The sequence below is a fragment of the Candidatus Njordibacter sp. Uisw_056 genome (genome assembly GCF_047730085.1).
Lineage (GTDB): Bacteria > Pseudomonadota > Gammaproteobacteria > Pseudomonadales > Balneatricaceae > Njordibacter.
In genome coordinates this window covers 1448739-1506409 of record NZ_CP159830.1, presented here as the reverse complement: position 1 = coordinate 1506409, position 57671 = coordinate 1448739, and the positions used below count along the sequence as shown (strand labels likewise).

Below are 57671 nucleotides of genomic sequence, written 5' to 3'. Positions count from 1 at the left end.
AACCTTTGTCGTGTTCTTTGTTGGCATCCTAATTGGTAGTGTTGGGGTTGGTGGTGTTTTATTAGTTCCTGCGCTTAAGTTTATGGGTGGCATTTCCCTACACTCAGCCATTCCCGCATGTATGCTTAGTTACATGATTACCGGATCAGTAGGTGCTTTGATATATGCCCGTCAAGGGACTATTAATTGGTTAATGGCAAAGAAAGTTTGCCTAGGTGCTCTCCCTGGTGCCTATATTGGGGCTTTTTTACTACCGTTCTTTCCGGCGGATATCCTTGAATTATTGATAGCTACTTTAATACTGGCTTCTGGAGTTAATGCATTAATTCGTAAATCTGTAGGCCCACAATCCACTCAGGAAACCGAAAAAAACACACCTTTGTTGGTTATTGGGTTAGTTGCAGGAATTGGTTCATCCTTGACTGGCACTGGAGGCCCACTATTATTAATTCCGATACTTATTTGGTTTAAAGTGCCGGTACTAGTAGCCATCGGTTTGTCTCAGGTCATTCAGATTCCTATCTCTGCATCAGCGACTTTAGGCAACCTTTTATATGGTGAAGTTGATATAAAGCTTGCTGTTGTACTTGCCCTAACCATGGTGGGAGGTACCTTAATGGGGGCAAAGTTAGTGCACTATATTCCTGTGGATAGTCTAAAAAAATTAGTCTCTTACCTGTTAATTGGTGTTGGAATAATGATGCTAGTCCGTTTTTAGGTTAGCAGCTTCAAAAACATTAGCCTATCATTTTGTGTTCTGAACTCCAGTAAGTCTCCCTTTTACAACGCCTACCTGTAGGCACAAGCTATCACTTGATAAAAACTATCTGTTTGACTCTTTTTACGTCCACTGCCTATGATTGTTGTTAGTTAAAAGCATATTAATAAAGTGCTTTATATAAAAATCAATTAATGAGCAGGAGAACGCTATGACAGACTTATCAGTACCGAGAAAGAAAATCACTATCAGAGGCCTGCAAAAGAAAATGCAGGAGGGCGAAGGTATTGTGCAAATGGCTATCTATGACTACCGTAGCGCCGTTATTGCTGACCGTCTTGGCATTGATATTTTATGTGTCTCTGATACCGGAGGTATGGTTTTATTTGGTCATGAGTCAACTGTAACTGTTAGTTTTGAAGAAGTAATGATGATGTCACAAGCGGTTGACCGTGGTAGTAAATATGGTTTGCGCATGGTTGATATGCCATATTGGAGCTTTCACGTGTCTCCAGAGCAAGCAGTAGAGAATGCCGGTAAATTTGTATCACGTGCCAACGCCGAAGTGATGAAGTGTGAAGGTAATCAACACCATGCTAAAAACATTGAAGCGATCGTTAAAGCAGGTATCCCAGTTCAGGGCCACATTGGCGTTACACCAATGCGTATGCCTCAGTTGGGTGGTTTTTTTGCACAAGGCAAAACTTCCGACCGTGCCAAAGAGTTAATAGATGATGCTCTGGCAATGGTAGACGCCGGTTGCTTTTCAATTATGTGCGAAGTAACCAGCCAAGAAGTTTGCGAATACTTAACTGAAATTTTAGATGTCCCTGTAATTAGCTTAGGTGCTGGTAATAGGGCGCATGGTGTTCATATTATAACATCGGACTTGTTCCATTTATATGAAGAGCACACGCCACGTCATTCGAAAATCTACACAGACCTCATTCCTATTATGGAAAATGTATTTACTCAGTACCGTGATGAAGTTAAATCACGGGTATATCCTGGTCCGGAGCACACTGTGTATATGAACGACGAGCAGGTAGCTAAATTTGCCAAAGAAATGAACTGGGAAACGAAGTTAGCTGAGCTAGATGCGGCTAAGTCGTAAATGTATTTAACTAAAGTACTTTAACTTATTGACGGGGTAATATTATGTCATCAAGAAACCATGACCAATGGAATGCTACTCCCGACTTGCAACAAGGCGAGTGGGTTGATAGTAAAATTTATTCAGACGAAGAAATTTTCGAAGACGAACTTAAGAAGATCTGGAGCAAGACTTGGATCCCAGTTTGTCACGAATCTGAGCTTAAAGAAGCGTATTCGTTTCGTACTATGACTGTCGCCCGTGAGCCAGTGATCGTGGTTCGTGGCAAAGATATGGTTGTACGTGCGTTTTTAAACGTATGCCCACATCGTGGCAATATGATCGAGCGCCGGCCTTCTGGCAATTATAAGCGTGGAACACCTTCTGGCACTCCTAAGACAATGACATGCATGTTTCATGCATGGAGTTTCGATATGAAAGGTAAGTGTGTAAATATCTCTCGTAAAGCCGAGGGTTACCAAGATCGTTTAAATGAATCTCAGGTTGGCTTACGTGAACTAAAATGCGAAGTATATTTTGGGGGTTTCGTTTGGGTTAGTTTGAACGATGATATTGGCATCACGGTTGAAGAGTTTGCTGCGGGTTCGCTGGACGTTTTGGCGCCTTCTTTAAACCAAGAGCCATTAGAAGTATTTCACTATCATAAAGCTATAATCCCTTGTAATTATAAGTTGTGGCATGACACCAATTGTGAGTTTTATCACGACTATCTGCATTACCACAATCGTATCACCGGGTTCAATGAAGCCTACTTTGCGCGCAAAAATAGTGGTTTTGACGGTGGTCATATCAACGTGGGTAGCTTTGAGGTGCAGTATGATAACTATGAAGGTTCCCACTCTCGTGAGGAATTATCCTTTCCACATCTGCCACCTAATCATTGGTACATGATTGATATGTTCCCTGGCGTTAACTTTAACTTACGAGGCTCAGCTTTGCGGTGTGACCTAATGACGCCACTAGGTCCTAACTCAGTCATGATTGAGTTTCGTGGGCTTGGTTTAGCGAGTGACTCTAAAAAAGATCGGCAAACCCGTATTGACCACCATAACTCCATTTGGGGTCCTTTTGGACGCAACTTGCACGAGGATTTATTAGCAGTGACGGGGCAAGGCTCATCAATGCACCCCATGGCAGAAAGTCGCAAAATTCTTCATGGCAGGCATGAAAACGAAACCATTCACGATGAAAATGGCATGCGTCATTATTATGAGGAATGGGGTAAATTATTAAACCGGTCACCCAGCAACCCAGACGAAAAGTTTAAGCCATACCCTGCATTTAAGGAGCAAGAGGCTCAGCGGGCTGCTGCAGCTGGGAAATAAACATCTCCCTATAACATGCTGGTAGGTTAGCGATTAGTCAGTCTGCCAGCTTTTAAACTAAAAATATGTTTTTGGAGGCTGCCATGGCTGAGAATAAGCACGATTTGAAAGAACAGGTAAGAGAGCTAATTTACAACACCTGTATCCATTTAGACGACCATCAATGGGAACATTGGCACGACAACTGTGCAGACAACTTTAATTACGCCATTAGAGCATTTAGCCCAGAGGTTCAGGCTGACATCAAATACCATGGTGGGGACAAAGAATACATGCAATCAATTACTAGCATGTTAAGTAAGCATAATAGCGACCAGTCTCCACTAAGGCGTCACTGCACGGTTTACCGGGTAGAAATAGCTGCAGATGGTAAATCAGCAGCTGCTATTAGCTCACTTGCTGTCTACCAAACCCAATTGGATGGTATCAACTCGCATGTTGATGCTGGGACTACGAGTGTATTTTTAGTGGGCAGATACAATGACAAATTCATTATTGATGGTGACAGTATTAAGTTCGAAGACCGTGAAGTTCGCTTAGATACGCGCCGTCTAGATAAAGGTACACACTGGCCAATTTAATTTTCACATTTAGCAGGAAGTATAATTATGAGCTGGAAAGCAGCTTGTCCCGTGAGTGACGTAAAGCAAGACACATTAAAAGAGTGCACCATAGATGGAATTGAAATTCTTTTAGCAAATGTTGGTGATGGCTTTAGAGCATACCCACCCGTATGCCCGCATATGGAACAATATTTAGAAGGCTCTGGCATATGCGCAAATAACGTAATGACCTGCGACCGGCATTTATGGCAGTGGGACATGAAGACTGGTGAGCCCTTGGGGCCTGCTGAAAAGCCTTTGCTTATTTACCAAACAAAAGAGGTAAATGGCCAGATTATGGTCTTCCTTGATGAAGAGCTCGAGTACGATTTTGACGATGATGATGACTAATGCTCATAAACCCCACCGTCTTTTTAAAGGTTAATTTGACGTAATTTTTGAGTCCCGTTTATATTGTGATGTGTTGACTGGAGTTAAGTTATGTTGATCGAGATTAAAAAGAAGTCTCAAACCTACCAATTTGAAGCCAATGCAGGGGAGAAATTGCTTTACGCTGGTCTTAGAGCTGGAATCCCTTTACCTTTTGAGTGTGCAACGGGAACCTGTGGTTCTTGCAAAGCGCGAGTAATTCAAGGTGAGGTTGATGAGGGTTGGTCAGAAGCACCAGGAAAAGAGCGTTTCAAAGTGGTTAAACGAGAAATACTGATGTGTCAGTGTAGTGCACAATCGGATTGCAACTTAACTGTGCCCACAAAAATAGTGGCATTCCGTGATGATGATATCAACCCTGATCATCACATCGGCGTGATAACGCAGTACGAAAAGTTGACTGAGGATGTCCTGCGTTTTAACGTTGAGATACCAGCCAGCATTTCATTTCATGCTGGTCAATTTTTCGTTTTACAAGCGCCAGAGGTAGATGGATTTCGAGCCTACTCAATGGTGAATTATTCCCCTGGTACAAACGAACTTGAATTCATTATTAAGCAAAACCCCCATGGTGGGTTGTCAAAATGGATATTCGATTCGGACCGTACCCAAGAAAAGTTAGAATTATTTGGCCCATTGGGTCACGCAACATTTCACCCAGACGAATCACATGATTTGTTTATGATAGCAGGCGGGTCTGGTATCGCTGGTTTGATGTCAATTCTAGAATATGGCCGACAAGTGAATTATTTTAAAAACCGCAAAGTGTCCCTATTTTTTGGTATTCGCACGCCTGCTGATTTCTTTTTTGCTGAAAGGCTAAGAGCAGTAAAGGCAAAATTTCCGGACACCGTTTCAATTAACATTGCATTCTCTAATGCGCCACCCACGGCTGAGCAACTTAGCGGTAATGATGGCCTTATTTATCTTCAGGGCATGGTCCATGAGCATGCGTTGCCAGCCGTTTTGGAAGGTGGTGGGAATGTAATGCACTATTTGGCTGGCCCAGCTCCAATGGTTGATGCGTTAATTAGGCCTCTCATCCTTAACTCTAAAATTCCTGTTCACAGGGTACGCTATGATAAATTTAGCTAATACTGGCTTAAAACTCTTTAGTATTTTTATTCTAATAAACTAGCTTTGTCATTCGTCAGTTAGTTAAAACTAGCATGTTGATTAAACTGACTCGCTTGCCACCACTATAATTATTTATTACTCGGCTAAAGCGTTGACCAAACATTACTCATTTATTGTGTAATCGTTCTTTAGTTTTTGCCACATCATGCCGCAGCATTCCCTCTTAAACACTATAACCATTCCTATATCTTAATCTTATATTTATTATTTATAGTAAATTAGTGTACTCTATTTATCCATTAGCGTAGTTATTATATTCAATACCGACGTATATGATAGGCTTTACCAATCGCTTAATTGAATTGAATGATTTTACAAATAACAATCAATGGTATAAACATTAAGGACAGTCTGGTGCAATGACGTTCTGTATCGGATTGATATTACTTTGCAAATAGAAAAAAAATAAATTAATTTGGAGTATGATCATGAAGCAACAGATTCGTAATATTCAACATAAACTGACGACAGCTGCGTTGGTAATGGGTTTAGCGGCAGCTAGCTCAGTATCTACTGTAAATGCTGCAGAAATAGACTTTGGTAATGTGGGTGACCCCATCGACCTAGTTGTAGGTTACCAGCCCTATTATACCGAGGCATGGTCTGGTGTTGTAATGAAGGGCATGAAATTCTATGAGAAGTATTTGCCAGAAGGGTCAACAGTAGAATTCCAAATAGGTTTGGCAGGTGGCGTTATCGTAAATGCAATGCTAGCAGGCAAACAACATATTGGCTACATGGGTGACATGCCTGCAATCGTTGCAACTACCAAAGAACGTGTTGCAGATGTTCGCATCGTGGCAACAGCCGGCTTAGCGCAAGACCAGTGCAATAATATGTTGGTTAGAACGACTGCTCCCCAATTTGCTAATTCAGACGAAGCGATCCAATGGATGGACGGTAAAACTGTAGCTGTTCCAAAAGGCGCCTGTACTGATCGATTTGCTTTAGCGGTATTTGAAAAGAAAAACATTAAGCCTAAGGAGTATTTAAATCAAAATATCGAAGTCATTACTAGTGGATTTCGTGCTGGAAAACTCGATGCAGCAGCCATATGGGAGCCTACAGCAGCTCGGCTAATTGAAGAAGGTTTAGCACGCAAGGTTGCAACCGGTGCATCAGTAGACGAGAACGACGGTGGGTTCATTGACATGCGAGGGGACCTTATTGACCAACGCCCTGATGTTGTTAAAGCATGGTTGAACGCTGAATTGGATGCTCAACTGTTCATGGCTGATCCAGCTAATACCATGGCTGTGGTTAAAATGGCTGGTGCACAAACTACGGGCTTTGATGATTATGTACTATGGAAGGCAATGGTTGGAAGTACTCCAAAAGCCCAAGGTGGTACAGATGTTCGTAACGAAATGGCATTCGCCATTACGCCAAAGGCCCTAACATTGATCACTACTGCAACGACGTTCTTGCACTCAATCAAGACAATAAAAGTTGATACGTTACGTGACAATGCGATAGAGACTAGCTTTACAGAAGAAATTCTCAAAGAGCGTGGCCTAACTGCACCTGTTGGTAGGATTATGGCGCAACCTGATTCAGCGTTCCCTGGCTAAAATCTGCGCGTAAGCCTTGTAGCTCGGTCCTTTAAAATAATAGGCCAAAGCTACAGCATATTAGCCCTCCCTATCGGTGGGGCTAATATGTGCACACAGGTCTTCGAAGTGACAGCTAAATTCCCTAACAAAAGTTAACGTAGTTCAATGGGAAGCAGCTAGCACCTCGAGTTGCAACCATCCTTGATAAAAAGTCTGTTGGGCTATTCAGGGATTAACCTATTCATTTAGAGATGGACACTATGAGTCAATCTAACACGACAATGAACTTGACAATGTATCGCATGTCATCATGGTTAAAGAGTCCAAAGCCGTATTTAATGTTTATTGGTTTTGGCTTTGTTCTTTCATTTTGGTATTTTTCAGTAGAAGTATGGAAACTTCCACGGTTTCAAGATATGCCAGCACTCACTGAGGTTTTTGAAGAGTGGTTTAGTAAGGATCCTTACTACGGTTTGTCTATTTATACCCCCGAATACTATAAGCATATTGGCATTAGCCTTCGGCGTATTGGTTATGCGTTTTTCTTAGCGACCGCCTTAGGCGTTCCTTTAGGGCTATTTTTAGGCTGGTCTCAAAAGTTAAGAGAATATATTTTTCCACTCTTTGAGCTGTTGCGTCCAATTCCAGTATTAGCCTGGGTTCCGTTAGCAATCATTATTTTTAGTGGCTCAGAAACTCCTGTTATTTTCCTAACATTTTTGGCCTCATTTTTCGCTACCACGCTCAATACAATGCTGGGCGTCGAGTCAATAGATGAGGAATACAGCAGGGCGGCCTATTGCCTTGGTGCAAGCCGGTGGCAAACTTTTATTCACGTTGTAGTGCCCGGTGCAATGCCCTTTATCTTTACTGGATTACAAATTTCTATTGGTGTGGCTTGGTTCTCGTTGGTGGCAGGAGAAATGGTGTCTGGCCAATATGGCTTGGGCTACATAATAAATACTGCTTATATAATGGTTCAATACTCACAAATTGTCATCGGCATGATTACATTGGGCATTATTGGCTACGTAACGAGTGCTTTAGTAAGAGTAGCTGGCGATTATATGATGCAATGGCGAGTGCGTGAACTTGCACTCGGTGGAGATTAATTAATGAGCACTGTAGATAAAACTAATTTAATGCCGACCAAGGGCGCTATTCGAATTGAAGATGTAGTTAAGATTTATGATCCTGAAGGGACTGCTGTGATGGCGGTAGACCACTGCTCTATAGATATCCCTGCCGGTGAAATTTGTATGATTGTTGGCCCATCAGGCTGTGGAAAGACCACTTTATTGAACACCATTGCTGGTTTTCATGGGTTAACTTCTGGGCATATTTATTTAGATGATGAGATTTTATGTGGCCCTGGTAAAGAAAAAGCGGAGCCAGGTTCAGATCGGATTGTGGTTTTTCAAAATGGTGCACTATTTCCGTGGAAAACTAATCTAGAAAATATCGCCTTTGGCCCAATGATGGAAGGCAAACTTAGCAAAGGAGAGATCTACCAAAAAGCCCGGAAAATGATGGTGGATGCCGGTTTGGAAGGAACCGAGGATGCTTATCCAGGGGAAGTGTCATCTGGCCTTAGGCGTAGGGTAGAAATTGTGCGTGCGTTAATGAATGAGCCAAAAGTCTTGCTGTTTGACGAGCCCTATCGAGCCCTTGATTCTTTGACCAAATCAGTTATGCATGAAGCATTGTTAGAAATTTATTATAAGAATAAGGTTACGATTTTTTTTATTACTCATGACTTGGAGGAAGCAATTTTTCTTGGGCACAGGTTGATCATTATGTCCTCACGCCCGTGCAAGCCAAAAAAGATTGTTGAAGTAGATATTCCCCATCCTAGAGATTACAGCGTACTCACAAGTCCCCGTTTTCGTGAAATCATGAATGAAGCTAAAAGCGTGGTTAACGAAGAGGCTCGAAAGGCCTTTGAAGCTGGTGAGAAGGAAGGTTGAAACAATGAATATTAATAAACTTAAAAGCAATTTTTCAATGCGTGCTGCCTTTCGAGGCTTAATTGCAATTATCATCTTTATTGCTATATGGGAATTTGGAGCGAGGTCTCTGGATTTAATTGGCTACCGCGTACCCTTTATAGGATTGATACCACCGCCTACCGCCGTATTAGACAGTTGGGCAGGCTTAGTTGTCGATCCAAGCTACTGGCAAAGCTGGTATATGAGCTTTATGCGTGTTTTTACTGGATTTCTTGTAGCCATGGTTGTGGGTATACCGCTGGGGTTGTACATGGCAGTTAATAGAACCTTTTATGGCATAGCTTTCCCATCATTTGAGATTTTACGGCCAATCCCACCACTTGCGTGGGTTCCTGCGTCAATCATCTTTTGGCCTACGCAGGAAATGTCTATTGCTTTTGTAACGTTTCTTGGTGCGTTCTATACTATTGTAATTAATGTTTTAGGCGGTGCTAAGTCGATTAACCGACAATACCTGCAGGCAGCACAGTCTATGGGTGCTAGCCAAGCTGATATTTTTAGACGCATTATACTGCCAGCAACCTTGCCCTCCATAGTTGTGGGTTCTGCTGTGGGAATGGGTATTACGTGGGAAGTGGTTGTGGCAGCAGAAATGATCTCCGGTGGCGGTAGTGGTGGTGCTGGTGGTGGCCTAGGTTTCTTTATTTGGAGTTCCTATGTTGGTGGATCTTATGAGCAAATTATTGTGGGCATGATCAGTATTGGTATCGCAGGTTATATTAGCAGTGAGCTTTTAAGGAAATTAGGGGGGCGGTTTACCCCTTGGTTAAAAACACGTTAATCAGTTTACAACTGTTAGCCTTAAACCTCATATCAAATTTTATTTGATCTTGAATTGAAATTTTGGAATTATTAATGTCGACAGAAACATCAACACCTAGAAAGAGTAACGAAATTGTTGCAACAAACGTAGGCAAAACGTTTGGAGCGGGCCCATTTGCCAAAGAAGTTATCAAAGACTGCTCCTTTACCATAGAAAGTGGCAAGCTAACGGTAATGATCGGACCGTCAGGTTGTGGTAAGAGTTCGCTAATTCAACTCATTGCGGGCTTTGACCAACCTACATCTGGGCAAATCACAATTGGTGGTGAGCCCATCATAGGGCCAGGAAAAGATCGCTTGGTCCTATTCCAAGAATCAGCGCTATTCCCTTGGATGACTACTTGGGACAACGTTATGTATGGTCCACGTGCGCGTGGCGAAGATGCGGATGCGTCCGAGGCTCAAGCTGAGTTTTTACTTAAAAAAGTTGGACTAGAGGCCTTTAGAGATAAGTATCCAGCTCAATTATCAGGTGGCATGCAACGTCGTGCTGAACTCGCGCGTGCAATGATTAACAAGCCTGAAGTAATGATCTTGGACGAGCCATTTCGTGGGCTAGACCATATGTCAAAAGAATTGATGTGGGAATATTATGCTAATCTGTATGAAGAAGATCGTAATACTAACTTCTTTGTCACAACCGATATAGATGAGGCTATTTTTCTTGCGGATCGTCTTTTGATCATGACTAACTTACCTACATCGACCCGATCAGTCATTGAAATTGATATCCCACGGCCAAGAAACATTGAAGCAATGGCAGATCTTAAACAAGCGAATGACATCAAAACTGAGGTCATGACCCTGTTACATGAGGAAGCAATGAAGTCCTTCTCTGGCGGCAGCGCTGCTGCAGCTGACTTCCTTGATGCCTATTCTAAACGAGCGGGTTGATCAGTGGATGTTCAACGCGCAGTGTGGGCTCTTCTAAATGCTTGAGGTACTGCTGCAACGCTCTACGGTTGTATCCTTAGCGGTTATTGGGGGTTTATTGTCCCTCTGTGTGACCGTGTTGGCATCTCGTGGGGCCTTGTCAGAAAACGCTATTAAGAATTTAAACAAGCTCGCCTATGGGTTTATGGGGCTGAGTATGCTGCTATTTATCGCTGCAGGATTAAGGAATTAATGAGTTGGTTGTGATGCCCCCATTACTAATCTAAGTCAGTCGGTCTCAATTAATCGCTAGCATAAAGTTTTTATAGATGGTTTGAGCGCTGTTTAAACACAGATCCATGCTCTTATCCGCATCCTGTTTAAGGCGAGGCAAAGCACCTTCACCAAGGGTCTCTTCTAGAGCTTGGGCATAAGCGGGTATAGCACCCCAGTTGTCGATAGTATCAGGCTCTATTTCAACATGATATTGCATGGACCAAGCATTAGATCCTACTCTCATTGCCTGAATGGCGCATACATCTGACTTAGCCAAAACAGTCGCACCTTCTGGTGCTTGTGCTACTCTGACCGAATGCCACTGCAGGCACTTTTGTGTATCTGGTGTACCAGTAAAGAGTGCGTCAGCTTTACCTTCATCTGTTAGTTCAACGTCTAATACACCAATCTCTGAAACTTTTTGAGGCCCACAAGTCCCACCGAGAGCGTCGGCAAGTAACTGATGCCCGAGGCATAGGCCTAGATATGGTTTTCTTAACACGCTAACCCATTGCCTAATCGCTGCTTTTTCGGCAACCAACCATGGGTTTTCCTCAATATCCCATACGTCCATCGGGCCACCCATAACCCAAAGTGCATCATACTTATCAAAGCTAGGGATTTTATCGCCACGGTGCAAATAAATTGCGTCCCAGTGGATACCGTCTTCAGCTAAAAACTGTCTTAAAGAACCTGGGTGTTCGCAATCAACGTGCTGAAAAACAAGTACACGCATAATCAAGTGCTCCGACAAAATTTATCTGCATCATAGTTAAATATAATAATATGAAGGCTATATACCAGTCTAAGTTGAAAATTAGTTTACCCCTAGTATACCTATAAGTGCTTAGCTTTTTAAATAGATTGGTGTCTATTAGTATGGCTGTTAATAGTTACCTATCCTCGTCCACCACGAGCTTTGCAAAGCTTGGCTTCAGGTCATGCCTTAATTTTTTCATCTGTCATCTTAAGAAAATATATACTTCGTTTAACTCTGATATTAAAAGATTCAAACTTGCCAGTGTTACTTTATGAATTGGGCTAGAAGCAGTTTAATTTGTTGTTTAAGTAACACTAAACTAAAGTCATGGTTGATGAGGTTAGGCCGCATAAATCATCGTTGATGGGCTTTCTTTATGGCGGCTTTAAATTTACTAAGGGCCCCTGAGCTGAAGCTTGATCTAGTGTTTTCTGCCATTGGTCAGCATGACTAAGGTGACTGACTCACCCTATGGTTAATACAGATAACATAGTCACTAGGCGTGTGGGTGGTCAATAATTTAGAGTTGAAGCCATTTTATAGTCTCAGTTAATGGTGGTAGATTATCACGGTTAATCGGCAAGCATATACCAACCTTGTAGCCAACGGCTTAAGGTAGTAAGTAGACAGGCAAAAGCAAAGCTGTAGGCTAAAATGTCAAATAAATCGGGCCAAAGGCAAAACGCCACAAATATGGCTATGGTTTCAGCCCCCTCAGTCACTCCACCTAAATAATATAAGCCTTTGTTAGGAAATGTTTGTGACTGTAATTTTCGTTTTTGTGCCATTAATGAAAATGCCAAAAACGATGAACCTGTGCCTATAAACGCCGTTAGTAAAACGGCAGCAGCTAGGGCATTGGCTGAGCTGTCAGCAAATGCAAAAGCTAAAGGAATAACAGCATAAAATGCAAAATCTAAGGCAATGTCTAAAAACGCGCCACGGTCTGTTGCTTGGGTTAAGCGAGCTACTGGACCATCTAATCCGTCCAACAAACGGTTACCCAAAATAAACACTAATGCCCATTCGTAATATTCATTGGCAATCAGAGGCAGGGCGATAAGGCCAACCAAAAATCCGGCGATGGTGATCTGATCAGCGCGAACACCCAAGCGCACTAATAGTTTAGCAATGGGGTGGAGTATTTTCTGCTGCAAGGGCAGTATGCGACCATCAATCATGATCTGCGCCAACTATGATAACGTTGCAACCAAAGCATTGTTTTAGGGTTTACCTGTGCACGCTTCCATTCACCTGCTACATATTTATTGGCTTCTGCCATTGTAGGATAAATGTGGATAGTGCCAAGCACTTTATTTAAGCCTAAGTTGTATTTCATGGCGAGGACAAATTCGGCAATCAGTTCAGCGCCCTGGGCACCGACAATAGTGACGCCTAGTATTTTGTCTTTGCCTGGCACTGTTAATACTTTTACGAAACCTGCAGCAGAACCATCAGCAATGGCTCGGTCCAAATCGTCAATACCGTAGCGAGTTACTTGGTAACTGATACCCTGCGCAGCTGCGTCTTGTTCATTTAGCCCAACCCTAGCCACTTCGGGGTCTACAAAAGTAGCCCAAGGAATGACACGATAATCTACTTTAAAGCGTTTGAACTGACCAAACAATGCATTAACGCAGGCATACCAAGCTTGATGGGCTGCCGCGTGAGTAAACTGATAAGGCCCTGCAACATCACCTGCCGCATAAATATTAGGCAATAGAGTTTCTAAATAATCGTTTGTTTGAACCACTTTATTAGTGGGGATTCCCAGTTCCTTTAAGCCGAATCCACTTAGTCTTGGAGCTCTGCCTACAGCCACTATTATTTCGTCAAATTCAATGCGCTGTATTCTTTCACCACACCCGACCTCAAGCCACTTCACATCGTGTGTAACTTCATTGCCTAAATTATCTTCACTTTTTAGCTCACTGACGCCGCACTTTATGGCTTTGTGACCTGTTAGCACATTGACACCGTCTTGCTGTAAGGCATGCTTTACGAACAAAGACACCTCTTCATCCTCTTTTACCATAAGCCGCTCTAGCATTTCTACTTGAGTAACCTGTGATCCCAGACGTGCGAAGGCTTGGGCGAGCTCACATCCGATAGGACCACCGCCAAGTATTACTAGGCGCTTAGGTGCTTGTTCGTTACAGCGTAGATGTTCCCATAATGTATCTGACGTTAAATAGTTTATTGATTCTAGCCCGGGCAGGGGTGGCACAAAAGGTGCTGCACCTGTAGCAATAATAATACTGCGGCTGGTTAATTGAGTGCTGCTGCCGTCAGCATGGGTGATACTTACGCACCAAGGGCTGATGAGTTTGGCGTGACCTTGCAATACTTCAACACCCAATGATTGATAACGTTCCACACTGTCATGAGGTGCAATGGCCGCTATTACTTGATGGATTCGCTGCATTACGCTGCTAAAACTGAATGAAGGGTTAACCCCTGTTAACCCAAAGTGATCTGCATGCTTAATTTGATGGGCCACCTTTGCACTTTTAATGAGAGCCTTAGATGGCACACAGCCGTAATTGAGGCAGTCACCACCCATTTTATGGGTTTCTACCAAGGTTACTTTTGCCTTCACTACAGCGGCAATATAAGCCGAAACTAAGCCCGCAGCGCCTGCGCCTATGATAATAATATTACGATCAAAGCTTTTAGGTTTATCCCATGTTGAATACGCTTTTCTTCGCTGGTAAACGCGTAATACCAAGCGCACTACCCAAGGCAGTAGCCCCAAAACAACAAATGATATGATTAAGGCTGGAGATGTTATACCACTTAAGCTTTTGAGCTGTGATAATTGAGTGCCCGCATTTACGTATACCACTGTTCCCAGTAACATGCCTATTTGACTCACCCAATAAAAACGCCAAGCTTTCATTGCGGTCAAACCTAGTAGCAGATTGACAGCAAAAAATGGCAAAGCTGGAATCAAACGCAGACTAAAGAGATAGAAGATACCATCTTTTGTTAACCCGGCATCGATTGTTTTGGCATGTTTCCCCAGTTTGGTGTTAACCCAGTCTCTCAAAAAATAACGCGACGATAAAAAAGCTAAAGTAGCTCCTATGCTAGAAGCAAATGAAACCATTAACACGCCCCACCATAAACCAAACAATGCCCCAGCTGCTAGAGTCATCCATACCGCGAGGGGTAAGGATGTTGCTGTGATAATGACATAACTAGTAAAAAATACGGCGACAAACATCGTTTCATTGTTTTGGCGCCATTGCGTCACATCTGCAACAACCATCTGCATGCGTGCTAGATCTATTGACTGGCCATTTAAAAATACCAACAGCGCACCGATTATCGTGACTAAAACTAATAATAGAATTTTTTTGGAAGTGTTTTTTGCAGAACTCATTACTTATTACTCATTAAGTTTTTAGTCATATTTAACGTTTAGTCGGATAGCGGTTAATTTTCTTACACTGATTTTTAAATTAAAAATTTGCATTATTGAAATGAAATAAGTACTAATCTTTTGGTGTGTGTTTTTCGTTAATAAAATTGTTTGAAAACCCCTGCAACTCCTGCAACTGCTTGTCAAAAGCTCGGCACGCAGAACACATGGTTGTGTGCAATTTTAAACGAATCTTTTCTGCTAGATTAAGTTTTCGGTCTTGAGCTACAGAAAGTAATTTCGTAATTGTTTTGCAGTTCAACATTAATCATGCTCCTTTATCAAACCAATTTTCCTGTAGGCAGTTACGCAGTTTCATACGAGCTCTATAGAGTAGTACATTTAGCCTATTTTCGCTGGTGTTAGTTTGTAGGCAAATTTCTTGCGTAGTTAAACCAACAAACTCACGCATCATATAGGCTTTGCTGTACTGGGCTGGCAATGCGTTTAGACAGGTTTCAAAAGTAAGCCAGAATTGATCCATAGCTAAACTGTCTGCAGGCTGCTGCCATGGCGTGGGTTGTTCTGATAGATGCCAGTGGCCTCTAGAATTAAATGGTTGATCCCATACCTCTATTACGTGGTCCTCATCATCGTTTATTTGCAACGAACTGCTTGATACCAGCCGACTTCTACTTCGAAGTAGGTCAACAATCTTGTGTTTCAATATGGCAAATACCCAAGTCTTTAAGGCAGCCTGGCGGGTAAATGTTTGCTGATTTTTAAGAGCGCCTACTAACGCATCTTGCACTGCGTCCTCTGCAAGATGTTGATCAGAAAGTTGTAATGTCGCAAACTTTATCATCTGCTGTCGCAACTCGTTCATAAATACTTGGTCTTGAGTCCAATCTGGGTGCTGAATTCTTTCGGTAATTACAGGGTGGAGGGGCATGTTTTTTTGGGCTACATTAACTGCTGGTGGGTCACTGTATGTTTCTAGCGCCAAGTATTCAATCAAAAAATTTTATGCTTAATACTATAAGGGGTTTTAATTAAGTAAAGTGAGGCGACACAAAAATTAAGTCACCATTATATTCGTATTGTTATGTACTTGGCGTAAAGCCATGCGGGTTTGCGTGCCCACTACTCCAGGCAAGCGGAGTATTTTTTTGTAATATAGCTCTTCATAGTCCTTGGCGTCGGTATAAACCACTTTTAACATGAAGTCATTATCGCCAGCCATTAAGTAACACTCCATTACCTGCTCAAGCTTGGCTACTGCAATTTCAAAGTCATCAAATACAGCCTCACTTTGTTTATCTAAGCTAATAAAAATAAAGGCTGTGCCTTGTACGTGAAACAACGCTCGATTTAACAAACCAACAAATCGATCAAATACGCCGCTGTCCAGTAAAAACTTAGTGCGCCGCAAGCATGCAGAGGGCGATAGGTTTATTTGCTCCGCCAGCTCTACATTACTTAATCGAGCATTATTTTGTAACGCATTAATGATTTTTTTATCAGTGTGATCAAGTTCTATATTTTCGCTAGCATTTAGTTCCATAAAAAACCTATTTTGTGTAATTAAATTGATTAAAATATCTATTTTTGGCTAAATATAACAAGATAATGCATCAAAAACAGCATTAAAATAGAATTATATTCTATCTCTATATTATTTAAATGTAACGAAGTTATTGTTAGATTAAAAGGGCTGTGTAATGTTAATTGGTGTACCTAAGGAAATTAAGAATCACGAGTACCGCGTAGGCATGACACCCGCTAGTGTGCGAGAGCTCGTTCATGCAGGCCATAGTGTTATTGTTGAAACCCTCGCTGGTAGCGGAATTGGCTCTACTGATAGCGACTTTGTTGCTGCCGGTGGCGAAATTGTTGGGACTGCTTCAGAAGTTTTTGCTCGTTCGCAGATGATTGTCAAAGTAAAGGAGCCGCAAGCATCTGAGATTGCTATGTTGCGGGTCAATCAGCTACTTTTTACCTATTTACATTTAGCTCCAGATGCCCAACAAACTGCTGGTTTAGTCGCTTCTGGTGCAACGTGCATTGCCTACGAAACGATTACTTCAGCCCTAGGTGGTTTGCCACTATTAGCACCAATGTCAGAAGTGGCTGGACGCATGTCAATTCAGGCGGGCGCTCATGTGCTGGAAAAAGCTCAAGGTGGCAGAGGCATGCTTTTGGGTGGTGTGCCTGGTGTAGCCCCAGCTAAAGTGGTTATTATTGGCGGCGGTGTAGTCGGTTCAAATGCAGCACAAATGGCCTTGGGCGCGCGAGCTCAAGTGACTGTTCTAGACCGATCTACCCAAGCCTTGGCTCGATTAGATAAAGAGTTTAATGGCGCAGTTAAAACAGTTTACTCCACCCAAGATAGCCTGGAAGAATATGTCTTAGATGCTGACCTTGTGATTGGTGGAGTATTGATCCCAGGTGCAGCGGCGCCTAAGCTGGTCACCCAAGCTATGGTAAAAGCCATGAAGCCAGGCTCAGTGTTGGTAGATGTGGCAATTGATCAGGGAGGTTGTTTTGCAACATCTAAGGCCACAACCCATGAAGATCCCACCTATGTTGTAGACGAGGTAGTCCACTATTGTGTGGCTAATATGCCTGGTGGCGTTGCTATGACGTCTACCTACGCCCTTAATAACGCTACCTTGCCGTATATTCTTAAGTTAGCAAACTTAGGTTGGAAGCAGGCCTTGGAGCAAGATGTGCACTTTTTAGCTGGTTTAAACGTACATGCTGGCCAAGTAACTAATGAACATGTTGCTAAAGCACTAGGTTATACATATTTATTGCCAGAAATAGCAGTGGCTAATGCTGATGCTTAAATTGTTGAGCTAACTGTATTTAGTTTGTTTATGGCTGTTATAGGGCCAAATTTAAAGCGTCTCTTGCAAAGAGGCGTTTTTTTTGGCAAAAACAAGCGTCCTTTTATGCTAATGGCTTGACTATTAGGCGTTAAATACGGAAACTTCGGTCTTTTAATTTAGCCTATTATTCAATATTTTTTGGTAATCACCTGTTTAGGTGGTCAATAGGCAAGACTATAGTAGAGCGTGCCTGAGCAAGGGCGCGTTCATTTGATAATTAATGAGGCATTTAAATGCAAGTTTCAGTTGAAGCGACTACAAGCATCGAACGACGTTTAACCGTGACAGTACCTGCTGAGCAAGTGGATAGCGCAGTAGATAAAAAGGTTAACGAAACCGCTAAAACCATCCGAATTGACGGTTTCCGTCCGGGTAAAGTACCTGCTAAAGTGGTAAAGAAGCGTTACGGTGCCAGCATCCGTCAAGACGTATTGGGTGATGTGATCCAGTCTAGCTACTTTGAAGCACTCCAGCAGGAAAATATTAAGCCTGCAGGCATGCCTAATATCGAGCCAAAAGAAGACGCTGGTAAAGGTGAGTTTTCCTACATCGCTGTGGTAGAAATCTATCCAGAAATAGCTTTGGTAGATGCTTCTGGAGTAAGTGTAGATCGTATGACATCCAGCATTGAAGATACTGACGTAGACACAATGGTCGAAATGTTATTAAGCCAGCAAACACAGTGGACTGAAGTTCTGCGTGCGGCTGCAGACACTGATCAGATCAATATTGATTTTGAAGGCTACTTAGACGGTGAAGCATTTGACGGTGGCGCAGCGCAAGGCCATGATCTTGTGCTTGGTTCTAACAGTATGATTCCAGGCTTTGAAGAAGGCATTCTGGGAATGGAAGCGGGTAAAGACAAAGACATTACGGTAACCTTTCCAGAAGATTACAACGCGGCTGAACTTGCCGGTAAAGAAGCCGTTTTCACTATTAAAGTAAATACGGTTAGCGAAGCAACCAAGCCTGAGCTAAACGAAGAGTTCTTTGCACGCTTTAATCCAAAGGAAGAAGGCGAAGCCGGTTTCCGCGCTGAAATCCGCTCTAACATGAGCCGCGAGATGAACCAAGCACTTAAATCTAAGCTTAAAAATGGCTTATTGAATGCTTACCTAGAATTAAACACATTTGATGTGCCTAAAGCATTAGTCACTGAAGAACTAGGCCGCTTGAAGCAACAGGCACTGCAACAGTTTGGTGGTGGTAATGAAAACCTAGATCCTAGTATTTTGCCTGACGAAATGTTCCAAGATCAGGCGGATAAGCGGGTTAAAATTGGCTTGCTAGCTGCTGAGATTATCCAGCAGAATGAGTTTAAGGCTGACGAAGACAAGGTTAAAGCCTTAGTAGAGGAAATGGCTCAGGGCTATCAAGATCCGCAGGAGTTTATTGATCACTACATGAACAACGCAGAACAACGTAGCCAGTTAGATGGTGTAGTTCTGGAAGATCAGGTTGTTGAGCATTTGCTAGCGGCTGCTAGCATTACTGAAGTTGCTGTAGACTATAAAACAGCCGTTGAGCCAGAAAGCAAAGACGTTACAGGTGATGAAGAAAAGCCAAGCGAAGAAGTTTAATCCTTCTATCGTTCTGTTCTGGGCTTGAACGGATCAGCGGTATGAGTTACTTTGATGTAATTCATGCCGTTTTTTTTGCATGTTAATTGATTAATTTAGACTTTTAATTTGTTTAGACCTTGGCATTTGTTAGATTTGGCACCATAGAGTCTAGTGTAACGTTTTTTATGTATTGGAGTTGTAACAACAATGAGTTTTTCTTTTCCTCCAGAAATGGGGCTAAGCCCCAAATTGAATCAAGAGTTAAGTGCGTTAGTGCCTATGGTCGTAGAGCAAACTTCCCGCGGTGAGCGTTCTTATGACATTTATTCACGCCTTCTTAAAGAACGCGTTATTTTCCTAGTAGGCCAAGTAGAAGATCACATGGCTAATTTAGTGGTTGCTCAGCTGTTATTTCTGGAAGCAGAAAATCCAGACAAAGACATCCACTTATACATTAACTCACCAGGTGGATCTGTGACTGCTGGCATGTCTATTTATGACACCATGCAGTTTATTAAACCTGATGTAAGTACAATGTGTATTGGGCAAGCGGCCAGTATGGGCGCCTTACTATTAACTGGTGGTGCAGAAGGTAAGCGTTATTGCTTACCTAACTCAAGAATGATGATTCATCAGCCTTTGGGTGGCTATCAAGGCCAAGCTACAGATATTGAAATTCATACAAAAGAAATTCTCAACATCCGGGACAAGTTAAACCGAATAATGGCGACGCACACTGGTCAGAAGCTTGAGACCATTGCGGCAGACACTGACCGTGATAACTTTATGGAAGGCGCCCAAGCAGTAGACTACGGTCTTATTGACACGGTATTAGACAAGCGTCCAGTATAAAACCAGGCAACCTGTGACTTTACTAAAAGCTAATTAGGCTTATAGTTCGTCGGCAATAGTGATAGAAAAGATTTAACATTAGCCTAGCAATTAAAGCAGGCTACCAATATTGGTAATTATATGAGCATAGACAAAGACGGATCTGGAGAAGGCGGCGGTAAGATACTGTACTGTTCCTTTTGTGGTAAAAGCCAAAACGATGTGCGCAAATTAATTGCTGGGCCGTCGGTCTTTATATGCGATGAATGCGTTGACCTGTGTAACGATATCATTCGCGAAGAAATTCTAGACCAAGACCAGCCAGAAGCTGAAGACCACTTACCGACTCCAAAAGAGATTTGTGCAGCTCTAGAGGAATATGTTATTGGACAGCCACGAGCAAAGATGGTTTTGTCGGTGGCGGTCTACAATCATTATAAGCGGTTAAACTATGTTGGCGGCAAAGATGACGTTGAGTTGGGTAAAAGTAACATTTTACTGATAGGGCCAACGGGCAGTGGTAAGACACTATTGGCAGAAACCCTAGCACGTTTATTGAATGTGCCGTTCACCATCGCAGACGCCACTACGCTAACTGAAGCGGGTTATGTTGGTGAAGATGTAGAGAATATTATTCAAAAGTTACTGCAGAAATGTGACTATGATGTTGAGAAAGCCCAACGTGGCATCGTTTACATTGATGAAATAGATAAGATCTCTCGCAAATCTGATAACCCTTCAATTACCCGTGATGTATCTGGCGAAGGTGTGCAACAGGCCCTATTAAAGCTTATTGAAGGGACAGTTGCTTCTGTGCCACCCCAGGGTGGCCGTAAACATCCACAGCAAGAGTTTTTGCAGGTTGATACTAGTAATATCCTGTTTGTGTGTGGTGGTGCTTTTGCCGGGCTAGACCAGGTAATTCGTGATCGTACAGAAAAGAGTAGTATTGGATTTTCTGCCACGGTTAAGAGTAAAGATGATAGTAAAGACGTCGGCAAGTTATTGCATTCAGTTGAAGCTGAGGATCTAGTAAAGTTTGGATTAATTCCAGAATTTGTTGGTCGTCTACCCATGATTGCTACCTTAGAAGAACTTGATCAAGAAACTTTAGTTCAAATATTGACTCAACCTAAGAATTCCTTAACAAAGCAGTATCATAAACTCTTTGAAATGGAAGACGTAGAAATTGAATTCCGTGATGAAGCACTAAAGGCAGTGGCGCAAAAAGCGATGGAGCGTAAGACTGGTGCGCGTGGTTTGAGGTCTATCCTCGAGTCTGTGCTCTTGCCGACAATGTATCAGCTTCCTGACCAAAGCAACGTGGTTAAGGTTGTTGTAAATGAGCAAAGTATTACTGGAGAATCTGAACCGTTAATGGTTTTGGACAGTAGCGAGCTCCAACAAGCTGCGTCAGACGAGTAACCTAAACTGATGTAAGCCGGAAAAGCCACCTAAGGGTGGTTTTTTTTGCGCTCATTTTAGTTAAACACTTGTATTTCTGCCCCTTGTCCGCATTTAATACAGCATACCGAAAATTCGCAAGCCACCGCGACATTAGCCTACAGGATCTTTTATGACTCAGACTCTTCCCCTTATCCCATTGCGCGATGTTGTGGTTTACCCACATATGGTGATTCCTCTTTTTGTAGGCCGCCAGAATTCCATAGACGCGTTAGAGCAGGCCATGGCTGCAGACAAGGCGATTGTTGTTGTTGCCCAGAAAAGCGCTGCTGTAGATGATCCTCAAATTACAGATTTGTTTGAGGTGGGAACTTCTGCGCGCATTTTACAGTTACTTAAACTTCCTGATGGCACTGTGAAAGTTTTGGTTGAAGGAGAGCAGCGTGTTGCCATTGAAGAGGTTGCTGAGACCGCAGGGTTTTTTACCGCGAAAGTGAGGACAATTGATGACGCAGAGCCGCCAGAAGGTGAACGAAAAGCCCTAGCACACACTCTTCTTTCTCAGTTTGAACAGTACGTGAAATTGAGCAAAAAAATATCTAATGACGTCATGTCTTCTATCACTAATATCGAAGATCCTAGTCGATTAGCGGACACCATTGCTTCACAGATGAATTTAAAACTTGAAGAGAAACAAGCTTTGTTAGAGATGGGGGACCTGACACAGCGACTTGAGCACTTAATGGGGCAGATGGAAGGTGAGATTGACTTAGTTAAAGTAGAAAAGCGTATTCGTGGCCGCGTCAAAAAGCAGATGGAAAAGAGCCAGCGAGAGTATTACCTGAATGAGCAAATTAAAGCGATTCACAAAGAGCTTGGTGACATTGATGATGCAGCACCTAACGATTTAGAAGAGCTGCAAAACAAGATTAATTTGGCGGGTATGCCAACTGAAGCTAAAGATAAAGCTCAGGCTGAGCTTAATAAACTTAAAATGATGCCGCCAATGTCTGCAGAAGCTACAGTAGTGCGTAGTTACATAGATTGGATGGTAACGATACCTTGGAAGAAGAAAAGCCGCCTCAAGCACGATCTAGCTAAAGCGTCACTGGTGCTAGAAGAAGATCACTACGGTTTGTCTGAAGTCAAAGAACGGATTTTAGAATATTTGGCCGTTCAGCAGCGCGTTAAAAAAGTGAAAGGATCTATACTCTGTCTAGTTGGTCCTCCAGGGGTGGGTAAAACATCTTTAGGTAAGTCTATTGCTAGGGCGACAGGTCGACAATACGTGCGTATGGCGTTAGGTGGTGTTAGGGATGAAGCAGAAATTCGGGGCCATCGTCGGACCTATATAGGCTCTTTGCCAGGCAAGTTAGTTCAGAAAATGTCTAAAGTAGGTGTTTCAAACCCACTATTCTTATTGGACGAGATCGACAAAATGGGAATGGATAGCCGCGGAGACCCAGCGTCTGCGTTATTGGAAGTGCTAGACCCAGAACAAAACAATACGTTTAACGATCACTACCTAGAAGTAGACTATGATTTATCCAGTGTAATGTTTGTTTGCACTGCAAACTCAATGAATATTCCAGGGCCATTGCTAGACCGAATGGAAGTGATCCGGATCCCAGGATACACAGAAGATGAAAAGTTAAGCATTGCCAAACGTTATTTGCTACCTAAGCAACTTGCAGCTAATGGATTATCTCCCACAGAGTTGGCGCTAAAAGATGACGCGATTGTTGATTTAGTGCGTTACTACACTCGTGAAGCAGGGGTGCGCAGCTTAGAGCGAGAGATTGCAAAGATTTGCCGTAAAGTGGTTAAAGCTCATTTGCTAGCAGGTTATAAAACAGCCATTGATAGCCCAGCACAGAAAGTAGACTCTAGTAATTTAGAGGCATATTCTGGTGTACGTAAGCACAGTTTTGGTCAAGCTGATGCGGATGATCGTGTGGGACACGTTAATGGCTTAGCTTGGACGTCAGTAGGTGGTGACATATTAACCATTGAGTCGGCTGTAGTGCCAGGTAAGGGACGCCTGGTGAAAACAGGGTCCCTTGGTGATGTTATGCAAGAGTCTATTCAGGCAGCCTTAACTGTAGTTCGTGGCCGGGCGTCTGGGTTAGGTATAAAAACAGACTTCCACGAAAAGTCTGATATTCATATTCATGTACCTGAGGGCGCTACACCTAAAGACGGACCAAGCGCCGGTGTTGGCATGTGTACAGCGTTAGTTTCAGTTCTCACAGGGATTCCTGTGAGAGCAGATGTGGCTATGACCGGAGAAATTACTTTGCGCGGGCAGGTGCTGCCTATTGGTGGATTAAAAGAAAAGTTATTGGCTGCCCACCGGGGTGGTATTAAAACAATTATTATCCCAGAAGAGAATGAAAGAGACTTAAAAGAGATCCCTGACAATATAAAAGCAGATTTATCAATAAAACCTGTAAAATGGATAGACGAAGTGCTTGATTTAGCTTTACAATTCGCACCCACTCCTCTTGTCCGAAATGAGGGTGAATTGGTGGTTGACAAAGCCAGTGATACGGGCAGTAGCGATGCTATTAGCACTCATTAGCGCTTAAGGCCAAATTAATTCAAAGCCTTACTTGACAAGCCTTTGGACAAGTTGGTATAAATTGTACTTCGGTTTTTAGAGCTGAACATAGTACGACATAACAAAAAAAGTCTGCTGGAGCAGATAAAATTTTTTACACACATAAGGGGATTAACGTGAATAAATCTGAACTGATTGAAGCCATCACAGCGGAAGCTGATCTTTCAAAAGCTGCCGCTGGCCGTGCGCTAGATGCAGTTATTGGTGCTGTAACAGGTGCTCTTAAAGATGGTGAATCTGTTTCTTTAGTGGGTTTTGGTACCTTCTCTGTAAAGGCTCGCGCAGCTCGAACAGGTCGTAACCCACAAACAGGAGCTGCAATCCAAATTGCTGCTGCTAATATTCCTAGCTTCAAAGCTGGTAAAGCGCTTAAAGACGCAGTCAACTAAGACTGAATCTTTTAATCTATGGGCTTTAAACTCTCTCCTTTTAGGAGTTAACCCGTAGTTTCGAAAAAACGCATTCCTTTGAATGCGTTTTTTGTTTGTAGAATCTTAATAGTCAGCCAGCAAGGCTGTAGAAGCCATACACAATGCTACAAAATATTCGTGACAATTCAAAAGGCATTATATCCAAAATTCTGGTAAGCCTCATTGCCTTTACCTTTGTAATTTGGGGAGCAGAATCATTATTTAGTCTCTCAGCTGACAATAGTGCGCCTGCAGAGGTCAACGGTGAAGAGATTAGCCTGCAAGAGTTGATGCAAACTGCAGAACTACAGCGTCGCCAAGTTCTATTGAGTAATCCAGATATAGATCCGGTAACACTGGACCAACAAGCCATTCAAGCAACGGCGTTGCAGCAACTTATTGCTCAACGAGTGATGCTTCAGTACACCCAAGGTAATGATTTGGCTTTATCTGATGCATCAGTTGATCAAATGATTGTTCAGTCAAACGATTTTCAAGTTGATGGCGTATTTAATCGTGAGCTATTCGAATCCTTGTTAAGGAACTTTGGTTTAACGCCCACAACTTATCGTCAACAGCTTAAGCGTGGCAATCTGATAGGCCAGGTTCAGCAGGCTGTTGCTAATACTGCGTTCACTTTGGAACCTAGCGCTAACCTAGTGGCGCGTTTAGATGGCCAAACTCGTAACATTGCTGTGATGACCCTACCGTTAGCGTCAGAAATGCTTAATGTTTCTGTTGAGGAGGGGGATATTAATGCCTATTATTCAGATAATAGTCAAAGGTTTATGACGCCAGAAAACCTAAGTGTTAATTTTGTTACGTTAAATAAGAGTCATTTTTATGACCAGATAGAAGTGACTGATGAGGACCTAGAGGCGGCTTACCTTGAGGCACAACAGGCGGCTTCTGAGCAGGCCGATATTGAAACGTCACACATGTTGTTTTTAGTCAATGACTCTCAGACTGAGGAGCAGGCATTAGAGCTAGCAAACGTTGCATACAATCAACTTGAGCTAGGTCAAGACTTTACCGACGCAGCGAAAGAGTATTCGCAGGATGATAGTACGTCCTCTGATGGCGGTTACATTGGTATGTTGGCCAGAGGTGAGTTTGGGAAAGCTTTTGATGAGGTATTGTTTGAGTTGCAACCTGGAAGTTATAGTTCTCCTGTAGTGACTGAGTTTGGTGTGCAAATTGTCTATGCTCATGCACAAGATGCAACAGACAAGCCAAGCTTTGAAGAACAGAAGCAAGCCCTAAAACTATCCCTAAAGCAGGCTGGGGCAGAGAATTTATTTGTTGCTGCTAGCGAAGAGATGGCGGATATTGCTTTCTCCTCACCTGATTTATTAGAAGTTGCTGAAGCCCTAGGTTTAAGTGTAAAAACTAGTTCATTATTTGGTCGTCAAGGCGGTGAAGGTATTGCGAGCTATGACCGAGTAGTTGCTGCTGCCTTTACTGATGATGTGCTATTGCAAGGTAACAACTCTAGCGTACTAGAGTTAGCTTCTGATAAGTTGGTAGTCATTCGGGTCAAGCAACATAACAAGCCATCGCAACAGCCGATTGAGGATGTGAAAGCAGATATTACTAAACAACTGGTTTCTCAAAAGTCTTCTAAAGCGCTAGACATTAAGGCAAAAGCTTATCTAGAAGAGCTAAATAATGGTGCTGACATGATGGTTATTGCCACCACCGAAAATATAACTGTGCAACAGTTCAATGAAGTGGCTCGTGGTTCAACCTTAGTCAATGGTTTGCTCGTTCAATCTGCATTCCGTTTGCCTCGGCCGGAGTCTGGTGTCAGCTATGGCATAGCCCCAAGCTTCACTGGCGATGTAAGTATCATTCAGTTGCAAAACGTGGCTGACGCAAACCCTGAAGAGCAAACTGCAGAGCAGCGTCTGTCATTGATAGCAACGTTAACTCGGATGCAGGGCCAAGGTGATATGAAATTACTCGAGAACTCACTTAATGATCAGGCAGTAATAGAAACCTTTTAAGCCTTTACGAGCTTAAATAAGACAACAAAAAAGGCAGCCTTGGCTGCCTTTTTTGTTGTCTTAGAAAAGTATTTACATATCTTTAACAGCATAAATACCATCAACATTACGGAAATAACCTTGGTAGTCCATACCAAAACCATAAACAAACCGATCTTCAACATCAAGCCCAATAAAATCTGGCACATAGTCTACTTTACGGTCATGGACTTTATTTAATAAGGCTGCTGCATAAACTTTTTTCGCACCAGCTTCTTTTAAGTATTCGCAAATAGCCGCAAGGGTATGGCCTTCATCATAGATGTCATCTACCACAAGCACCGTGCGACCGCTAATGTCTATGCTAGGGCGAGCCAGCCAAGAAAGATTAGTGCCTACCGTTTTCTTACCATACCGCGTGGCATGAAGGTAGTCTGTTTCTAGTGGGAATTGCAACTTTAGCAAAAGTTGCGCCATGGGAATCATGCCGCCATTAAGTACACACAGGACTATTGGCATTTCCTTTGACAAAGTAGCAGTAATTTCGGCTGCCATTGAATCAATGCTCGCCGCAATGGTTTCACCACTTACTAATAAATCGGCTTGTTCGTGAACCGACACGGCTTCAGCGTATGTGATTGTCATATTTATGCCTTGCAAAAGTGAGTTAGTATAACCCAAAAAAATGTTGCGTAGAATATTGATTTAGACTAAAAGATGGGCAGTCGAGATAGATAAGATAAGGTAGAATAGAGGATTAACCACTGTATATAGTTAACTTAAATTATGAATACAGACATCAATCACATTCTTGTCAACGGAGCTCGAATTGCTTTTAATAAAATGCGGCGCGCGCAGTCATTTAATGCACGATTGTATTACTATGCTGAGATAGGCGTCTATTTAGAAGTTTCTTTGTCTCATGGTGCAGGCATTACCCAAGAAAGTAATGAGCAAATTGATGAGATTTATAAACAAGCGACACACTTTCACATGAGTGAAAACAAACGCTCAAGGCTTGTTAGTTAATTTATTATGTCTCAGGATAACCATACACTTTTTGATATTGATGAATACCTCAAACAGTTACCGCTGCGCCCAGGCGTGTACCGCATGTTCGACGCTGTTGGTGAGGTAATTTATGTTGGTAAAGCGGTTAATCTAAAAAATAGAGTAACAAGCTACTTCAGGGGCAAAAGCCATAACACTAAGACGCAGGTAATGGTGTCTAAGGTAATGTCCATCGAAGTAACGTTAACCCACAGCGAAAGTGAAGCCTTGCTGTTAGAAAATACGCTTATAAAGCGCCTTAAGCCGCCCTATAATATTTCCCTTAGGGATGATAAATCCTATCCCTACCTCTATATTTCAGATCAGCATGACTTTCCTGCAATGCAATATGTACGGGGTGGAAAAAAACGCAAGGGGCGCTTTTTTGGACCTTACACGAGTGCTGGAGCGGTAAGGGAAAGCCTCAACTTAATGCAGCGTATTTTTCGTATACGCCAATGCGAAGACGCCTTTTTTGCTAACCGCCAACGCCCATGTTTACAGTTTCAAATTGGCCGATGCAGCGGACCTTGCACGGGAGAAATTACCCCAGAAGACTATGCAGCAGACCTTCGCCACGCTACGTTATACCTAGAAGGCAAAAACAAACAGTTACTTGATGAAGTCAGTGAGCAAATGAACGTGGCAGCGCAGCAACTTAAGTTTGAGTCCGCAGCCCAACTTAGAGACCAACTTGGATTCTTAAGGCAGGTTCAGGAGCAGCAACATGTGGTATCAAAACGGGGAAATCTAGATGTATTTGCGGCGGCAAGTTCTAATGCTGGATTATGTATTCATCAACTTATGGTCCGCTCAGGCCGGGTTATTGGTAGTAAAAACTTTTACCCAAAAATAGGATTAGAAGAAGAAAAATCTGCTGTTCTCACTGCCTTCTTGGGCCAGTACTATTTATCTGGCCAGTATCGTGACATACCTGATGAGGTGCTTGTGAGCGATGCACAAGACGCTCAGCAAGCTATAGCGTTAACCATTGCCGAGCGGGCTGAACATGGATTCAAGATTATTAGTAATGTAAGAGGGCCCAGGGCTCAGTGGCTAAGACTCGCTCAGACCAACGCAGATCAGGCACTGCTTAGTTACGTAGCTAATAAGCAAACACAAATCGCTCGCTTTGCTGCCCTTCAAGAAGCACTAGATTTGCCACAAATGCCAGAGCGCCTTGAATGTTTTGACATCAGTCACTCCAGCGGAGAGGCGACCGTCGCCTCGTGTGTTGTATTCGACCAGGGAGGCCCCAAAAAAGCTGATTACAGGACCTTTAATATTGAAGGAATTACTCCTGGTGATGACTACGCAGCAATGTCACAAGCCATTACACGACGCTATACTAGGTTAAAGGAGAATCATGGCGTAATGCCTGATTTGCTCATTGTTGATGGCGGTAAGGGGCAAATTACTCAAGCAATACAGGTGCTATCAGAGCTTCAGCTACAAGACCTTTATGTTTTAGGTGTAGCAAAAGGCGATACTCGAAAAGCTGGATTTGAGCGTTTATTTAATGGCTGGACAGGCGAGGAAATAGCCTTATCTGATGATTCTTCAGCGCTTCATCTATTGCAACACATAAGAGATGAAAGCCATAGGTTCGCCATAACTGGCCACCGAGCAAGAAGGAATAAGAAGCGTACCCAATCAAATATTCAACAGATAGATGGGGTAGGTCCAAAACGTCGCCAGGCTTTACTTACTCACTTTGGTGGTATGCAAGATTTAACCAAAGCTAGCGTTGATGAGTTGGCTAAAGTGAAGGGTATTAGCGCTGATATGGCAGATACCATTTATCGTTCTTTACGAGGCGAAGAAGGATAGGCTAGAATGAGGCCTCAAACGCCTCTACTATACCAAACGATTGATTATGTTAAATATTCCTAATTTGCTAACACTTTTTCGCTTGGTGTTAATCCCATTCATTTTGGTTGCCTATTATTGGCCTTCAGAAAATCGTTTCTTATGGGCATCTGGGCTATTCGCCCTAGCTGCTGCTACAGACTGGCTAGATGGATTTCTAGCCAGAAAACTCAATCAAACGACCCCGTTTGGTGCATTTTTAGACCCAGTTGCAGATAAAGTAACAGTAGCCGTTGCCTTGGTAGTGTTGGTTGAATCCTATTCGGAGCTGTGGTTAACTGTTCCTGCAATTATCATTATTAGTAGAGAAATAGTCATTTCTGCTTTACGCGAATGGATGGCAGAAACAGGTAAAAGTGCTCATGTGGCAGTGTCTTATATAGGTAAAGTGAAAACGACCATGCAAATGGGTTCTATCGTTTTCTTATTAGCAACACCTCCTGGTACACTTATTTCAACTCTTGGGTTAATCATGCTATACGCTGCAGCAGCCCTTACTTTGTGGTCTATGATGTTATATCTATCAGCGGCATGGTCTCAACTCAAAAAAGGAATGTAGCTAAAATGGCTAATAGGCATTCAATTTCAGTATTGTTAGTTGATGACCATGAAATTGTCCGCGTTGGCTTTAAGCGTTTAATCGAGACTACTAGAGATATTGACGTAATAGCAGAGGCAAAGAGCGGAGAAGATGCTTACAATTTAGCGCATGAGCTGAGGCCAGACATCATTATCATGGATATCAATATGCCTGGTATTGGCGGGTTAGAAGCAATTTCACGTCTACATAAGCGGGATCCTAAAATCAAAATTATTGCGCTTACGGTCCATGAAACTGAACCTTTCCCTACCCGCGTCCTAAAAGCTGGCGCTAAAGGTTATTTAAGCAAACGTTGTGTACCACAAGAGCTTATAAGCGCTATTCGGAGTGTTCATAGCGGGGGTACTTTCATCACTAGTCAGGTTATTCGCGAGATGAGTAAAACACCTGGCGCAGAAGAGAGTTCGATCAACCGCCTGACCGCAAGAGAGTTTCAAATTTTTTCAATGATAGCAGAAGGGCGCACGGCGGTCGAAATAGGTGAAGATATGAATTTAAGCCATAAAACCATCCATAGCCATCGTGCCAATGTAATGAAAAAACTTAAGCTAAAAACCACAGCTAATATCGTCCAGTTTGCAATTTTGCAAGGCATTATTACAGGTTAAACATACCTACACCGTACGTAGCTTATTACGCGCAGGTCTTCGGCTTATTGCAATGCCAAATAGAATAGCGACTAATGCGACCATGTCGTGCCAAACTACCAGCTCTCCTAACACTAAAGCTCCAGTAAAATAGGCGACTAGCGGAATCAAATAGTTAATATTGGACAGAAATGTAGGCCCAGCACGACGGATTAGCACAAAAAAAATAATAGCAGCAACTCCAGTAGGGAAAATACCAAGCCAAATTATAGTGAGGATGGCCGACACAGGCACCGAATGCCACTCTATATTGAACACTGAGGGCCATATCAACAAACTAATCAACGCAGCACAGATAGTTACACCGGTGCTGACTACGGCAGAACTGTATGTGGGTAGACGCCTAGCAATAATGGTATTTGTAGCATAAAGAATGGCAGCGGATAATACCAACAAGCAACCCACTAAGCTGTTTTGAGAGCCTAATATTGACGGGCCTAAAATTAACGTAATACCACTAATTCCAAAGACAAACCCCCACAGCTTATTACGATTTAGGTTCTCGCCTACGATAAAAAAATGGGCCAATATCAACGTCATTAATGGCATAATTGCCATTAATAAGCCTGCCATGCCTGATGTTACATAAACCTGGCCTTTGGCAATCAACCAAAATGGCAGGACGTTGCCAACCAGGCCTAGAATTGTAAAGTGCAGCCAAGATAAAGGTTCCCTAGGAAGCCGTTTGCCCCTTGCCAACATAAAGGCTGATAGTACAATGGCAGCTATAGACAGCCTCAACACCACCACCTGATCGGGAGAGAACGTTTGCAGGCTAACTTTTATGGTTAAAAAAGATGTTCCCCATAAAGCCACAAGGGTTAAAAGTAAGGCCCAGTTAATAAGCTGTTCTCTTTGGTGTGGCACTAGTCGTTGGTCTCTTTTATAGCAGAGGGCAGGTCTTTAACAGTTTTTAGTTGGTTAACGAGTTGCTTACGTGTTGTGTCGTCTATCATTATTTCTGCAACTTTCTCAGCAGTACTTTCATCAATACCTGCAGTTTCAACTAGGTCTGCGATGAAGTAAAGGACGTCAGTTCGATTATCCAAATCCTTTGCTAACTTAATATCCATGAACTCTCCAATAATTGTTTCTGTTCTATTAATGACCTGATGTACTGTGCGAATTGCCATGGTGTGTCCATAAATTGATCTACTGTATGTGCGTACAGTATAGGGCTGGTTGCATGGAATAACTAGCCAATTATGATGTTGATTGCCAAAACAAATAACCCATTTTAGTATAATTTAACATAATATACATTATGCGAAGTTAAATATAGATTATAAATGATGCGCTCGGTATACTAGTCACCTCACCATGTGTAGGTTTAAAAAATTATTTTGGTTAAAGCCATGTTAAACAATTCAGCCGATGATATGTCCTGCCCAGTTCCAAGGCGCCTAAAGCATGCGCGGGTTCAGCGTGAGCTCTCACAACGTAGTTTGGGTATTGCTGCTGGCATTGATGTTGCGTCTGCAAGCGCCAGAATGAATCAGTATGAACGTGGCAAACATGTGCCAGACTACGAAACGCTGTGCCAATTAGCATTAGTGTTGGATGTGCCAGTGCCGTATTTTTATGCTAATGACATGGAGGCTGAATTGCTGCTCGATATGGCGTCATTGTCTAATGACCAGCAATCTTTAGTGCGAGGCTTAGTAAAGCGCATTAACTTTAATCTATAAACAACCAGCCCAGTGTTGTTTGGGCTTTAGATTGAATATTAGCAGGCCTAAGAATCGCTAATAAAACGAAAGCAAAATGGCGTACCATAGAAAAGGCTTTCAAGAGCCATTAACACACCTTGTAGATGAGAATTAATTAACGCTGTAACGATGGATATATTGTCCGTCTGTAAGCGTGAACAACGCTTCTAGGCCGGAGTGCTTCACTGGGGCAACATTATCAGCGGCACAAAGGTTTTGCTGTGATACGTAGGACTCGTGTTCGCTGCCATCAGTTAACAGGTGATAAAAAGGTTGCTTCTTTTCAATGGGTGGCTGGCCCAAACTGGCCATAGCCTTGCACGCTTCTTGGAACCAGGGCTCATCGAGTGAGTACTCAAAATCAATATCAAACACAACCCCTCGAAAACCAAAATGCTTATGCTGCACTACTTGGCCAATGTTAAATTGCGCGTGAGAGACTTGCATTAAATTACCTACTCATTTCTAAATCGAGGAATGATTATACGCTTTTTAATCAGGCTCCACAAAGTGTCTTTGCGCTTATACAAAGTGTTTTAACGGGCAAAATTAGGGTCATATGTGCTGTTAAATACCCCGCTGCAAACTATTAAGTCGTTGTATGTGCTGATATTTACAAAATATTTCGTAAATACCCTAGCTTCTTGTGCTGGTTAGACTACAATAATCAGAATTGTTTAAATAAGGATGATACTAATGCAAGAACAAGTTCAGCTGTCCAGCCATTCTAAGGAATCTACCTTAGCCACAAATAAAGTTTTACGTAATACTTACGCCCTACTTTCCATGACACTTATTTTTAGTGCTGTTATGGCGACTATGGCTATTTCAAGCAATGCCGCACCGGTTAACTTCATCGTTCAATTGGTGGTGTTGTTTGGCACATTATATGCGCTTAACAAATTAAAAAACTCAGTATGGTCTATACCCCTAGTGTTCTTTTTTACGGGATTTCTAGGTTATAGTACTGGGCCCATTGTAAACTTTTACTTGGGAATGGCTAATGGTGGAGACATTGTGGCTACTGCCCTTTCGATGACAGGTATTACCTTCCTAGGTTTGTCTGCTTATGCGGTTTCGAGCCGTAAAGACTTCAGCTTCATGGGTGGCTTTTTGATGATTGGCCTAATCCTTGTGATTGTGGCGTCATTGGCGAATATTTTCTTTGCTATTCCAGCCTTGTCTTTGGCCATAAGTGCTGTGGGTGTATTGGTATTTTCTGGTTTTATTTTGTATGACACAAGCCGTATGGTGAACGGTGGTGAAACCAATTACGTGATGATGACAGTAAGTTTATACCTCAATATCTTAAACTTATTTCTTATGCTGCTGCACCTCACAGGCGCTCTTAGTGGCGATGATTAACTTTGGCTCAGGTGCGAAGTAATCAGGGAGCCCCGCCTTTTGGCGGGGTTTTCGTATATGCCTGATTTAAATATGGCCGCTTCCCCTTCTCTGGATCCAACATCGTTAACCTATGCCATTGTTGTCCGTTGTGGCCCGCACCAGCAAAGCCGAGCTTTGTCTGCGTTTCAGTTTACTAAAGAGGTATTGTTGCAAGGGCATAAAGTGCTAAGTGTGTTTTTTTACCAACAAGGCGTGCATACCGCTTCTGGCTTAAGGGTGGTTCCACAGGATGAACTGAATTTAACCGTTTTGTGGCAACAGTTGAGCCTGGACTACGACTTAGACCTTGGCGTGTGCATTGCTGCGGCGTTACAGGCTGGAATCACTAACCAACAAGAAGCCAACCGGTATGAACTTGGCAGTGATAGTTTGGCTTCGCAATTTTCCTTAGTAGGGCTTGGTCAGCTAGCAGCTGCTAGCGCCGAGTGTGACCGACTTGTTAGTTTTGGAGGGGATTGATGTCCTGTTTAATCACTCTAAGCCATGCACCGTATGGCTCTCAGGTAGCTAAGGAATCCTTAGATGTGGCATTAGTTTTGTCTGCTTTTGAACAACAGCCAGCAGTCTTATTTGTTGACGAGGGCGTTTTACAACTCCTTCCTGGAAGTCAAATACCCTCTCCCCACAAGCATATTGGGAAAATTCTAAGCGCATTAGAGATGTATGATATAAATGAGCTTTGGGTAGAACAAGAGTCATTGGATCAATTTGGCCTCGCGATTGACGATCTCAGCCAAACTGTCAACGTTGTTACTCGTATCCACCTAGGGCAACTCTGTGCTCAATATCATCAACATTTGGTGTTTTAGTGATGTCAATCCTTCACATAATCGCCAAACACCTTGATACTAATGCGCTGACCACATTAGTTGCACGAAGTAGCCCTAATGATGGCTATGTATTCATTGATGACGGTGTATATGTGCAGCTTAGTAAAGAATTACTGGCCTTTGGTGCCAGGCCTGTATTTGTTTTTGCAGCTCATGTGGAAGAACGTGGGCTTTCCATAGTTCACAGCCCTGCTGTAACATTGATCAATATGACAGACTTGGTTAATTTAACCACACGCTATACGTCTTCTATGAGTTGGTGATATGCAGTTAGAAACGGATAAAGACGGGTATTTAACCCATTTAAGTGACTGGAGCCCAAACACCGCAAAGTGGCTAGCGCACAGCGAAGGTATCACTTTAGAGGCTGAACACTGGGAGGTGATAAATGCATTACGAGCCTTTTACGCTGATACCGGAATTTCTCCTGCAATGCGTATACTCGTTAAAATTGTGAAGCAAAGAGTGAGCCTAGACAAAGGTAACAGTATCCATTTGTTAACCTTGTTTCCTGACAGCCCAGCAAAACTAGCCGCCAAAATCGCCGGCCTACCGAGACCGACAAACTGCCTTTAACGGCTTCCTTTACCTTACTAGAGTAGGCTGACTAGGTCGCTGGCATAAGTAGCGTTATTCCACCCATATACGGCACTAATGCTTCTGGCACTAGAATACTGCCATCTTGTTGTTGGTAGTTTTCTAAAATTGCCAGTAATGTCCGCCCTACAGCCAAGCCAGAACCGTTAAGCGTATGTAACAGTTCTGGTTTTCCAGTCTCTGGATTTCGCCACCTAGCCTGCATGCGGCGGGCTTGAAAGTCTCCCATATTAGAGCAAGATGAAATTTCACGGTACTTATTTTGCCCCGGCAACCATACTTCAAGGTCATATGTTTTTATGGCTGAGAAGCCTAAGTCACCACCGCACAAAATGACTTTTCTATAGGCTAAACCTAAGGTCTTTAAGATGTATTCTGCATGACCTGTAAGCTCTTCTAAAGCCGCTGTTGAGTCGGTTGGCTTAACCATTTGTACCATTTCAACTTTCTCAAATTGATGCTGACGCACGAGGCCTCGAGTATCCCGGCCATGACTACCTGCTTCACTGCGGAAACAGGGTGTATGGCAAGTGAAGCGCAAAGGCAATTGATTTGCATCTATAATCTCATCACGAACCAGGTTGGTCACTGGGACTTCTGCCGTCGGTATAAGGTACAAGTTTCGTTCCCCAGGCACCTTAAATAAGTCTTCTTCAAACTTGGGTAGTTGCCCCGTTCCACGTAATGATTCTGCATTCACCAAATAAGGCACATAAACTTCTTCATAACCATGCTCATGAATGTGGCTATTAAGCATGAATTGAATGAGCGCACGATGTAGGCGGGCAAGTGGCCCCTTAAGCACCATAAAACGAGCACCTGTAATCTTAATGGCTGCACCAAAATCTAACCCTCCTAGCCCCTCACCTAAATCAACGTGATCTTTTACAGCAAAATCAAAACTTGGTTTTTCGCCCCACACTAACACTTCCTGGTTATCATCCTCATCAGCGCCACTGGGAACACTGTCATGGGGAATGTTAGGTATTGCCATCAACATCGCATTTAGGTCATCTTGCACTATTTTTAATTGTGCTTTTTTACTATCAAGTTGGGCACCAAATGAACTTACTGCAGCCATAATTGCTGTGGTATCTTGGCCTTGAGCTTTAAGTTTACCAATTTCTTTAGACTTAGAGTTGCGTTCACTTTGTAAGTTTTCTGTATCAATCTGCAATTGTTTGCGGGCTTCTTCTAAATTATGAAGCCTCTCTAAATCAAGCGTGAAGCCTTTTTTTAGCAGTTTATCAGCCACGTCTTGTGGCGAATTACGAACCAATTTTTGGTCTAACATGAAGTATTCCTAGAGTAAAACGACACGAAGTATCAGGTAAAAATTATTTTTATAACCAGCGGCCAATGTACATACCAATAACGGCTGCTATTAATCCTACACAAACATTTGAAAAAACATTAACTAATGCCATAAACCATTCACCCTGTTCAATAAGCAAAATGCTATCTAATGAAAAGGTAGAGAAAGTGGTGAATGCACCAAGCAAACCTATGATTAACAACGGCCGCCAAATATCAGGGATTAGGCCTTTTTCAATGATAAGTACATAAAGTAGGCCTAAACAGAACGAACCAATGGAGTTGGCAAGAAATATAGCCAATGGAAAGCGGCCACTATAAATAGCTCCTAACCAATGCTGCAGGCCAAAGCGGCATAACGCACCAATAGCACCTCCACAGGCGATAGCAACTAATTGACCGACGATTGGATTCTCCCCTACTTTTATCTAACGCTATTATAGCTTACAAAAGGTGCTATTTATAACGCTGTTGATCACTATTTTGGTTCAGCTGCGCTAGTTTTTCTAACTTTTCACCAATTTTTACTTCAACACCACGATCACTCGGGTGATACAGAACACGGTGTGCAAGTGCTTCTGGCAGGTAGCTTTCTCCAGCCGCAAAAGCCATAGGTTCTGCGTGAGCATACCTATAGTCTGCCCCATGGCCCAAAGAATGCGCTAGGCTTGTCGGTGCGTTGCGCAAATGGTTGGGCACATCGTAACTAGGTTCTTCTCTTGCTAGTTTCATAGCGGCTTTAAACGCAGTGTCAACGGCGTTACTTTTTGCGGCACAGGCACAATAAACAGCTGCATGGGCAATGGCACGATTACCCTCAGCTGGCCCTACTCTTTCAAACACCTGCCAAGCATTCACCGCCACTTGCAATGCTCTTGGGTCGGCGTTACCGATGTCTTCTGACGCAATGGCAAGAAGGCGCCGAGCGATATAGAGAGGGTCACAACCAGCATCAATCATACGAGCTAGCCAATATAAGGAACCACTGGGGTCAGATCCGCGAACAGACTTATGAAAGGCGGAAATTTGATCATAAAAAATATCGCCACCTTTATCAAAACGTTTGGGGCTTGTTTGTAACACTTGTTCTAAAACACTGTTATCTATAACCAAACCACCATTTTGTGGCTCTGCTAGGTCTGTGGCTATTTCTAACAGATTAAGTAATCGGCGGGCATCACCATCTGCTGCTTGCAATAAAAGCTTGCGATGAGGATCTTTTATATCAATATTGAGCTTACCTAAACCTCTTTCTTTATCAATTAGGGCTTGCTGTAATAATGCCGCGAGCTCGTCTTCAGACAAAGACTTTAAAACATAAACCCTCGACCGAGACATTAACGCATTATTGAGTTCAAAGGCCGGATTCTCGGTGGTAGCACCCACAAAAATAAAAGTACCATCTTCAATATAAGGTAGGAACGCATCCTGTTGAGACTTGTTGAATCGGTGTACCTCATCAACGAACAATACGCTATCTCGCCCAGACTGAGCGCGAACCTGTTGGGCTTCTTGAACAGACGCGCGAATATCTTTAACACCAGACATTACAGCTGATAAAGTCATAAAGTGAGCATCACTTACTTTACTCATTAATTGCGCCAAGGTCGTTTTACCTACCCCTGGTGGGCCCCACAGAATCATACTGTGGAGTAATCCTTGAGTTAACGCTTTTCCCAAGTTTTTTCCCTCGCCTAAAAGGTGCGATTGGCCTACGTATTGGCTTAGCATTTGTGGCCGCATTCGGCTAGCTAATGGCTGATAACCTGAGGTTTCATGGGTAAATAAGTCGTTTATCAAAACTGGTCCATCTCTAACACATCAATATTTTCAGGAATTACAAAATTAAATAAATCATCTTTAATTAGAGGGTCAAACACCATATTACTAAATGTAAGGCTCGTTTTTTGGTGCATTGCGTCTTCTAATTGCATTTCGAGTAGTTGGTTGTTTTTGAAGTTGAGCCTCAGGGTTTGATAAAGGCTTTCAGGGTCCTTAGGCGTAAGTCGGTAGAACACTAAACCATTGTCCCCACGTTTCATTACAACATTAAACTCAGCCCCTATGTCTGTGCCATTGCCACTGAGTAACAATGCTGGGGTGCTCGTGGTGCGTTGGTCTAGGGTTTGAACCGTGACCTGCTCTAGGTCTTTATCATAGATCCACAGTCGCTTTCCATTGCTGACTAGCAGTTGTGCAAATGGATCTGCAGTCTGCCACCAAAACTGATTGGGGTGAGCTAATACCATATGGCCACGGGTTTCTTGTAAGCGGCTGCCACTAGCATCCAAAACATACTGCACAAAGTCTGCTTCAATGTTTGTCTGGCGGCCCAACTGCTGGCCTAGAGATTGAGCGGCGGTTTGCGCCAGGCTAGTGCTAGCTATGGTTATACTAAGCAGAAATATGGCTAAACGCATGATACATCCTTCTATTTAATTAATCGCGATGTGGAGGTGGAGCAAGGACTTCCCTACTACCATTATGGGCTGGAGCAGTAATCACTCCTGCAGCCTCCATGGCTTCAATCATTCGGGCTGCGCGGTTATAGCCAATTTTAAACTTCCGCTGAACAGAAGAAATCGAAGCCCTGCGAGTTTCGGTGATAAAGGCTACTGCCTCATCATATAAACGGTCCTTGTCTTCTTCAAAGGCACCTTCTGAAGACGCCAAGCCAAAACCAGCTTCCTGATCATAATTTCCTTCTACAATAGCTTCGATGAACAAAGGTGAACCCCGTTGCTTCCAAGCATCAACGACTCGATGAACTTCATCATCACTGACAAAAGCTCCATGGACGCGTTCTGGCATACTTTTACCTGGCGGTAGATAGAGCATATCCCCATGACCCAAAAGACTTTCTGCACCACCTTGGTCAAGTATGGTACGAGAATCAATTTTAGAGCTCACTTGAAAGGCAATGCGAGTGGGAACGTTGGCTTTAATTAGTCCTGTAATCACATCTACAGAAGGACGTTGAGTTGCCAGTATAAGATGGATGCCCGCAGCCCTAGCTTTTTGAGCAATCCGGGCAATGAGCTCCTCTACTTTTTTGCCTACCACCATTATCATGTCAGCAAACTCATCGACTACAACTACGATATAAGGCAGTGGATCCAAGTAGGGTCTATCATCCATATTTTCACCATTGGCTTCATCCGGCACCCAGATGGGGTCTAAAATAGGATCTCCTGCGGTAATCTTAGTATTAAACCCTGCAAGATTTCGAACGCCTTGGGAAGCCATCAAACGATAGCGTCTTTCCATTTCGGCAACACACCAGCGCAGGCCTCCAGCAGCTTCTTTCATGTCAGTAATTACAGGAGCTAGTAGATGCGGAATCCCATCATAAATCGACAGCTCTAACATTTTGGGGTCAACTAACAGCATACGAACTTGGTCTGGCGTTGATTTTAGTAATATGCTCATAATCATAGCGTTAACGCCTACAGACTTACCAGAACCTGTAGTGCCAGCGACTAATAAGTGCGGCATCTTTGCTAGGTCCACTACCACTGGTTTGCCCGCAATATCATTGCCTAAAGTGAGGGTAAGTGGGCTGGTTGAAGATAAGTAAGGCTTACTGCCAATAACCTCACTGATACGAACCATTTCTCTGTGTTGGTTTGGAATTTCTATGCCGATGACAGATTTCCCGGCAATGACCTCAACGACGCGCACGCTCATAACCGCCATTGAACGAGCTAAATCTTTTGATAAATTGCTTATTTTGCTTACTTTTGTGCCTGGTGCTGGGCGTATTTCAATGCGCGTAATAACAGGCCCTGGGTTAACCTCAACCACCTCTGCAATAACTCCAAAATCTAGCAGCTTGGCTTCCAAAAGTTGGCTTAAATGGGTTAGTTCTTCTGAGGTAATGGTTGGATTGAGGCTAACATTTGGTGGATCAAGTAAGCTTAATGGGGGTAAGTTCTTGTGTTTGGTCACTTTCCCGTGTTGCTCTGTTTGAGAGGTACCCGTATCCTGTTTATGAATTTCAGACAAAGGCACTATTTTAACTTCTTTAACGTTAGCAACAGGTGAAACGTGCGGTTTAATTGCACTCGGTAAAGGCGCTATAGGTGTGGCTCCATGCTTATTCACAGCATTAGCTTGCAGCCCAGTGCTTGTGGCAGAAGTGGCAGGCGTACTTGACTGTGTAGGGGTTTGGCTTGTAACAGAAGCTTTGCTTTTGGTGGGCACTGAGTCAAGCGCAGCAGCAACATCATCGACGCTAAAGTCGGCTGCATGGCTGGTTAAGTTCTGGTCATCAATTACCGGAATAATTGGTTTTTTGTGGACGGGTATAACAGTTTTAAGGGGGGGCTTCTTAGGCTTATTGGAGACACGTTTAAATGGCCAAAGATTTCTTATAAAGCGCCAAATTGCAGTTATTGGCATAGCTAATTTTGACCCTAAGGATAATTTAGGGGCTGGATTACCATAACTGCTAGGACTCGCGACTGCCTCACGGGGCGTTTTAAGCTCTTGGGTGTGGCGCTTTTGACCAAACAAACTTTGCCACAAGTGTTCGCACCAGTAAATGCTATGCCGACCTATAGTTTCTGTGATGGTGCCCCAGCGAAGTTGCCAAAAGTGACTAATCGCTAATATCAACGTGGTTAGGAGTAAAATATTGGTGCCCGTCATACCGAGGGCTTTATTAAGCGGTAATCCTAGAGTTAACCCCAATAAGCCCCCACTGCCTTGTGGGTAGGTTAAGTCGGTATTAGATATGTGAATAGAAGCATAAACACACGCGGCTATAACTAAAGCGCTAAGGGTGAGCATTTTAAACCAGACATTGTTGTCAGGATCATAATGTGTATAGCGAGACTGACCAATAAAACGTATGACCTCATACTGTATGAGTAACAGCGGTATAAGGTAAGCAATTAAACCTAAAGCCCAAAAAAATAAATCTGCCAATACTGCGCCAAAAGTACCTCCAGCATTATGAATGTTAGACACATCAAACGCTTGAGTAGAGGTTGGGTCACTTGCATCAAAAGTAATAAGTACAATCAACACATAAACACTAAAAGCCAATAGTGCCAAATGGAAACCGTGCCAGCTTAAACGCTGTATCCAGCTTGAAGCTTCTTTGTTGCTTACCTTTGACGATGTGCGTGGGTTTATTGTGGCCACTAACGATTTCCTTGTGCGTGTGTTTGATTGAGCAAACTTAGCCTATGATACGCAATCCTGATAGTTGAACCAAGCTTAATGATGTTCTAGTTGTCTGGCCTTTGAGTTAACAGGCCGTAGACTTGCATTTTATTGCCCTTATCGACAAATTAGTTGACTTGTCACGTGTGCAACAGACCCTTAGCATCATATACTTAGGGTCACTTTAGGCTGCAGCACCATGGAATGACAACAACCATGAATAAGGCAGAATCGTATAACCAAATACTAACTTTTTTGTTATCTCTCTAACTAAGATACTAATAAAAATGCACGCCTTTTAATCTTGTATTTAGGCTAGGGTATTTTACCGAGAGTTAACCTCTTGATGTATAATTAACCTATGCCTGTTTACCAACTAGACAACGATGATTATTGGTTTCCACCAGTCTCAGAAGCCCTTGACGACCCTCAAGGGTTGTTAGCTGTGGGTGGTGACTTATCTGTATCAAGGCTGTTACATGCCTACCAATGTGGTATTTTTCCTTGGTTTTCTGATCACGATCCTATCCTTTGGTGGGCCCCAAGTCCTAGGATGGTCATCAATCCACATCAAATTCATATCTCTAAAAGCATGGTTAAAGTTATCCGTAAGACACCATTTATAGTCACTTTTGATCATGCATTTGAGCGCGTAGTGAAAGCTTGCGGTTCTACCCCAAGAGCGGATCAAACCTCGGCAGAAAGCTGGATTACACAAGACATGCAAAATGCTTATACGCAATTGTATCGCCAAGGATACGCCCATAGCGTTGAAGTATGGCATGGCGGTGAGTTAGTAGGCGGTTTGTATGGTGTTGCCCTAGGACGGATGTTCTTCGGTGAGTCTATGTTTAGTCGAGCAGATAATGCATCTAAAATAGCGTTTATTCATCTGGCTCAACGGATAGCACAGTGGGGTTTTGTGCTTATAGATTGCCAGATGCATACGCCACACTTAGCTAGTCTTGGTGCCCAGGAAATCCCTATGGCAGAATTTGAAAACTACCTAGAACAAAATCTGTCGTATGGAGTAGATAGTTTATGGGATCTGGTGGTACAGTCTTAAGTTAGGTCCTTCATTAACCTGCATAAAGTGGTGGTTTTCCATTTCTTCATCAATTGATGTTAATACATTAGTGTTTTACCCAACACCTGAGCACAGCTGCAGTTATTTGGATAATCGCCAAGCGAGGTCAATTTTTTTAAGCCCAGACCAGACCTTGGACGAATCAATTTATATGCAACTCACTGATATGGGCTTTAGGCGCAGTGGTGAACATATATACCGGCCTTGGTGCGAAGGCTGCGGTGAATGTAAGTCTGTTCGTGTTCCTCTTGCAGGTTTTAAGGTTAGTAAAAGCCAAAAACGCGTGCTTAACCGCAATAAAGACCTGCACGTTAGTTTTGAACTGCCTTCTTCTTCGGAAGAAATCTACAGCTTGTATGTCAACTATATTAACCAGCGGCACAGTGATGGCGACATGTACCCGCCATCGTTAGAGCAATTTAAAGACTTCTTGTGTCATTCACCCCCGTCGAGTAATACATGGTTTGTATGTTTTAGATTAGAACAAAAATTATTAGCGGTGGCTGTGGTTGATATACTTCCTAAAGGCGTGTCAGCCATTTACACTTTCTTTGATCCTGCTTATGAAGTAAGAAGCTTAGGGCGGCTTGCTGTGCTTTGGCAGATTCACTGGGCTAAGTCTAAGGGGATGGAGTTTGTTTACCTTGGTTATTGGGTAAAAGACTGTCAAAAAATGGCTTACAAAGCTGAATATCAACCTTTGCAAGTGTTTGACGACTTAATCTGGCAGGAGTTAATAGTACCCTAGGCTTATATAGGTGTTTTACTCGCTTTTTGTACATCAGTACGGCATAATGTCGCGCAAAGTAAATATGATAAATTCTGTAACAACCCTTGAGGCTTTAATGGCTAAAGAAGACCAGATTGAAATGGAAGGTACCATTATTGATACCTTACCAAACACCATGTTTCGCGTAGAATTGGAAAATGGCCACGTGGTTATCGCACATATCTCCGGAAAGATGCGCAAACACTATATTCGAATTTTAACGGGTGACAAAGTTAAAGTAGAGCTTACGCCATACGATTTAACTAAAGGCCGTATCACCTACCGCGCCCGTTAATCTTGCTGGCTGTAGGATGCGTTTAACGCCTCATAACCTTGAGCTTCGGCCATAACTAAAAAAAGAGCGCATTCAGGGCTCTTTTTTTATTTCAGTCAGTTATTTTTTTGTTTTTTCCGGCTCAGGGTTTCGAATCGTAAACCTTTTGCAGAGAACTGCTTAAATCCCCACCAATAAGTGTGATCTACTTTTGGACTCTCATCTCCCCCTTTGGACCAAACCCCGTCATTGCCTACTGGTAAAAGGTTTAAATAAGGAGCCATGCTTTTGTCAGACTTAAGGTGTTTTGCCATCCATACAGAGGCAAAATGTTGCAGCACATTATTCATCTTAGACGTATTCCAGAGTGCATCTGCATAATGCTCATAAGGCGCAAAGCCAATATCTTTATCAAACGCACGCGCCTCGGTGGGTGCCGGGTATGGTGCGGCCGCATTGTGACCGGCATCATCAAACGTTAGTAGTGACCTGTCGGTATTTGAGGCTGCTTGCCAAATTGCTCTGGTTCCATTTTCGTAGCCAGATATATCATCACCAGACCCTGCAACAAACAACATTGGAATAGTAATTGTTTCTAGGCCTTGCTTATCCCAAAAACCATGGTTCATGCCCCATGGCGCAATAGCAATCACAGTCTTCACTCGATTATCTATCAGGTTTAGATGGCTCTTTGAACCGCTTTTATGAGCTTCAATAAGGCCAGAGGGGTTTACCCATGGTGAGTCCACAGATGACTGGGTAAGACCGCCACCAGCTGTAACTACTGCGCCGTAGGCGCCCATCGAATAACCAATTATTCCTGTTTGACTGGTATCAACTAGACCATATAAAAACTGATTTTTTAGGGTGTTAAATCGCTGCGCTTCATTAATGGCAAATAGTTGATCAAATCTTCGATTATAAAGTGTTGAAGCTAATCCAGCAGCATCAGCATAGGTTGAATCTGTGTGGTCCAGAGCAATCACTACATAACCCTTGGATGCTAGATTCTCAGCAAGGTGTGACATCAAAAACCGATTGCCTGGGTAGCCGTGACTAATAATAACTAGGGGGTAAGATTGGCCAGAAGCGATAGGACTTGCATCACGAATGGCCCTGCCCTTAAGGATTACTCTGGTCTTACCATCGCTTATAACAACGTTTAAACCCTTTTCTCCATGAGAGTTAGCCAGAGCTGGGTACCACACCTCTGTTACTAATGGACGATCATAGCGAGGACAATCATTAGTATTAGCTTTACTGCCATTAATATGACGGAGGTCAATTTGATGTTTGTGTATTAGAGTTAGAGTTTTGACCCCCACAGAATAGGTTCCATAGGCTGAAAAAAAAGGTGCATCAGGCCTTTGTGTATCAATTCTGTTTTCAGACATAACCTATGTAAATCCTTGATTATATGCAATGTTGCTACAAATAATGTGACCAACATTAGTAGGGACGTGTTTCCTTAACATGAGAGGACTAAAAGAATGTAATAGAGACCTGGAAGACAAGCTTGCTTAGGGCAGCTACAAAAGTAGTGTCCAAAGCAAGCATCTGCCCTTACGCAGGGTCTAGAAGTTTGACCGAGCGTTTACTGGGCTTACTGGTTAACTTAATCTTGTCATCCTTTAAGTCCACCAACAATTTGCCACCATCAGCCGCTAAATCTCCAAACAAAAGTATTTCTGCCATAGGCTTCTTCAGCTCTTGTTGAATAAGTCGCGCCATGGGTCGTGCACCCATATCCCTGTCATAACCTTTTTCGCCAAGCCATGCGCGGACAGCGTCACTGACTTGCAGGTGAACTTTTTTATCTTCAAGTTGAACTTGTAACTCAACTAAGAATTTGTCTACCACGTCAAGAATGACATCTTTGGATAGCGCATTGAATTGAATAATATCATCCAAGCGATTTCTGAACTCTGGGCTAAATAATCGTTTGATTGCGCCCATTCCATCAGAACTATGGTCTTGTTTTGTGAAGCCAATGGAGCTGCGACTCATTTGTTCTGCGCCCGCATTTGTTGTCATCACTAAAATAACGTTACGGAAGTCTGTTTTGCGGCCATTGTTATCTGTTAAAGTGCCGTTATCCATCACTTGAAGCAAAATATTAAACACTTCTGGGTGAGCCTTTTCAACCTCATCCAACAACAACACACAGTGAGGAGTTTGCGTTACTGCTTCAGTGAGTAAACCACCCTGATCAAAACCAACATAGCCTGGTGGAGCACCAATTAAGCGAGACACTGTGTGGCGTTCCATGTATTCCGACATGTCAAACCGAACAAGTTCAATGCCCATAACGCGGGCTAATTGTTGAGTCACTTCAGTTTTACCAACCCCTGTAGGGCCAGAAAACAAAAAACTACCTACAGGCTTATGAGCTGAATTAAGCCCTGCCCTTGAAAGTTTAATGGCGTTAGCCAAGGTATCAATGGCTTTATCTTGACCAAAGACTACTCTCTTTAGATTCTGTTCAAGGGAATGTAGTTGATCTCGATCTGTCGCAGAAATGCTTTTAGGTGGTATGCGGGCTATTTTGGCCACTACAGCCTCAATTTCAGGAACATCAATAAACGATTTACGATCTGAAGGGGCAAATAACTGCTGATATGCCCCTGCCTCATCAATCACATCAATCGCCTTATCAGGCATCTTCTTATCAGTAATGTAACGATCTGCAAGTTCTGCTGCGGCATCTATTGCAGCTGGCGTATACTCAAGTTGGTGGTGACTTTCATAGCGGGAAATTAAGCCACGCAAAATAGCTTGAGTATCAGCAATGTTTGGTTCATCCACATCTATTTTTTGGAATCGACGGGCTAAAGCGTGGTCTTTTTCAAATATACCACGAAATTCTGTAAACGTGGTTGAGCCAATGCAACGCAACTTACCTGAGCTTAGCACTGGCTTTAATAGGTTGGATGCATCCATAGAACCACCTGATGCTGCGCCTGCACCAATGATGGTATGTATTTCATCAATAAATAGGATTGCATTAGGCGTTTTTTCAATATCAGCTAAAAGGCCTTTTAACCGCTTTTCAAAATCACCACGGTACTTTGTGCCAGCTAACAATGAGCCCATATCTAGCGAATAGACGGTAGATGATGCAATCACTTGGGGCACATTACCTTGTTCAATTTGATAAGCCAGACCTTCAGCAATGGCAGTTTTACCAACGCCTGCATCGCCCACCAATAACGGGTTATTTTTTCGTCGCCGAGATAATACTTGAACTAAACGCTCTAACTCTTTGCCACGGCCTATTAATGGATCAATATTTCCATTCCTAGCTTCAGCGTTCAAATCAGTGGTGTATTTAACTAAGTGACTTGCTTCTTCACTTTCACCTTCCACCGCCTTTTCAGAACCTTCCATTTCTGTTCTGCTTACCCCATGGGATAAATAATTAACAATGTCTACTCTCTCAACGTCTAATGAATCGAGTAAGTAGACTGACTGGCTTTCAGTCTCACTAAATATAGCAACCAGAACATTAGCGCCAGACACCTCTCCTTTACCCGAAGATTGAACATGAAATACGGCCCGCTGCAACACCCTTTGAAAACCAAGGGTTGGCTGTACTTCATAATTGCCATGAGACTCATCTACCGAAGGCGTAGTTTCGTTAATGAACTTTTCTAAAGGTGTTCGCAAGTCATCAAGTGCCACTCCACACACTTGCAGTACTTCTGCACTGGATGGATTATTAAGCAGTGACAGTAGTAAATGTTCTACAGTCATAAACTCGTGCCGCTTCCAACTTGCATGTTTATAGGCTTCACTTAAGCTTCGTTCTAAATCGTTGTCTAACATTGTCTATTTCCTCTAAGAAGCAGATTCAACTTCGCATAGTAATGGATGTTTGTGTTGTCTTGAGTGCTGGTTTACTTGCATCGCTCTGGTCTCGGCAACATCTTTGGTATAAATGCCACATACACCTTTGCCTTGGGTATGAACTGCCAACATAATTTGTGTTGCTTGTTCTTCATCGTGATTAAAGAATCGCGCTAATATATCAATGACAAACTCCATGGGTGTGTAGTCATCGTTTAACAAGATCACCTTATATAACGAAGGTTGCGCTATCTTAGGGCGAGTTTGTTCTATAACCTGCAAGTCTTGATTTTCATCTGGCGTATTGGGGTCGTCCTGACTCATTAGTGCAGGTTTATAAGTTGGGTTATCAATGTCATCGTTAGGGTGAGCAGATAGAACAGGCATTAGAGCACTCTTGATTTAAATATTGTTTTCATCATAACGTTACTATTGGGCCTATGTCTGCATTTTTCCAGAGCAGAATTGTAAACGGCTGTAAATTTACTTAAACAGGCACAGATGTGGCGGCTAAATATGTATTAAAGTTGCTATTGCCATGACTCTAGAGCCAAAAAAACCAGCCTAAGCTGGTTTTTTTGATGCATCGATCTATGAGCTACATGTTGTTGATGATAGCGTCACCAAATTCTGAGCATGACAGCAAAGTAGCATCAGGCATTTGACGCTCAAAGTCATAAGTGACCGTTTTAGCGTTAATGGCACCTTCGGTACCAGCAACGATCAAATCTGCAGCCTCAAACCAGCCCATGTGGCGCAGCATCATTTCAGCAGATAAAATAATCGATCCTGGATTCACTTTGTCTTGACCAGCGTATTTTGGTGCTGTGCCATGGGTCGCTTCAAAGATAGCAATGTCGTCACTTAGGTTGGCACCAGGAGCAATTCCAATGCCTCCAACTTCTGCTGCGAGCGCATCAGATAAGTAGTCACCATTCAAGTTTAATGTGGCAATAACGTCATACTCTTCTGGCCGTAAAAGAATTTGTTGTAGCATTGCATCAGCAATAACATCTTTAATGACGATATTTTTACCAGTGTTTGGGTTAGTCATTTCACACCATGGTCCTGCACCTATGAGTGTTGCACCAAATTCTTGCTGGGCAATTTCATAACCCCATTCTTTAAAGGCGCCTTCAGTAAACTTCATAATGTTGCCCTTGTGAACCAAGGTCAACGAATCGCGATCATTATCAATAGTATATTGAATCGCTTTACGAACTAAACGTTTAGTTCCCTCTTCTGAAACAGGTTTAACACCAATACCACACATTTGATCAAAGCGAATTTTGCTAACGCCCATCTCTTCTTGTAAAAACTTGATCACCTTAATGGCTTCGGGGGAGCCAGCTTGCCACTCTATCCCTGCATAGATGTCTTCTGAATTTTCACGGAAGATAATCATGTCTACGTTTTCTGGCTTTAGCACAGGGCTGGGTACGCCTGTAAACCAGCGAACCGGACGCTGACATACATATAAGTCTAGTTCTTGGCGAAGAGCTACATTCAAAGAACGAATGCCACCGCCAACTGGTGTGGTCAAAGGCCCTTTAATGCCTACTTTATATTCTTTAAATGCGGCTAAGGTTTCTTCTGGCATCCAAGTATCTGCATCGTAGGTTACGGTAGCCTTTTCACCAGCGTATACTTCCATCCAATGAATCTTTTTAGTGCCGTTAAAGGCTTTCTCTACCGCAGCATCTACCACTTTAAGCATTACTGGTGAAACGTCAAAACCAATGCCATCACCTTCAATATAAGGGATAATAGGATCGTTTGGCACGTTGAGAGAAAGGTCGGTGTTAACAGTAATCTTAGAGCCTTGCTCTGGTACTTTAATGTGCTGATATGTCATGAAGTCTCCGAATGCTTAAAAAATAGTCTTACTGCGTAGATAAACAACCTTAAAAGTCGCTTTTGTAGTCTCACTCTATTATAGCTCGAATGCTTCTGTAGGCCCAAGGAATCATGTAGTTATTTTACAAAATTCTAACAATTCATAGAACCAATAAGGAAATCACTGCGTGTCTAATATTTTAGTTTTCAACAAGCCTTATCAAGTATTGAGTCAATTTAACGACGATCAGGGCCGTGAAACCTTAGCAGGTTACATTGATATGCCAAACTACTACGCCGCTGGACGGCTGGATTATGACTCAGAGGGCCTAATGGTGTTAACCGATGATGGGCAATTACAGCATCAAATAACCAACCCAAAACATAAGGTAGAAAAAACTTACTGGGCTCAAGTTGAGGGCTGTGTCGAGGAACATCAGTTAAAATGTTTGCGTGCAGGGCCAATGCTCAAGGATGGCCCTACTCAGCCAGCTAAAGTGAGGCTTTTGGGGTCTCAGACAGAAAAACTTTGGCCTCGTGTTCCACCGATTAGAGAGCGTGCATCCATTCCTACTCAGTGGTTAGAGATTCGCATTAGTGAAGGACGCAATAGACAAGTTAGGCGCATGACGGCGGCGGTAAATTTACCCACCTTACGTTTAGTTAGAATAGCGATTGGGAGCTGGAGGTTAAAAGGATTGGGGGTCGGTGAGTGGCGCTTGGAAGACACTAGGAAACCAAGTAGTCAATAGCCTACGCACAAAAGTTCACTTACGATGATCAAAATTAACAGGGGTTTACCAACGTTTACCAGCTTGTTGATCAGACGCTTTAACCTGAACCCAGCGTTTCCCCTGTTCGGTAAATTCAGCTTTCCAAAAAGGTGCATCTTGCTTTAGATAATCCATCACAAATTCACAGGCATTAAACGCATCAGCTCGATGGCGTGAAGTAACCCCCACAAATACAATTTGTTCATGACGCAATAACTTACCAACTCTGTGGACCACATGAACGCCTTCTAGAGACCAGCGTGAATGCGCTTCGCTTACTATATGGTCTAAACAAGATTCAGTCATGCCAGGGTAATGTTCAAGTTCCATTGCTTCTAACTTAGCATCGTCTAAATCCCTTACCAACCCAACAAATACTACTACTGCGCCTGTGCCAGCAGGGTTTATTTGACGCAATTGGTGGTAATGCTCGCTGATGTCGAAATCTGCTTCTTGCACACGTATGAGGTCATTCGTTTTCATGCAGTTAAAAATCCTTGGAATCTGTCTATAAGCCTAGGCGTGAGGGCTTGGTTCGGTTAAAATTAATGCTTATTATTTATTCTGTTTATCGCTTGAATTAAATCTATGAGTGAAACCACTTCTACACGCGTTATTGTCGGTATGTCCGGCGGTGTTGACTCGTCCGTTTCTGCTTTGCTTCTTATCCAGCAAGGGTACCACGTTGAAGGCCTGTTCATGAAGAACTGGGATGAAGATGATGGCACAGAATACTGCACAGCTAAACAGGACTTAGCAGATGCTCAAGGAGTTTGTGATAAATTAGGCATCCCCTTGCACGCGGCAAACTTTGCCTCAGAATATTGGGACAACGTATTTGAACACTTTTTAGCAGAATATAAAGCTGGCCGTACACCAAATCCAGATATTCTATGTAACCGTGAGATTAAGTTTAAGGCCTTTTTAGACTATGCTAAAACTCTTGGGGCAGATTATATAGCCACGGGGCATTACGTGCAGCGTCAAGGCGAAGGCCTTGAATGTCAGTTGATTAAGGGATTGGATCGCAATAAAGATCAGAGCTACTTTTTGCACGCTGTTGGTGCTCTGGAGGTAAGTCAAACGTTATTCCCCATCGGTGCCATGGAAAAACCAGCGGTGCGAAGCATTGCCGAAGCCCATGGTTTGGCTAATCATGCGAAAAAAGATAGCACCGGTATTTGCTTTATTGGAGAACGCAGATTTAAAGACTTCTTAAAACAGTACTTACCTGCTCAACCTGGCAAAATTGAAACTGTAGACGGTGACATGATTGGTGACCATCAAGGTTTGATGTATCACACCATCGGTCAGCGCCAAGGCCTAGGGATTGGGGGTTTAGCTAATTATAATGAATCTGCATGGTACGTGGTTGACAAAGATTTAAACCGTAACCGTCTAATCGTTACGCAAGGAAAAAATCACCCGCGGTTATTTAAACCCTCTCTCACCTGCCAACAATTGATGTGGGTAGACGGCAAAGGTCCAAATTTAAGCCAAGGCATGGGTGTTACATCGATGGCTAAAATACGCTATCGCCAAGCAGATCAAGCATGCACGTTAACGTGCTTATCTGATGGAACGTTAAGTGTGGCATTTGTAGAGCCACAAAGGGCCATCACACCGGGTCAATCTATTGTGTTTTATGAGGGAGATGTATGTCTTGGAGGAGCAGTCATTGATTAGTCGCTTAAACTCTAACCAAGAACGGGTAATGGCCTTAGCTGCTCTCGTTCAAGCTGCAGCATTAGTGCATCAAGTTGCAAGCACAGGGCAAGCCGACGAACTTGCGAGTCGTTGTTGCCTTGCGTCACTTTTTGTAACCTCTCCAGAAAGCACCGAAGACGTATTTGGTGGTGGCGAAGCAGTAAACAATTTACGTTTAGGTTTAGTAACTTTAAAGGCTATTATGGGTCAGGATCAAAGCCTAGGCGCCCGAGAAATTACCCGCTATGTGTTGGGATTAACTCACTTACAGGGCAAATTACGTAAGCGCCCGGAAATGCTCAATGACATTAGTAAACAGTTAAGCCACAGCCAAAGGCAAGTCGATCTGTATGAGCTAACGCACCCTAATGTGTTTGCAAGCGTTGCGGAAACTTATTCTTCTACTTTAAGTAATTTTCGATTTCGTATTCAGGTAACTGGCAACCCCACTTACTTGCAGCAACCCATGAATACCAATCGTGTGCGTAGCTATCTTCTTGCGGGTATTCGTGCAACAACCTTGTGGCGCCAGGTAGGTGGCCGTAAGTGGCAGTTAGTAGTATTCAAAAATTCCTTGCAACGCGAATTAGACGTATTGCTTAGTCAACTTAAACCAGCTTAGTTATTAACCCAACTCAGGACTCCGTTATGCATTTATCGTCAATTTCAGCCCTTTCTCCAGTAGATGGTCGATATGGCAGCAAGACCGCTGCACTTCGCCCCTACTTTAGTGAATTTGGTCTTATTTATAACCGAGTGTTAGTTGAAATCCGTTGGTTGCAGTGCCTTGCTGCGCACCCACAAATTGATGAGGTAGCGCCGTTAAGCGACGAGGCTAACGCCCTGCTTGAACGCTTGATTAATAATTTCGATGAAACCGCAGCCCAGCGTGTTAAAGACATTGAAAGCACCACTAATCACGATGTAAAAGCCGTAGAGTACTACATTAAAGAGCAGCTCAAAGATAACGCAGAACTACACGCTATTAATGAATATGTACACTTTGCTTGCACTTCGGAAGACATTAACAACTTGTCTCATGGTTTAATGCTTAAGCAAGGCTTAGAGCAAGTGATGGTGCCAGAAATGGCTGAGGTATTGGCGCAAATTAAGCATCTAGCCCACAGCCACCAAAACCAACCTATGCTGTCTCGCACCCACGGCCAAACTGCTTCTCCATCCACCATGGGTAAAGAAATGGCCAACGTTGCCGCTCGTTTAGAACGCCAACTGAAGCAGATTAAACAAATGGAATTCCTAGGCAAAATTAACGGTGCAGTAGGTAACTACAATGCCCATTATACCGCTTACCCACAAATTGATTGGCAAGCTAATGCTCAGGTGTTCGTAGAAAGCTTAGGGTTAACTTGGAATCCTTACACTACACAAATTGAACCACACGACTACATTGCCGAATTATTTGACGCCATCGCTCGTTTTAACACCATATTATTAGACTTTGACCGTGATATTTGGGGTTATATTTCTCTGGGCTTCTTTAAGCAAAAAACAATTGCAGGAGAAATTGGTTCATCTACTATGCCCCATAAAGTAAACCCCATTGACTTTGAAAACTCAGAAGGCAACTTGGGCATTGCTAATGCGCTACTACAACACTTAGCCAGCAAACTGCCCATTTCTCGCTGGCAACGGGACCTTACAGATTCCACTGTGTTACGTAATCTGGGGGTAGGCCTTGCTCACAGTTTGATTGCTTATCAGTCTACTTTGAAAGGTATTAGTAAATTACAGCTTAATGCCCAACGTCTGGATGCCGATCTTGATAATGCTTGGGAAGTGCTCGCTGAGCCGATTCAGACAGTAATGCGTCGCTATGCCATTGAAGAGCCTTACGAAAAACTAAAAGCCCTTACCCGTGGTAAAACCATTAATGCAACTATTATGGCAGACTTTATAGACACCCTAGATTTGCCACAATCGGTTAAAGACGAGCTTAAAACCCTAACGCCTGCTAACTATATTGGTAACGCCACAGCCCAAGCAGCGGCGATCTAATGACAATGGCGCCCTTGACCCATTTGGGTGAATTAACAGTAGGAGAGTTCCTTGCTGACTACTGGCAGCAAAAGCCAGTATGTATTCGTAAAGGTATTGCCTTTCAGGAAGCGCTCATTGCTGTAGACGAGTTAGCAGGATTAGCACTGGAGTCTGAGGTAGAGTCACGTTTAATTGAAAACAAAGGTGACCTAAAAGATTGGCAAGTAATTCATGGCCCATTAACCGAAGATGACTTTAGTAAAGAACGAGACTTTCCCTGGACTCTATTAGTTCAGGGCGTGGATTGTTTTGTGCCAGAAGTGCATGATTTCCTAGCTAAGTTTCGCTTTTTACCCAGCTGGCGTTTAGATGACCTCATGATCAGCTACGCCACTAGAGGCGCTGGCGTTGGCGCACATTACGATCGTTATGATGTATTTTTGATTCAAGGTGAGGGCCAACGTCAATGGCAAATTGGCCAACGCTGTAACGAAAATTCAGCCTTAATGGCCCATGATCATCTAAGTTTGTTAGCAGACTTTAAATTGAGTGAAGAGTTTATTCTTAACCCAGGCGATATGCTCTATATCCCGCCATTGTTGGCTCATAAAGGCGTAGCGGTGTCTGATGTTTGCGTTACTTACTCTGTAGGCTTTCGCTCTCCTTCGCATGGCGACGTGCTCACCACCTTTGCAGATGAACGCAGTATGGACACTAGTGCTGACCTACGCATAAAAGACCATGGATTTGCGGTTAACAGTGGTGAAATAAGTGCAGCAGATGTTGAGGGTTTGATGCAGTTAATGCGAGACCAAATTACTCCAGAAAATGTCGCTCAATGGTTTGGCAAACACAGCACAGAGGCTAAATACCCTGATTTAGACATGGCAGAAGAAGCTATGGACTTAGCAGAACTAGAAAGTATTATTAATGAAGCTTACGGCGTGCTAAGGGTGTCTGAAGGTGTGCGCTTAGCTTATACCTGGCAAGGTGACGGCGGTTTGACTCTATTTGTGCAAGGTGACGCTTTACCCTGTCCTCCAGATGCCACTGCTTTTGTTGAATCTATCGCTAATCAGTGGTTGATAGAAGTGGATGAACTAGCTCTTTTAGTTAAGAAGGACGCAGCAAAGGCTATGTTACTTATCCTGCATAACCAAGGGTACCTCTACTTCGCCGATGAGTAGCTTGTGTTGGTGCAGGTGATTACCCTATAAACCATCAAGTAATAAGGGGTGTGGTGCAACCAAAACGCCATTATTATCGGCATAAATGTAATGCCCGGGGACAAAGGTCACCCCACCAAAGTGAACGTCTTTATTAATGTCTCCCAAGCCACGTTTCTCAGTCTTCATAGGGTGTATGGCTAGCGCCTGCACCCCTAAGTCAATGGCAGCAATTGCATTTACGTCGCGTATACAGCCATATATTATGATGCCTTCCCAGCCATTTGTTGCAGCTTTCTTAGCTAACATATCGCCAAGCAAAGCACGTGCTAGTGAGCCACCTCCATCAACTACCAAAACCTTTCCTGTACCATTTTGGCCTGCAAGTTCACGAACTTTAGAGTTATCTTCAAAGCATTGTAGGGTGACTATTTCACCACTAAAGCGCTCTCTAGCCCCAAAACTCTTAAACATGGGTTCTACAACCTGTACTAGGTCTTCAAACTGGTCGCATAATTCGGGTAATAAATCGTGCATAAAAAGAAATCCTGAGGCTAATGTGAACAGTAAGTCTAACCAACTTGAGGCAAGTATTCATCCTTAAGATGGTAACTTTTATCAACGCCAGTGATCGGGCAATTAAAGGCTAAATATGTAGAAACAAGGCATAAATTGATGCTTGTATCATCTACCTCTGGGCCATACAGACGGTCTCCAATGATCGGGAAACCCGCACCACTCAAATGTTTACGTATTTGGTGCTTCCGGCCTGTTTCAATTTCTACCAAAACTAAGGATTTCTTAGTTACAGGGCAGTAAGTGAGCAGGTTAGCGTGACTTATGGCACTTTTTTCGTCAATAGGTTCGTCTAGTTTGATCTGATTAGGGAACAAACCTAGAACCAATGCGGTGTATTGCTTGTTAATGGAACGTTTGGCAAATAAGCCACTAAGAGCTGCTGCTGCAGTTTTTGTATGGGCAATTAACATCAAACCCTGTGCTGCCCGATCTAAACGATTAACGATGAACGCAGGCCTCTGAGGTTGATGGTTTTGTTGTACCCAGCGGTTAATAGTGCAATGATCCCCCCACTTTGAACCCTGACTCAACATGCCGTAAGGTTTATACCAAACACTGTAGTCGCCTTCATCGGCGATCAACACAGCGGCGTCTACTTGTAAGCCTAAAACGCCTGTATCGTAATACAGGTGTAGCTGTTGGCCTGCGTTAAGGATTTTATTTGCACGCCTAAGTCGCTTGTGGCCGGTGTCAGATTCACTTACCCAAACGGCGCCCTTTTTCATGGCCTGTTTTATTTGTTGTTTAGATAATCCGCTGCGCTGTTTAAGTAATTCAGCAGCAGGTGTTGATGAGTCGGTTACATCAACATGAAACTCAGGCATCAGGCACCCTAACCCAACCTTCCATCAAAACCCGTGCACTGCGGCTCATGGTTACCTTGGTTGCCTGCCATTTTCCATTTTCTTGATGAGCCTCAGCGCCTACGGTTAAGGTGCCTGATGGGTGGCCAAACGTAACTTGCGTCAACTTGTTTCCACCTGTGGCAATATTTACCAAGGTTTCAGGTATGGCGGCAGCCGTACCAATAGCCACCGCAGCGGTGCCCATCATGGCATGGTGTAACTGGCCCATAGACATGGCCCTCACCAACAAATCAACCTTCTCAGCACTGACCATGCTACCACTTGATGAGGTATAGCTTTTTGCGGGGGCTACAAAGGCTATTTTTGGTGTATGTTGACGAGTCTTTGCATCATCAATGTGCTTAAACAAACCCATGCGAACACCACCATAAGCGCGTATGGTCTCTAGCTTAGTTAATGCAGCTTGATCAGTATTAATGTCAGTTTGCAGTTCTGTGCCTATATATCCTAAATCTTGCGCCCTTAAGAAAATGGTTGGAATACCGGCATTAATCATGGTCACATCCAAAGTGCTTATGCCGCCCACAAAGGGCACTTTTAATTGATCTACCAAGTTGCCCGTAGGAAACATATCAGCGTCTGCGGCGGAGGGATTGATAAACTCTAGCTTAATCTCAGCGGCCGCAAAGGTTACACCATCTAATTGGAAGTCCCCCGTTTCTTGCACTTGTCCGTTAACCATAGGGATATGAGCAACGATAGTTTTGTTAATATTGGCTTGCCATATCCTAACGATAGCCATGCCATCGTTAGGAATGCGGCTAGGGTCTACCAAACCAGAACTAATCGCAAAAGCCCCTACTGCAGATGACAGGTTACCGCAGTTGCCGCTCCAGTCAACAAAAGCCTTATCAATAGACACTTGCCCAAACAGGTAGTCTACGTCATGATCTGGCTGGCTGCATGGGCTTAAAATGACCGTTTTGCTGGT

60 protein-coding genes (2 of these 60 cut by a window edge) are annotated in these 57671 nt (G+C 43.1%); 37 read left to right on the top strand and 23 right to left on the bottom strand.

Translation table 11 applies throughout. The annotated features are described in order from the left end of the window. From ABXT60_RS07320 to ABXT60_RS07265, 12 genes are all read left to right on the top strand, one after another. Positions 1-718, top strand: partial view of a sulfite exporter TauE/SafE family protein gene (locus ABXT60_RS07320; protein ID WP_443629505.1) — the 3' portion only. It extends 20 nt beyond the left edge of the window; the window shows 718 of its 738 coding nt (coding positions 21-738); its start codon lies off the left edge, out of view; the stop codon is at positions 716-718. 211 nt (positions 719-929) lie between these two features. Then, positions 930-1832, top strand: a complete 903-nt coding sequence (gene panB, locus ABXT60_RS07315; protein WP_443629504.1) for a 3-methyl-2-oxobutanoate hydroxymethyltransferase — start codon at positions 930-932, stop codon at positions 1830-1832. Positions 1833-1876: 44 nt separating this feature from the next. Continuing rightward, on the top strand, positions 1877-3157 hold the full coding sequence (locus ABXT60_RS07310; RefSeq protein WP_443629503.1) for an aromatic ring-hydroxylating oxygenase subunit alpha: 1281 nt from the start codon (positions 1877-1879) through the stop codon (positions 3155-3157). Between the two features lie 83 nt (positions 3158-3240). Beyond that, positions 3241-3738, top strand: a complete 498-nt coding sequence (locus tag ABXT60_RS07305) for a nuclear transport factor 2 family protein (protein WP_443629502.1) — start codon at positions 3241-3243, stop codon at positions 3736-3738. A gap of 27 nt (positions 3739-3765) precedes the next feature. After that, on the top strand, positions 3766-4110 hold the full coding sequence (locus ABXT60_RS07300) for a Rieske 2Fe-2S domain-containing protein (protein WP_443629501.1): 345 nt from the start codon (positions 3766-3768) through the stop codon (positions 4108-4110). Between the two features lie 90 nt (positions 4111-4200). Next, positions 4201-5244: a 2Fe-2S iron-sulfur cluster binding domain-containing protein gene (locus tag ABXT60_RS07295; RefSeq protein WP_443629500.1), complete on the top strand. Its 1044-nt coding sequence runs from the start codon at positions 4201-4203 to the stop codon at positions 5242-5244. A gap of 470 nt (positions 5245-5714) precedes the next feature. After that, a complete protein-coding gene (locus tag ABXT60_RS07290) occupies positions 5715-6857 on the top strand; it encodes an ABC transporter substrate-binding protein (RefSeq protein ID WP_443629499.1) in 1143 nt (380 codons plus the stop codon). A 242-nt stretch (positions 6858-7099) separates the two neighbouring features. Continuing rightward, a complete protein-coding gene (locus ABXT60_RS07285; protein ID WP_443629498.1) occupies positions 7100-7951 on the top strand; it encodes an ABC transporter permease in 852 nt (283 codons plus the stop codon). A gap of 3 nt (positions 7952-7954) precedes the next feature. Continuing rightward, positions 7955-8806 (top strand): ABC transporter ATP-binding protein, encoded by an 852-nt coding sequence (locus ABXT60_RS07280; RefSeq protein ID WP_443629497.1) that lies wholly within the window; start codon positions 7955-7957, stop codon positions 8804-8806. 4 nt (positions 8807-8810) lie between these two features. After that, positions 8811-9629 (top strand): ABC transporter permease, encoded by an 819-nt coding sequence (locus ABXT60_RS07275; RefSeq protein WP_443629496.1) that lies wholly within the window; start codon positions 8811-8813, stop codon positions 9627-9629. Positions 9630-9703: 74 nt separating this feature from the next. Continuing rightward, entirely contained in the window at positions 9704-10564 is an 861-nt protein-coding gene (locus ABXT60_RS07270; protein WP_443629495.1) for an ABC transporter ATP-binding protein, read from the top strand. Between the two features lie 37 nt (positions 10565-10601). Next, a complete protein-coding gene (locus tag ABXT60_RS07265) occupies positions 10602-10796 on the top strand; it encodes a hypothetical protein (RefSeq protein WP_443629494.1) in 195 nt (64 codons plus the stop codon). 45 nt (positions 10797-10841) lie between these two features. Here the strand turns inward: ABXT60_RS07265 and ABXT60_RS07260 are convergent, their stop codons facing one another. From ABXT60_RS07260 to ABXT60_RS07235, 6 genes are all read right to left on the bottom strand, one after another. Next, positions 10842-11555 carry a type 1 glutamine amidotransferase gene (locus ABXT60_RS07260; RefSeq protein WP_443629493.1) on the bottom strand — a complete coding sequence of 238 codons (714 nt, stop codon included), beginning with the start codon at positions 11553-11555 and terminating at the stop codon, positions 10842-10844. Positions 11556-12151: 596 nt separating this feature from the next. Continuing rightward, on the bottom strand, positions 12152-12760 hold the full coding sequence (locus ABXT60_RS07255; RefSeq protein ID WP_443629492.1) for a CDP-alcohol phosphatidyltransferase family protein: 609 nt from the start codon (positions 12758-12760) through the stop codon (positions 12152-12154). Beyond that, entirely contained in the window at positions 12757-14964 is a 2208-nt protein-coding gene (locus tag ABXT60_RS07250) for an FAD-dependent oxidoreductase (protein ID WP_443629491.1), read from the bottom strand. The genes ABXT60_RS07255 and ABXT60_RS07250 overlap by 4 nt, the downstream gene beginning before the upstream one ends. Positions 14965-15076: 112 nt before the next feature. Next, positions 15077-15268 carry a zf-HC2 domain-containing protein gene (locus tag ABXT60_RS07245; protein ID WP_443629490.1) on the bottom strand — a complete coding sequence of 64 codons (192 nt, stop codon included), beginning with the start codon at positions 15266-15268 and terminating at the stop codon, positions 15077-15079. A 3-nt stretch (positions 15269-15271) separates the two neighbouring features. After that, the gene (locus tag ABXT60_RS07240) at positions 15272-15961 is read right to left on the bottom strand and encodes a sigma-70 family RNA polymerase sigma factor (RefSeq protein ID WP_443629489.1); all 690 of its coding nucleotides are present in this window, start codon (positions 15959-15961) and stop codon (positions 15272-15274) included. 60 nt (positions 15962-16021) lie between these two features. Then, on the bottom strand, positions 16022-16507 hold the full coding sequence (locus ABXT60_RS07235; protein ID WP_443629488.1) for an Lrp/AsnC family transcriptional regulator: 486 nt from the start codon (positions 16505-16507) through the stop codon (positions 16022-16024). Between the two features lie 157 nt (positions 16508-16664). On the opposite strand from ABXT60_RS07235, the gene ald reads away from it, so the two are divergent. From ald to ABXT60_RS07200, 7 genes are all read left to right on the top strand, one after another. Further along, the gene (gene ald, locus ABXT60_RS07230) at positions 16665-17792 is read left to right on the top strand and encodes an alanine dehydrogenase (protein ID WP_443632055.1); all 1128 of its coding nucleotides are present in this window, start codon (positions 16665-16667) and stop codon (positions 17790-17792) included. Between the two features lie 275 nt (positions 17793-18067). Further along, complete coding sequence (tig, locus tag ABXT60_RS07225) at positions 18068-19414, top strand: trigger factor (RefSeq protein WP_443632054.1); 1347 nt, start codon at positions 18068-18070, stop codon at positions 19412-19414. 213 nt (positions 19415-19627) lie between these two features. Next, complete coding sequence (clpP, locus tag ABXT60_RS07220) at positions 19628-20248, top strand: ATP-dependent Clp endopeptidase proteolytic subunit ClpP (protein WP_046481888.1); 621 nt, start codon at positions 19628-19630, stop codon at positions 20246-20248. A 120-nt stretch (positions 20249-20368) separates the two neighbouring features. Beyond that, complete coding sequence (gene clpX, locus ABXT60_RS07215; RefSeq protein ID WP_443632053.1) at positions 20369-21652, top strand: ATP-dependent Clp protease ATP-binding subunit ClpX; 1284 nt, start codon at positions 20369-20371, stop codon at positions 21650-21652. Between the two features lie 151 nt (positions 21653-21803). Then, positions 21804-24212, top strand: coding sequence for an endopeptidase La (gene lon, locus ABXT60_RS07210; RefSeq protein ID WP_443632052.1), 2409 nt, complete (start codon positions 21804-21806; stop codon positions 24210-24212). Between the two features lie 155 nt (positions 24213-24367). Further along, entirely contained in the window at positions 24368-24640 is a 273-nt protein-coding gene (locus ABXT60_RS07205; RefSeq protein ID WP_046481763.1) for an HU family DNA-binding protein, read from the top strand. 143 nt (positions 24641-24783) lie between these two features. Further along, positions 24784-26667, top strand: a complete 1884-nt coding sequence (locus ABXT60_RS07200; protein ID WP_443632051.1) for a SurA N-terminal domain-containing protein — start codon at positions 24784-24786, stop codon at positions 26665-26667. 72 nt (positions 26668-26739) lie between these two features. Here ABXT60_RS07200 and ABXT60_RS07195 read toward each other — a convergent pair whose 3' ends face one another. Beyond that, on the bottom strand, positions 26740-27291 hold the full coding sequence (locus ABXT60_RS07195; protein WP_443632050.1) for a hypoxanthine-guanine phosphoribosyltransferase: 552 nt from the start codon (positions 27289-27291) through the stop codon (positions 26740-26742). A gap of 141 nt (positions 27292-27432) precedes the next feature. Here ABXT60_RS07195 and ABXT60_RS07190 point away from each other — a divergent pair, with 141 nt between their 5' ends. Genes ABXT60_RS07190 through ABXT60_RS07175 form a run of 4 tightly spaced genes read left to right on the top strand, consistent with a single transcriptional unit; the run spans position 27433 to position 30774 of the window. Next, entirely contained in the window at positions 27433-27675 is a 243-nt protein-coding gene (locus tag ABXT60_RS07190) for a hypothetical protein (RefSeq protein WP_046481769.1), read from the top strand. A 6-nt stretch (positions 27676-27681) separates the two neighbouring features. Further along, on the top strand, positions 27682-29526 hold the full coding sequence (gene uvrC, locus ABXT60_RS07185) for an excinuclease ABC subunit UvrC (protein ID WP_443632049.1): 1845 nt from the start codon (positions 27682-27684) through the stop codon (positions 29524-29526). A 46-nt stretch (positions 29527-29572) separates the two neighbouring features. Continuing rightward, a complete protein-coding gene (pgsA, locus tag ABXT60_RS07180; RefSeq protein ID WP_443632048.1) occupies positions 29573-30124 on the top strand; it encodes a CDP-diacylglycerol--glycerol-3-phosphate 3-phosphatidyltransferase in 552 nt (183 codons plus the stop codon). A gap of 5 nt (positions 30125-30129) precedes the next feature. Then, entirely contained in the window at positions 30130-30774 is a 645-nt protein-coding gene (locus ABXT60_RS07175) for a response regulator (protein WP_443632047.1), read from the top strand. A 6-nt stretch (positions 30775-30780) separates the two neighbouring features. Here ABXT60_RS07175 and ABXT60_RS07170 read toward each other — a convergent pair whose 3' ends face one another. Both ABXT60_RS07170 and ABXT60_RS07165 read right to left on the bottom strand, forming a co-directional pair. Further along, complete coding sequence (locus tag ABXT60_RS07170; protein WP_443632046.1) at positions 30781-31680, bottom strand: DMT family transporter; 900 nt, start codon at positions 31678-31680, stop codon at positions 30781-30783. Beyond that, on the bottom strand, positions 31680-31946 hold the full coding sequence (locus ABXT60_RS07165) for a hypothetical protein (RefSeq protein ID WP_443632045.1): 267 nt from the start codon (positions 31944-31946) through the stop codon (positions 31680-31682). The genes ABXT60_RS07170 and ABXT60_RS07165 overlap by 1 nt, the downstream gene beginning before the upstream one ends. A gap of 222 nt (positions 31947-32168) precedes the next feature. Between ABXT60_RS07165 and ABXT60_RS07160 the strand changes: the two genes are divergently transcribed. Continuing rightward, positions 32169-32501 carry a helix-turn-helix domain-containing protein gene (locus tag ABXT60_RS07160; protein WP_443632044.1) on the top strand — a complete coding sequence of 111 codons (333 nt, stop codon included), beginning with the start codon at positions 32169-32171 and terminating at the stop codon, positions 32499-32501. A gap of 132 nt (positions 32502-32633) precedes the next feature. Here ABXT60_RS07160 and hspQ read toward each other — a convergent pair whose 3' ends face one another. Then, a complete protein-coding gene (gene hspQ, locus ABXT60_RS07155) occupies positions 32634-32969 on the bottom strand; it encodes a heat shock protein HspQ (RefSeq protein ID WP_443632043.1) in 336 nt (111 codons plus the stop codon). Positions 32970-33218: 249 nt separating this feature from the next. Between hspQ and ABXT60_RS07150 the strand changes: the two genes are divergently transcribed. Genes ABXT60_RS07150 through ABXT60_RS07130 form a run of 5 tightly spaced genes read left to right on the top strand, consistent with a single transcriptional unit; the run spans position 33219 to position 35335 of the window. Then, positions 33219-33887 carry a Bax inhibitor-1/YccA family protein gene (locus ABXT60_RS07150; protein WP_443632042.1) on the top strand — a complete coding sequence of 223 codons (669 nt, stop codon included), beginning with the start codon at positions 33219-33221 and terminating at the stop codon, positions 33885-33887. 57 nt (positions 33888-33944) lie between these two features. Next, on the top strand, positions 33945-34388 hold the full coding sequence (gene tusD, locus ABXT60_RS07145; RefSeq protein WP_443632041.1) for a sulfurtransferase complex subunit TusD: 444 nt from the start codon (positions 33945-33947) through the stop codon (positions 34386-34388). Further along, positions 34388-34738: a sulfurtransferase complex subunit TusC gene (tusC, locus tag ABXT60_RS07140; protein ID WP_443632040.1), complete on the top strand. Its 351-nt coding sequence runs from the start codon at positions 34388-34390 to the stop codon at positions 34736-34738. Before tusD ends, tusC begins: the two co-directional genes overlap by 1 nt. A 2-nt stretch (positions 34739-34740) precedes the next feature. Continuing rightward, positions 34741-35022, top strand: a complete 282-nt coding sequence (locus ABXT60_RS07135; protein ID WP_443632039.1) for a DsrH/TusB family sulfur relay protein — start codon at positions 34741-34743, stop codon at positions 35020-35022. A 1-nt stretch (position 35023) separates the two neighbouring features. Beyond that, positions 35024-35335, top strand: coding sequence for a TusE/DsrC/DsvC family sulfur relay protein (locus ABXT60_RS07130; protein ID WP_443632038.1), 312 nt, complete (start codon positions 35024-35026; stop codon positions 35333-35335). A gap of 31 nt (positions 35336-35366) precedes the next feature. Here ABXT60_RS07130 and serS read toward each other — a convergent pair whose 3' ends face one another. From serS to ABXT60_RS07105, 5 genes are all read right to left on the bottom strand, one after another. Further along, the gene (gene serS, locus ABXT60_RS07125) at positions 35367-36650 is read right to left on the bottom strand and encodes a serine--tRNA ligase (protein ID WP_443632037.1); all 1284 of its coding nucleotides are present in this window, start codon (positions 36648-36650) and stop codon (positions 35367-35369) included. A 49-nt stretch (positions 36651-36699) separates the two neighbouring features. Beyond that, complete coding sequence (gene crcB, locus ABXT60_RS07120; RefSeq protein WP_443632084.1) at positions 36700-37056, bottom strand: fluoride efflux transporter CrcB; 357 nt, start codon at positions 37054-37056, stop codon at positions 36700-36702. Positions 37057-37126: 70 nt separating this feature from the next. Then, entirely contained in the window at positions 37127-38467 is a 1341-nt protein-coding gene (locus ABXT60_RS07115; protein WP_443632083.1) for a replication-associated recombination protein A, read from the bottom strand. Next, a complete protein-coding gene (gene lolA / locus ABXT60_RS07110; RefSeq protein WP_443632036.1) occupies positions 38467-39090 on the bottom strand; it encodes an outer membrane lipoprotein chaperone LolA in 624 nt (207 codons plus the stop codon). The genes ABXT60_RS07115 and lolA overlap by 1 nt, the downstream gene beginning before the upstream one ends. Positions 39091-39109: 19 nt before the next feature. Then, positions 39110-41818, bottom strand: coding sequence for a DNA translocase FtsK 4TM domain-containing protein (locus ABXT60_RS07105; protein WP_443632035.1), 2709 nt, complete (start codon positions 41816-41818; stop codon positions 39110-39112). A gap of 382 nt (positions 41819-42200) precedes the next feature. Here ABXT60_RS07105 and aat point away from each other — a divergent pair, with 382 nt between their 5' ends. From aat to infA, 3 genes are all read left to right on the top strand, one after another. Then, positions 42201-42905 carry a leucyl/phenylalanyl-tRNA--protein transferase gene (aat, locus tag ABXT60_RS07100; protein WP_443632034.1) on the top strand — a complete coding sequence of 235 codons (705 nt, stop codon included), beginning with the start codon at positions 42201-42203 and terminating at the stop codon, positions 42903-42905. Between the two features lie 22 nt (positions 42906-42927). Continuing rightward, positions 42928-43674 carry an arginyltransferase gene (locus tag ABXT60_RS07095; protein WP_443632082.1) on the top strand — a complete coding sequence of 249 codons (747 nt, stop codon included), beginning with the start codon at positions 42928-42930 and terminating at the stop codon, positions 43672-43674. A 97-nt stretch (positions 43675-43771) separates the two neighbouring features. Beyond that, a complete protein-coding gene (gene infA, locus ABXT60_RS07090) occupies positions 43772-43990 on the top strand; it encodes a translation initiation factor IF-1 (protein ID WP_046481896.1) in 219 nt (72 codons plus the stop codon). A 95-nt stretch (positions 43991-44085) separates the two neighbouring features. On the opposite strand, the gene ABXT60_RS07085 is transcribed toward infA, so the two are convergent. From ABXT60_RS07085 to icd, 4 genes are all read right to left on the bottom strand, one after another. Beyond that, a complete protein-coding gene (locus tag ABXT60_RS07085; protein WP_443632033.1) occupies positions 44086-45363 on the bottom strand; it encodes an alpha/beta hydrolase family protein in 1278 nt (425 codons plus the stop codon). 169 nt (positions 45364-45532) lie between these two features. Then, positions 45533-47794 (bottom strand): ATP-dependent Clp protease ATP-binding subunit ClpA, encoded by a 2262-nt coding sequence (gene clpA, locus ABXT60_RS07080; protein WP_443632032.1) that lies wholly within the window; start codon positions 47792-47794, stop codon positions 45533-45535. Between the two features lie 12 nt (positions 47795-47806). Further along, positions 47807-48202, bottom strand: coding sequence for an ATP-dependent Clp protease adapter ClpS (gene clpS / locus ABXT60_RS07075; protein WP_443632031.1), 396 nt, complete (start codon positions 48200-48202; stop codon positions 47807-47809). Positions 48203-48413: 211 nt separating this feature from the next. Continuing rightward, a complete protein-coding gene (gene icd / locus ABXT60_RS07070; protein WP_443632030.1) occupies positions 48414-49670 on the bottom strand; it encodes an NADP-dependent isocitrate dehydrogenase in 1257 nt (418 codons plus the stop codon). A 169-nt stretch (positions 49671-49839) separates the two neighbouring features. Here icd and ABXT60_RS07065 point away from each other — a divergent pair, with 169 nt between their 5' ends. Then, positions 49840-50403, top strand: a complete 564-nt coding sequence (locus ABXT60_RS07065) for a pseudouridine synthase (protein WP_443632029.1) — start codon at positions 49840-49842, stop codon at positions 50401-50403. A 45-nt stretch (positions 50404-50448) separates the two neighbouring features. Here ABXT60_RS07065 and moaE read toward each other — a convergent pair whose 3' ends face one another. After that, positions 50449-50907 carry a molybdopterin synthase catalytic subunit MoaE gene (gene moaE, locus ABXT60_RS07060; protein WP_443632028.1) on the bottom strand — a complete coding sequence of 153 codons (459 nt, stop codon included), beginning with the start codon at positions 50905-50907 and terminating at the stop codon, positions 50449-50451. 105 nt (positions 50908-51012) lie between these two features. Between moaE and mnmA the strand changes: the two genes are divergently transcribed. The 4 genes from mnmA to ABXT60_RS07040 are packed head-to-tail and all read left to right on the top strand — an operon-like array spanning position 51013 to position 55316. Further along, positions 51013-52110 (top strand): tRNA 2-thiouridine(34) synthase MnmA, encoded by a 1098-nt coding sequence (gene mnmA / locus ABXT60_RS07055; RefSeq protein WP_443632027.1) that lies wholly within the window; start codon positions 51013-51015, stop codon positions 52108-52110. Then, a complete protein-coding gene (gene hflD / locus ABXT60_RS07050; protein ID WP_443632026.1) occupies positions 52103-52753 on the top strand; it encodes a high frequency lysogenization protein HflD in 651 nt (216 codons plus the stop codon). The genes mnmA and hflD overlap by 8 nt, the downstream gene beginning before the upstream one ends. Positions 52754-52779: 26 nt before the next feature. Then, positions 52780-54147 (top strand): adenylosuccinate lyase, encoded by a 1368-nt coding sequence (gene purB / locus ABXT60_RS07045; protein ID WP_443632025.1) that lies wholly within the window; start codon positions 52780-52782, stop codon positions 54145-54147. After that, entirely contained in the window at positions 54147-55316 is a 1170-nt protein-coding gene (locus ABXT60_RS07040; protein WP_443632024.1) for a JmjC domain-containing protein, read from the top strand. Before purB ends, ABXT60_RS07040 begins: the two co-directional genes overlap by 1 nt. Before the next feature lie 24 nt (positions 55317-55340). On the opposite strand, the gene rraA is transcribed toward ABXT60_RS07040, so the two are convergent. The 3 genes in view from rraA to prpF are tightly spaced (at most 35 nt apart) and all read right to left on the bottom strand, a layout consistent with a single transcriptional unit that may run on beyond the window. Then, positions 55341-55832, bottom strand: coding sequence for a ribonuclease E activity regulator RraA (gene rraA / locus ABXT60_RS07035; RefSeq protein ID WP_443632023.1), 492 nt, complete (start codon positions 55830-55832; stop codon positions 55341-55343). Positions 55833-55867: 35 nt separating this feature from the next. Next, entirely contained in the window at positions 55868-56698 is an 831-nt protein-coding gene (locus ABXT60_RS07030) for a pseudouridine synthase family protein (RefSeq protein WP_443632022.1), read from the bottom strand. Next, on the bottom strand, positions 56691-57671 hold the 3' portion of the coding sequence (gene prpF, locus ABXT60_RS07025; protein ID WP_443632021.1) for a 2-methylaconitate cis-trans isomerase PrpF. The gene runs 201 nt beyond the window's last position; only the last 981 of its 1182 coding nucleotides appear in the window; the start codon falls outside the window, past its right edge; the stop codon is at positions 56691-56693. Before prpF ends, ABXT60_RS07030 begins: the two co-directional genes overlap by 8 nt.

Bases quoted from the DNA above. Each gene is read 5' to 3' on its own strand.
- clpX (WP_443632053.1), top strand. From the start codon at position 20,369: ATGAGCATAGACAAAGACGGATCTGGAGAAGGCGGCGGTAAGATACTG.
- clpS (WP_443632031.1), bottom strand. From the start codon at position 48,202: ATGCCTGTTCTATCTGCTCACCCTAACGATGACATTGATAACCCAACT.
- ABXT60_RS07235 (WP_443629488.1), bottom strand. From the start codon at position 16,507: ATGGAACTAAATGCTAGCGAAAATATAGAACTTGATCACACTGATAAA.
- ABXT60_RS07175 (WP_443632047.1), top strand. From the start codon at position 30,130: ATGGCTAATAGGCATTCAATTTCAGTATTGTTAGTTGATGACCATGAA.
- tusD (WP_443632041.1), top strand. From the start codon at position 33,945: ATGCCTGATTTAAATATGGCCGCTTCCCCTTCTCTGGATCCAACATCG.
- ABXT60_RS07285 (WP_443629498.1), top strand. From the start codon at position 7,100: ATGAGTCAATCTAACACGACAATGAACTTGACAATGTATCGCATGTCA.
- uvrC (WP_443632049.1), top strand. From the start codon at position 27,682: ATGTCTCAGGATAACCATACACTTTTTGATATTGATGAATACCTCAAA.
- pgsA (WP_443632048.1), top strand. From the start codon at position 29,573: ATGTTAAATATTCCTAATTTGCTAACACTTTTTCGCTTGGTGTTAATC.
- serS (WP_443632037.1), bottom strand. From the start codon at position 36,650: ATGTTAGACCAAAAATTGGTTCGTAATTCGCCACAAGACGTGGCTGAT.
- ABXT60_RS07270 (WP_443629495.1), top strand. From the start codon at position 9,704: ATGTCGACAGAAACATCAACACCTAGAAAGAGTAACGAAATTGTTGCA.
- ABXT60_RS07305 (WP_443629502.1), top strand. From the start codon at position 3,241: ATGGCTGAGAATAAGCACGATTTGAAAGAACAGGTAAGAGAGCTAATT.
- ABXT60_RS07135 (WP_443632039.1), top strand. From the start codon at position 34,741: ATGTCAATCCTTCACATAATCGCCAAACACCTTGATACTAATGCGCTG.
- aat (WP_443632034.1), top strand. From the start codon at position 42,201: ATGCCTGTTTACCAACTAGACAACGATGATTATTGGTTTCCACCAGTC.
- moaE (WP_443632028.1), bottom strand. From the start codon at position 50,907: ATGAAAACGAATGACCTCATACGTGTGCAAGAAGCAGATTTCGACATC.
- ABXT60_RS07260 (WP_443629493.1), bottom strand. From the start codon at position 11,555: ATGCGTGTACTTGTTTTTCAGCACGTTGATTGCGAACACCCAGGTTCT.
- ABXT60_RS07300 (WP_443629501.1), top strand. From the start codon at position 3,766: ATGAGCTGGAAAGCAGCTTGTCCCGTGAGTGACGTAAAGCAAGACACA.
- ABXT60_RS07310 (WP_443629503.1), top strand. From the start codon at position 1,877: ATGTCATCAAGAAACCATGACCAATGGAATGCTACTCCCGACTTGCAA.
- ABXT60_RS07295 (WP_443629500.1), top strand. From the start codon at position 4,201: ATGTTGATCGAGATTAAAAAGAAGTCTCAAACCTACCAATTTGAAGCC.
- ABXT60_RS07150 (WP_443632042.1), top strand. From the start codon at position 33,219: ATGCAAGAACAAGTTCAGCTGTCCAGCCATTCTAAGGAATCTACCTTA.
- ABXT60_RS07245 (WP_443629490.1), bottom strand. From the start codon at position 15,268: ATGTTGAACTGCAAAACAATTACGAAATTACTTTCTGTAGCTCAAGAC.
- ABXT60_RS07165 (WP_443632045.1), bottom strand. From the start codon at position 31,946: ATGGCAATTCGCACAGTACATCAGGTCATTAATAGAACAGAAACAATT.
- ABXT60_RS07280 (WP_443629497.1), top strand. From the start codon at position 7,955: ATGAGCACTGTAGATAAAACTAATTTAATGCCGACCAAGGGCGCTATT.
- ABXT60_RS07130 (WP_443632038.1), top strand. From the start codon at position 35,024: ATGCAGTTAGAAACGGATAAAGACGGGTATTTAACCCATTTAAGTGAC.
- ABXT60_RS07265 (WP_443629494.1), top strand. From the start codon at position 10,602: ATGCTTGAGGTACTGCTGCAACGCTCTACGGTTGTATCCTTAGCGGTT.
- ABXT60_RS07040 (WP_443632024.1), top strand. From the start codon at position 54,147: ATGACAATGGCGCCCTTGACCCATTTGGGTGAATTAACAGTAGGAGAG.
- ABXT60_RS07030 (WP_443632022.1), bottom strand. From the start codon at position 56,698: ATGCCTGAGTTTCATGTTGATGTAACCGACTCATCAACACCTGCTGCT.
- rraA (WP_443632023.1), bottom strand. From the start codon at position 55,832: ATGCACGATTTATTACCCGAATTATGCGACCAGTTTGAAGACCTAGTA.
- ABXT60_RS07255 (WP_443629492.1), bottom strand. From the start codon at position 12,760: ATGATTGATGGTCGCATACTGCCCTTGCAGCAGAAAATACTCCACCCC.
- infA (WP_046481896.1), top strand. From the start codon at position 43,772: ATGGCTAAAGAAGACCAGATTGAAATGGAAGGTACCATTATTGATACC.
- ABXT60_RS07290 (WP_443629499.1), top strand. From the start codon at position 5,715: ATGAAGCAACAGATTCGTAATATTCAACATAAACTGACGACAGCTGCG.
- lon (WP_443632052.1), top strand. From the start codon at position 21,804: ATGACTCAGACTCTTCCCCTTATCCCATTGCGCGATGTTGTGGTTTAC.
- ABXT60_RS07200 (WP_443632051.1), top strand. From the start codon at position 24,784: ATGCTACAAAATATTCGTGACAATTCAAAAGGCATTATATCCAAAATT.
- ABXT60_RS07195 (WP_443632050.1), bottom strand. From the start codon at position 27,291: ATGACAATCACATACGCTGAAGCCGTGTCGGTTCACGAACAAGCCGAT.
- tig (WP_443632054.1), top strand. From the start codon at position 18,068: ATGCAAGTTTCAGTTGAAGCGACTACAAGCATCGAACGACGTTTAACC.
- clpA (WP_443632032.1), bottom strand. From the start codon at position 47,794: ATGTTAGACAACGATTTAGAACGAAGCTTAAGTGAAGCCTATAAACAT.
- ABXT60_RS07085 (WP_443632033.1), bottom strand. From the start codon at position 45,363: ATGTCTGAAAACAGAATTGATACACAAAGGCCTGATGCACCTTTTTTT.
- panB (WP_443629504.1), top strand. From the start codon at position 930: ATGACAGACTTATCAGTACCGAGAAAGAAAATCACTATCAGAGGCCTG.
- icd (WP_443632030.1), bottom strand. From the start codon at position 49,670: ATGACATATCAGCACATTAAAGTACCAGAGCAAGGCTCTAAGATTACT.
- ABXT60_RS07190 (WP_046481769.1), top strand. From the start codon at position 27,433: ATGAATACAGACATCAATCACATTCTTGTCAACGGAGCTCGAATTGCT.
- mnmA (WP_443632027.1), top strand. From the start codon at position 51,013: ATGAGTGAAACCACTTCTACACGCGTTATTGTCGGTATGTCCGGCGGT.
- ABXT60_RS07250 (WP_443629491.1), bottom strand. From the start codon at position 14,964: ATGAGTTCTGCAAAAAACACTTCCAAAAAAATTCTATTATTAGTTTTA.
- lolA (WP_443632036.1), bottom strand. From the start codon at position 39,090: ATGCGTTTAGCCATATTTCTGCTTAGTATAACCATAGCTAGCACTAGC.
- purB (WP_443632025.1), top strand. From the start codon at position 52,780: ATGCATTTATCGTCAATTTCAGCCCTTTCTCCAGTAGATGGTCGATAT.
- hspQ (WP_443632043.1), bottom strand. From the start codon at position 32,969: ATGCAAGTCTCTCACGCGCAATTTAACATTGGCCAAGTAGTGCAGCAT.
- ald (WP_443632055.1), top strand. From the start codon at position 16,665: ATGTTAATTGGTGTACCTAAGGAAATTAAGAATCACGAGTACCGCGTA.
- ABXT60_RS07275 (WP_443629496.1), top strand. From the start codon at position 8,811: ATGAATATTAATAAACTTAAAAGCAATTTTTCAATGCGTGCTGCCTTT.
- ABXT60_RS07160 (WP_443632044.1), top strand. From the start codon at position 32,169: ATGTTAAACAATTCAGCCGATGATATGTCCTGCCCAGTTCCAAGGCGC.
- clpP (WP_046481888.1), top strand. From the start codon at position 19,628: ATGGGGCTAAGCCCCAAATTGAATCAAGAGTTAAGTGCGTTAGTGCCT.
- tusC (WP_443632040.1), top strand. From the start codon at position 34,388: ATGTCCTGTTTAATCACTCTAAGCCATGCACCGTATGGCTCTCAGGTA.